The following is a 55,725-nucleotide window of genomic DNA, read 5'->3' on the forward strand; positions in this document are numbered from 1 at the left end:
ACGAGGATGGTAGCGATGATCTGCGGGTGCTCCCCCTTGATGAGTTCCGCGACTGACTGCGAGTCAATCCACTTGAGTCCTTCGATTCCGCTCGTGTCGTGTCCCTCTAGAATGCGACTGATGTTGTCCGTCGACTTATCTTCATCCAAAGCTCTTTCGAGCACCGTGCGCGCGTAGTTTTCCGGATCGATATCCAGAAGAAGCGGCTCGTGCATGACCCGGCCGCAAAAATCGCTCAGAACACTATCGACCTGCTCCCGGCTCAGGTTCCTGAGCTTGGCCATTGCAGCGCCGAGTTTTTGTACCTCCAGCTGATTGAGATGTTTCAATACCTGCACCGCCTCGTCTTCGCCCAATGACAGGAGCAGGACTGCACTCTTGTAGATGCCCTCCTCATTCATGGCCAGCCACCCATTGCTTGACGACGTTTGCCACCAGCTTGGGCTCCTTTTTTGCAAGCTGACGCGCGAGCGTCAGTCTTTGCTCGTATTCGGAAGGTTGTGCCGCAGGTTTCAGTGCGGGAACAGGTTGCACATCCTGGTCATCGTTTCTGGATTCCGTCAACAACGGAGGTTCCGGCTGGTTGATGCGCTTGAGCGAGGGACGTAGCACACCCAGCACCAGATACAGAATCAGGCCGCCAATCAGAAGCGTTTTTCCGATCTGTTGAGCCAGTTCAACGGCCTCGGGCTGTTTCCACAATGGGAGCTCTGGCGCTGCTTCCCGTTCCACACCTGTGAAATGGCTGTTGACCACGTTCAATGTATCCCCACGTTCCCTGCTGAATCCCACCGCCTCTTTCACCAGATCGGTAATCTGGGATTTTTCCACCTCGCTCAGTGGCTTGGCACTGATGACACCATTCTCGTCCACGACTCTGCGGTGGTTGACCACGACTGCAACAGAAAGTCTTTTTATACCGCCGACCGGTTTGCGCACATGCTGGATTGTTTTATCGACTTCGTAATTGATGGTTGCATCCTTGCGCGTGCTGCTTGGGGCGCGGGATTGGGGTGCAGTTGCTCCGGATGACTGCCCGGAATTTGCTCGGAGAGGTACTGGCGGCGGCGTGGTAACCGGAGCGGTTGCGGGAACCGGAGGCTGATTGGAAAGCGCACCCGGAACGCCGCCTTCATTCTGAGTGCCCACACTCGTGGATTCCGAAGTCTGCTGACTGCGGATCGTGGAGCCTGCAGGGTCCTGGTTGGGTCTGTACGTTTCGCTGGTTTGTTCGGAGTGTGCAAAATCGACCTCAGCCGCGACCTGGGCACGAACATTTTCCTGTCCCACGATCGGAATCAGAATCGCCTCGATCCGCTTGATATAGCTTTGCTCCAGCGCATGCAAGTACTTGAGCTGAGCTGGATCCAGTCCCGTATTGGCGTTCGATTCATCGATCCTGGTCAATAAATCGCCTTGTTGATCCACTACCGTCACATTCTTCACATGCAGATTGGGGACGCTGCTGGAAACGAGATGGACGATCGCATTGACCTGCTGGGGATCGAGGGTGCGGCCGGGGTAGAGATTCACCAGCACGGATGCGCTGGGTCTCTGTTGCTCCCGCATAAATACCGATTGCTTCGGGATCGCTAGATGGACCCTGGCGCTGTCGACAGCCGCCAACGCCTGGACGGAACGGGCCAGTTCACCTTCCAGTGCACGCTGGAAATTGACCTGCTCAAGAAACTGGCTGGTACCGAACTTCTGGTTTTCCATCAGCTCGAAACCTACCAGACCCCCTCTTGGCAACCCTTGGGACGCAAGTTTGAGGCGAGTGTCGTGCACCTGACTTGATGGGACGAGTATCGCTCCGCCGCCTTCGGCAAATTTGTAGGGCACATTCATTTGCTGGAGGGATGCGATGATTGCGCCGCCATCACCGTCGGAGACATTGCTGAACAGCACCTTGTAGTCCGGTCCCTGAGTCCACATCCATCCGGCCGCCAGCAATGCAACCAAGGAAGAAACGGTCAGCATGAGACCGATTTTCTGCTGGCTGGATAATCGCGTCAGAAAGCTTTGCAGCCGACCCTGAACGCTGCTTACCACGCCATTGGCCGCGTTGTTTGCGGCGCTGTTCATTGCGCTGTTCATTGTTGTGGCATTCGCACCCGCTGTCACCTGTTTCTCCCCAGTCCTGTGCTCCAGATCGAAGACAGCCGCCATTATCACTATGGCTGCAGTTTTCAATGCGGGAAAAAGAAACTGGTTTTACGGCCTTTTCAAAAAACGGAACACAGGAGAGAGTGCTATCTTGTATACCTTTCAAAAGTACTTGCCGGAAACCATGGACATTTCAAACATAGATTCGATGCTCACCCAGCTCCGCGCAGGCGCTGCGCTTGCTGGCGGCAAAGCGGGTTCAGTCGGGACAATAGCGAGTGGAGACGAAACTGGAAGTGAAGCGGGACGTGTCGATTTCGCAACCGTATTCAGGAGATCGCTGGATCAGGTCAATAACGTTCAGCAACATGCATCGAAGCTTGCCAGAGATTTTGAATTCGGCGCGCCCGAGGCCAATCTGACTGAAGCAATGATCTCGCTGCAGAAAGCATCCATCTCGTTTCAGTACACGGTGCAAGTACGCAACAAGCTGGTTGCAGCCTATCAGGATATTATGAATATGCCGGTTTAGGAGCTGACCGGGATTGATGGGGGCTCCTCACTGCTCTACTCCCCGGCTTCCATCTTGTAAAGCCATGCGAGCAATTCCGCCACCGCCCGGTAGAGCTGCGGGGGAATATGCTGATCCAGATCCACCTGCATGAGCAAAGACACCAGTTCCGGAGATTCATGAACGAAAACTCCGTGTCTTTGTGCCTCCCGGATAATATTTTCCGCAACCAGACCGCGTCCCTTGGCAATGACCTGCGGAGCATGGTCGCCGGCGCGATACGCCAGGGCAACGGCAGCCTCAGACCGGTTCAGCCTTTTCATTCGCCTCAATACCCATACTCAATAATCTGATTCCCGCCGAATCCAATCCTGCGACGAGGTATCCTACCCCCGCCCGGAGGATCGCGGCTGAGGATTCAGTTGCAGCAAGACGAACCTCGACTCCGGACTCACCCAACCTCAGAACCGCGCTGATAGATCCCAGATTCGGTAGCGTAAGACGTACACTGGTTTTCCATACGGGATATCGAGTGGTGCCCTCACCTTCCGATTCATCCATCTTCTCCCCGGCTGTATCCCACTCGATAGTCTGGCCAGGCCAGATTTCGCCTTGCCACTGAAGATGCCCGTTTTCCAGAACATCCAGTTGCTGCCGCAAGAGTGCTTGAGTATCGCGATGCATGGGATTCAAATAATCCTGATGCGAGGGAGCTGGCAAACGAAGCTCATCCCCCGGTGAAGCCGGGGATGAAGCAGTACCAGGCGACTGCGAGAGGTTTTCCGATAAACGCCCCTGCGGTTCCAGCAGCAGGCTTGCCAGCGATCTTTTACCGACCACCCACTGCATCAGATGGAACTCATAAAACAGCCCGCTTGAACTGATTGCTTGCATCAATCCTTGAGCGAGTTGCGTATGCTGGGCCGACGTACCCTCGCCTGGAGGCGCGGAAAGTAATGGCGCCGCATTTGGCTGCGCAGATCGACTGCCAGAAGGAAGTGGAAGCGGCTGCTGGAGCAGTGTGCTGATGAAACGTCCGGTCTCACTCAACTGAGGAGCCACTGCTGGAGAGTCGAGCACGAGCCCGAACGTCGGCTTTGGCGCGCGGGACAGGAAAATCAGATTGAAGGTTTCGCCTAAGTGCGCACTCCGGGGCAATTTCATCTGTAACACCTGCCCATCCTGCTCCTCCCGGTCGTACAACATTACGACGAATTCGTTGTTGGGAAGCAGGGCTTGTACCTGTGCTCTCAGAGAACGCCCGGGCTCCAGTCCGGCGAGGAACGAAGTAAAATCCTCACGTCTTTGAAGTGAAGACTGAACCGGATGGATTGAAGTTATTGCCGCGATTGTGTCGGGTGCACGCAGATCGAATTCTCCTGTTCCGATGGTTAGGGGCTGGGAAAACCTGGAATGAAGCTTACTCTCCCCACGAGGAACGCTTCCTGAACTTTCATTCCCCGTTACCCTAAACCGTTCGCCCCGATCCCGAGCCTACGAAGAGATAAACCAATTCCTGGCCTTCCCATTTTGAAGGTGCTACGAAAGCTCGTTCCCGGATTCCTGCTCAGAAATTCCACGCTCCCGACTCATATGCCTGACGCACGCACCGCGAGCGGCTGGCAGTACCAAGCAGAGCTTGAACCTGTCTTATCCATGGCTCCGTGTACTCGCGTATCACTGCGTCATCGGCCAGAATCTTGTGAATCAATTCAACTTTCCGCCGCTGCATATCCGGCGTAAGCCGTACTGGTTCTGCAACCTCGAGCTGTGCCACCAGGGCTGCGCAGCGTCGCTCCAATCCCGCAAGCCGATCCCACTCACTTGCCTGGGCAGCTTCTCTCATCTCTCCGGTAAGATCGGAAAGAGACTGAAACACAGCAAGGTTTTCTGCACTTGTCATCATCATTACTTTTTTTTCAGATTGGCAATGCCGTCATGAGTGACGGATGAAATCATCTTTCCCTCTTCACTTGGCTGCGTGAACGATCCGATCGCTTCCCATGCTTCGTGCAGCTCGCCAAGAAGACCACTTACCTCTTCGATATATTCCGGTTTGTCATGAACATTAGCCTGCAACAGCCGGCGCCCCATGTACTCATAAAGGGCATTCAATTGCTGTGCGAGCTCTCCTCCCGCTTTGATGTCCAGGCTGGCCTGCAAGCCGGAGTTGATGATTGCAATGGCTTTGGAAATCGCTTCACCCCTGGCCGCGATCTGGCCGCTTCGCGTATGAGCAAGCGCCGAAGCCAATGCTATCCGCGCTCCCTCGAACAGCATCAGGACGAGCTTATGAGGACTGGCAGCTATCACACCCGTTTCAAGGCCAACCCGGGCGTAGGCGTTTACCCCGCAGCGAGATGCTGGATACATATATTTACCCCTTCTGTCATTTTTCGTTGAGAGTCGGCAGCGCGGCCAGCTGTTGTTGAAGAAACTGGCTCGTCTGCGTCAAGCTGCCCAGCATGGCGTCGAGCGCAGAGAACTGCGCCCGGTAACGCGCCTCAACCATTTCGAGTCGACGGCTAAAATCCTCCTGGCGCCGATCGATATCCTTGATACTGGCATTCAGCCCATCGACCCGGCTGGCGATCGCTCCTTCGGTAGCGAGAAACTCTTCCGCAATCTTGCTCAACTGCTCGGCGTAACCTCGTGAGAATTCGACTGTACCCCGAGTGCCGAGCACACCGCCGTGAATGGCAACGCGCAGACCTTCGGCCGTTCCTCTGCCAGTGGCAGTCAGCATCTGTCCCGATCCTGTAGCGGAAACGCCATTGATGGAGCCTGCAACATCCATTCCCGGCACTCCCGCAGGACTAGCCCCGAGCAGATTGCCCGCACCATTACCTCCCGTGAGGACGACACTGGAGGCCGATCCGTAGCGCGCCGACACGATGCTCAATACACCGCTGGACTGGGAAACCGATACTGAAATTCCTTCGGTAGCCAAGCCAGAGAAACCATTCAGCTTGCTTTGCACTTCGGCCGCCAGTGCATCCGCGGAAGCATAAGTTCCCCCGGCTAGCGTAATACTGGCTGCCACCCCATCCACATTGAAATTGAGCTGATCGTTGACTCCTGCCGTTATCGTTAGCTCTGCTGCCTGGCTTCCACTGAGGCTGCCTCGAGTTGCAAGTTGTGTAACCGTAACGGCATAATTTCCAGCCATTGTCTTGTCCGTTGCGCCGCCGTATGTGATCAGGCTGTCGGTGGAGGTGCCACCTATCGTAAACAGCTTGCTGATCTGTTCAAATTTTGCGTCCATTGACGCTTGCAGCTTTGCGGCATCCACTGCCAAGCTGCCGTCTTTCTGCAAGGTAACGCCAATCTGTGAGAGAGAGGTGAGGCTGTTCCCTCCGCCGATCATGGCCGTTAACGCCGCTCGAATTCCGCGCTGAATCGAGAATGCAGCCGAATCACCCTGCAATATCGCGCCCTTCTTTGCTCCCGGGTTATAGGCAGTGAGGTTGGAAAGCGTTTGATTGATGCTGTTGTACGATTTTACGAATGTTTCGACCGCTGTCTTGACAGCAGCGGTATCCTGCGAGACATTCAGGGTTGTCGGACTGCCTGCATTCGTTTTGAGCAGGTTGAGTGTCGTGCCTTCAATTGCGTCTGTAATCGTATTCGAGGATTTGACGATATCGATCCCATCGATCTTAAGCTTCGCATCCTGCGCGGCCTGTACCTGGGTGAGATTCTTGCCGGAGCCCGCTCCCGCGGTTGGGTCGAAGGCAAGACTGGAGAGTCCGGCGGCATCGAGATTGCCACCATCATCATCGCTGACTGTAATCTTCAGGCTGTTCGCCGCCCCCGTATCCTTTGCGGTCAGCACAAGTTTGTTGCTGGCCCCGTCATTCACAATCGTTGCACTCACGCCGACATTGGCTGCATTAATGGCGTCTCGCACCCCGGAGAGGGTGTTGCGGGAGGGATCGATGGTTATCGTTTGCGCCGGTTTCGCGTCGTTGAGAGTAAAAGTATTTAGGACGTTATCATAAGTGCCATACTGTATCGTCAAAGTCCCGCTGCCAATGACACTTGATGTGCTGGCAAACCCCTCGGAACGGATTTTCTGCTGCTGGGCAAGCTGCTGTACTTCCACGGAATAATTACCCGGCACTGCCTTGCCGTCGCCATTCCCGGTTGCAGTCAACAGGGAGCTATCCGCCGCACTCGCGCTAATAGCCTGATATTTTGCAGGATCAGCAAGACCCTGCATTGCCGTCTGAAAAGCAGACAAGGCGCCTTTCAGGGTTCCATAAGCGGATAGTTTTGCCTGGTAGTCGGATTCGCGCTTCTGAAGCAAAGCAAGCGGCGCACGTTCTGCTGCCATCAATTGGCTGACCAAGCCATTTACATCCAGGTTCGAACCTGCCCCAGCAGCGTTAATCGCCATATTCCTGTCCTCTTCTGTTTTTTCCTGTTTTCCGGGGGCGTGTCCTGCCCTGCCATCAGGCTTTGGTGCGCAGCAACAAACCCTGCAGCTGATTCATGGCCTTTGCCAGGGCCAGCATTTCTTCCATGGGAATCTGCCTCACCAGTTCCCGGGTTTCGTTGCCTACGACTTTTACCACTATCCTGTTGGTGTCGTTATCAACGCTGAATTCCAGGCTCGAGCCAGCGAGTAGCGTTGCTTCCTTTTCCTTTTCAATTTCCTGTTTCACCTGCACGGTCTGCGGCGTTGGTGGAGTTCCTTCCCCGGCCGGCAGGCTAACATCGGCGTGCAGGAATTTACCTTCGGTTGCTCTAGAACCGATCCCTGGTTGAATGGCGGTTCCGGATTGTTCGATTTTCATTATTTACTCCAGAAGGTTCGAATGGGGATCGGAAGCAAGCTTCGATCCCCATTCATCACGCATTACGCTCTCGGCCACTCGGGCGAGGCCATGTACCAGCGATTAGCCTCTCAGAAGGGACAATACGCTTTGCGGCATTGCATTTGCCTGAGCGAGCATGGCCGTTCCCGCCTGTTGCAGCACCTGGTTGCGCGAAAGTGTTGCGGTTTCCGCTGCGAAGTCGGCATCCATGATGCGGCTGCGCGAAGCAGACAGGTTCTCGGAGGCAGTTTGAAGATTCGAAACCGCTGAGGAGAACCGGTTCTGGTAGGCACCGAGGTCGGCGCGCGCCGCATTGAGCGCGCTCAATGCGGAATCCATCGAGGCGATGGCGGTATCGGCATCAGCGGTGGTGTCTATCTTCAGCGAAGCGAAACCAACGACAGTGGTTCCCGTTGCCGCGGTTGTGCCGGCGGTCAAGCCAATATTCGTACCGGCAGGTGCTGCTCCCCCTACAGTAATGCCAGCACTGGATGTGCTATTAAGCGTAACTTTTTTGCTCACCGCGTCGAAGGTAGCATCAACACCGGTTGTGCCTTTTATTGCGTTAATGGCGGCGATGACATTGGCACCTTGGGTATCGACGTCGGTCCCGGCTGCGATAGCCCCTACACTGATACCATTGATGGTCAGGTCACCTGCTGCGGCAGCTCCGAAAGTTGAGATAGCCGCTCCTGCCACGGTGGTTGAGTAAGTGGTCGTAGTACCCAGGGACGAGCTTTGTGCGTTGACGATGCTGTCGATATTGATAGTCTCGCCCACATTGGCGCCTACCTGGAAGGCTTGATTGTTGAAAGTGCCGTCGAGCAGTTTGATGCCGTTGAACGTCGTGGTCGAAGCAACCCGGTCGATTTCCGCCTTGAGTTGCTGGACTTCATTATTGAGCGCGGTACGGTCGCTTGCGCTGTTGCTGGCATTGCGCGATTGCACCGCCAGTTCGCGTATGCGCTGCAGGTTGTTGCCGATTTCGCCCAAGGCACCTTCCGCCGTCTGGGACATCGAGATGGCATCGTTGGCGTTGCGGGTTGCCTGGTTGAAGCCCCTGATCTGGGAAGTCATACGCTCCGAAATCGCCAGCCCGGCAGTATCGTCCTTGGCGCCGTTGATGCGGAGGCCGGAGGACAGGCGCTGCAGTGTGGTAGCGAGTGCGTTCTGCGAACCGTTGAGGTTACGCTGCGCATTCATGGAAATGACGTTGGTATTGATGATTGCAGCCATGTAAATCTCCTTGACTAATTTTTTATGAAATTACACCTACAGCCGTCAACTTTTGGTTCGCCTCAATTACCGAAGCTAATCAACTGCTGTTATGCTTATTAACGGTGGTCCAGGAGAAACATTTAATGGCGTCGTCACGTTTTTTTGGGCGCAGCTACGCTCACACTCTTTTCGAGTTCATCCGGCACAGTTATCCGTCTGGAGGAAAGATTATCCGAGCAGTCGGCAGGCAGGTACGTTAATGATAAGAGGAGGCGGGGCTGTGCAATGCGCAGATTAACGGGGGGAACAGCGTCGTATATTTGGCACTGTTATCTACTGCCGTAAAAACGGAATTTGGAGCAGAGACGATATTTTGAAATAGCTGCGGAGAAAAAGTCGGATCGGTACTTTGAGCGCACTTAAAAAGGTAGCAGGTATGGTCCGGCAAGCGAACAGCGAACAGCGAACAGGCAGAAATCTCATTTCCTGTTGCAACGCAAGAAACGCCATGCTGCGCCCGATGAAGAAGCAGCGCGATGAAAAAGCAGCGAATAGGTGTAAAGGATAATCCGGCGGCTGAGGGGCTGAGGGGCTGAGGGGCTGAGGGGCTGAAGGGCTCAGGCGAGGCCATTCTTGATTGCGTAGTGAGTCACTTCCGCATTGTTCTTGAGCTTCATCTTTTGCAGGAGCCGGCCGCGATAGACACTCACAGTCTTGACCGACAGATGCATTTCCTCGGCCACGTCCGTGAGACTCTTGCCTGAAGCGATCAGGCGCAGGGTCTGGTATTCACGATCGGACAATGTTTCATGCAGCGGACGATCGTGATCAGTACCAAGGCTTTCAGCCATGGCTTCTGCCACTGCGGGCGTCAGGTACTTGCGCCCCCTGGCGACTTGGTTGATGGCAGCCATCAACTCATTGGGAGCGCTCTGCTTGGTTATATAACCGGAGGCTCCCGCCTTCAGTGCCCGGATCGCATAAAGTCCTTCCTCGTGCATGCTCAGCATGAGTACAGGTAACTTGGAACGTTCTTTCCTGATCTGCTTCAACACTTCAATACCATTCCTGTCGGGCAGGGAGATATCCAGCACCACTACGCTCCATTCACCTTCCCGCAGTTGCCGCATTGCCTCTCCACTCGATTCCGCTTCAGCAATGAGGTCGATTTTTCCGCTTTCAGTCAGAATCTGCCTCAAGCCCTGACGCACGATGGCGTGATCGTCGACAATCAGCACATTCATGATGGGGTTGATTTCCCTGAAATAGCCGTCGCAGGGATCGTTATCCGCGCTTCCGCAGCAAGCGGAATCGAGAGATGCACCAGAGTGCCTTGACTTGCCTGCTCCTCTCCTGTCCGTTCCCCCTGGGGCCCTTGCTGACCTTGTCGAGGCTGAATCCGCGCCTGGCCTGCGCTGACGGTCAGTTTTCCCTCGAGCAGGCTCGCGCGCTCTACCATGCCCCGAATCCCGAACGAATCAAGTTTTCTGAAATCGTTTGAGGCGATACCGCAGCCATTATCCTGCACTTTGAGCTCCAGATATTCCTGCATCACGTCCAGCCCGACCCAGACATGCGAGGCATGCGCGTGCTTTGCAATATTGGTGAGCGCTTCCTGAAAAATTCGAAATACGGCCACAGCCATGTCAGGTTCGAGTTCAATATCCGGCTCGTTGCACGATACCTTACAAGGTATGCCATAGCGTTTTGCAAATTCACCCGCTTCCCATTCTATTGCCGCAAAAATGCCAAAATCCATGATGCCTGGCCGCAAGTCCCGGGAAATACGTTGTATCGAATGTATGGTGCGATCCACCAGATCGGAAACAGTACGCACTTTCGCAAGCAATGCAGCATTCTCGGCGCTGCTGGCACCTGCATTGATCCGCCTCACCAGCCAGTCGAGATCGATCTTGATGGCAGTGAGGTTTCCCCCCAGATCATCGTGTATTTCTCTGGCAATGCGTATACGCTCGTGCTCCCTTGCCGCCATGACGTGCGCTGATACTTCCTTGAGTCGTTCATGGGATTCCTTGAGCTCCGTCTCCCGGCGTCTGCTCTCGGTAATATTGATGATAATGCCTTCCCAAACCACACAGGCGTCCTTCTCCCGCCTCGGACTCGCTCGCAAGCTGACCCACTTTATATCCCCGTAGGATTCGATCCACAGGCGCCCCTCCCAATTCCACGTTGTCAGATTAGCTGCGGATTGCGCCTTCGAATACTCCAGGCTCTCCCGGTCTTCCGGAAGCACGAGATCCTGGAGCAGTGAAGGATTAGCCTTCAGTTCTCCAGCCGAGATTCCGAGCACATTGGCGCACTGGTCGCTGATAAAGGGCATGGAGGAAGTACCGTCTTCCTTTTGTATGTATTGAAAAACCATCCCCGGAGAATTGGCGGCAACATCCGGAGGGTACGCTTCCCCCATATGGATGGGTACTGAATTTTCCTTTTTTTGCTTCATGCCGTGCAGATATGTTATTGACTGCGCAAGTTATGATGCGACAGATTCTGGTTGGACGTAGAGGATACGGCGCGATCACGCACTCTTGAAGATTCACGCATCCTTGCAGATATTTTCTAGGGCGCGCCGAATAAGATCGGAATTCTCAGGCCGGACCAGGCGAGCCATTTCTTTTCCGTCCTTCAAAAAAATCAGGGTCGGCCAGAGCTTCACCCCAAACGAGCGTCCCAACCGCCGGCCTTTTCCATCCTCTATCCGGATATGACGCACTGGTGAAGCACCGGACAAGGCTGAAGCAATCAACGGCCGCGCAGCCCGGCAGTATCCGCACCATGCTGCACCGAACTCGATAAGAGCTGGACCTTGGAGCGAATCGATTTCGGCGCGGGTTGGCTCACTGTTATGAGCAGTATCCATTCCTATATTATAACCGCTTCAGAATTCCCGGTTTCCCCGGCCTTCTGCGAAGATGGAGACGAGCGAAATCAATTTTTGCGCCTGCCCCCCTGGCTGGATAACTCTTGAACCCCGATATCCGGTGTATCAGGGATACGGGGATGACATCTCGAACCAGGAACTTATGCCTCTATAAGGTAGGTAACAAACTGTTGCTCCATTCAAATGCTTCCAATTGGAATGGATAGAGCTCTTCGATCGGCAGTCCCAATCTGGCAAGCAGGGGCATAAGCAGTCGACCGGCTTCGCCAGGTTTTTCGAGATATTCGGCAAGCTTCAGCAAGTCCCCGTAAAACCCTGTCCGGTACAGCAAGGCTTCGGTGATCTCCTCGCTCAGAACGATCTGGCGGAGAATTCTTTCCATGTGTTGCCCGAACAAAGCATCCAGCAAGGATAAAATGCCTACGGTAAAGGCAATATCAGCCATGCTTCTGTTTGCGGGCTGAAGTTTTTGGGCGACGAGTTCAAGAAATTTGCCGCGTGTGGCTGCCAGCAGGAGAAGCGGTGACCCGAATGGGATCTGAGGGTCCGGCCCGACATAGATCTGAATTTGCAACCATCGCTGCAACTGGCGGCGGCCGAGGACCATCAAGGCGTCACTTAACGAATGTATGCTTTTCGTAACACCCATGCCCGGCGTATTGACCAGTCGTAATAAGGACAGGCAGAGCGATACTTCTTTCTTGATGCGCTGCTCGATTTCTATCGTGTCGGCGTCCCTGGCTACCAGCGTCATCAGTTCCATGATCGCTAGTTGCGAAGTTGCAAGCTTCTTGCCTGACAGAAGAGCTGGTTTTGCAAAGTAGTAACCTTGGTAGTAGTCAAATCCCAGCTCAAGGCAATTCTGGAATTGTTCGAGCGTCTCTACTTTGTCAGCGAGAAGCACCTTGTGCGCCTGTTTAAACTGGCGAACGAGCATGGCCAGATCGGCGTACGTCATGACGGACGTGTCGATCTTGATGATTTCAACAAACGGCAGTAACGGTTTTATGTATTCGGACAGGGTGATGACGTCATCCAGCGCAAATCGATATCCTGCATTCGCCAGTTCGGCAACACGCCGGACGAGTTCGGGAGTGATCTTGTCCGTTTGAGGAAACTCGAACACAACTTTTTCGGGCGGTAGAAAATTAACCAGGTCTCCCATCAACAAGGTGGAATTCACGTTGAAGAAGCCCAGTGCGCTCCCGGTTACGTTCTCAATGCCCAGTTCGGATGTATGTGCGATGATGGAAGCGGCACCGCGTGTATCCTCCGCGCTAACCGGCGCCCTGACTCCAGTGCGGCGGAACAATAACTCGTAAGCGATCAGATTCTGGTTCTGATCCAGAATAGGTTGACGGGCCAGGAAAAATTCCTTTACCTGCCCGACCGAAGAAATATGTGGAGCCGTATCTAGAATCATCTGTCAGTCTCTATTCGACTGAATACTCAGGTAACGGTTATAGCCACCCGTAGTCAGAACCACGGTCGGATAGCTCGCTTCCCTGTGGAATGACTTGGAGCATGTTAACCATCAGCAGGAAACTTCTCTCCAGGTAAAGAATCCGTGCGTGAAATATTTTGCTGCCATCAGCGTATATAATCGAACAAGGAAAGGCTTTGCACCTTCAGAAATGCCTCTTGCGTAGCTTCCAGATAGGTCCGCTGCTGAGTCAGGTCACTGATGGCTTCAACGTAGTCCACATCCCGTAATTCCGACAACTGCTGTTTGTACTGAATATTCAAATCTTCACCGCGTCCATTCAAGGCATCGATTTCCTTCATGCGCGTTCCTACCGATGCTTGCACCTTGAGCACATTATCGAGCGCATTGGACAGGTTCACTTGCGCAGTATCCAGACCGGTGGCGAGGGCTGCCTTGCCCGCCGGGTCGGTTACCGGTGTTTCGAGTAAATCAGCCAGATCCGATAGCGTCTTGAACATGCTGTGGTAGCCGCCTCCCGCTGCAGGAATGCGTTCGAACACCTCTCGTCCTGACTCATTTACTGCAAGCTGCCGGGATGAGCTGGCTTGTATCATGCGCAAGCCTTCATCGCCAACATATTGCACCCCGCTCCCGGTATCCTCAAACGGCTTGGTTGAACTCTGATAACCGGAAAAGAGATATTGCCCGTTTACGTCCTTCCGGTTGGACAAACCTAGAAGTTCACCTAGACTCGTGCGCAATTCAGTGGCAATAGTTTCGCGTCCGCTGTCATTCAGCGTACCGTTTCCGGCAGCCACGGTAAGCTCCTGCGCCCTTTGCAGCAGGGCTGTAATGCCGCCAAGAGTGCCTTCCAGCATGCTGAGGCTGGTCATGCCATTTTGCCGGTTCAACGCGTATTGGCTGTTGACGGAGTCTGCCTCGGCAACATCGAGTGCCCGAACATACGCCGCCGGATTTGTGGACGGCGTGAGCACGCTGCGACCGGTGCTTATCTGTTCGAAAGTTCTCATCTGTGCCGATTGCTGGCGGTGGATGGCAGCAAGTCCCGCCTCGTAACTGGTATTACTGCTGACGCGCATTTTGATTCCTTTTTTCTATCTCATACTGATATGTTCTTGCATGTTCTTGCCATAGCCGGTGCTTGCACTGATCACACCGCTTCAAGCGTTCTCAGGATCCGTTTTCGCGAGCCGCACGCTTTTTTGCAGCGCGCTTTTACCTCGTTATCTCGAGTAGCGTATCGAACATCTGATTAGCTGTTTGTATCACCTTGCTCGCTGCCTGATACGCCTGCTGGTAACGCAGCAGGTTAGCCGCTTCCTCGTCGAGATTGACACCTGCTTCCGACTGCTGCAAAGCCCGGGTTTGGGTAAGCAGGGCAGCCTGCGCGTCGGCCGTGACCTCCAGTTCGCGCGTCTTGTTACCCATCAGGCTGACCAGTTGCCCGTATGCGCCCTGGTAGCTGGCTCCGCCGGCAGCCAATGTGTTACTTGACTGCAATGCTCCCAGCAGCAAGGCATTGCGGTTATCAGCCACTCCATTCGTGTTCGGGCCGATACTGAACGTATCGCCCGGCTTGGGCGTTCCGGTAATCTGAACAGTCCAGCCATTAAACGTAATCAAGCCACCCGCAGTAAAGGGAACGCTGGTCGGATTTCCTGTGCCGGTACCGCTTACATCGAAAGTGGTGGCACTGGTAAAAGTAAGCGTGACCGCCTGTTGCAGATTGGGATCAGTGGGAGGCGGTGCGTTCACCGTGCCTGCGCTGATGCGGCCGGTTCCGGTATTTGTAGCAGGTGCGCTTGTCCGGATGGGTGCCGCCGCGGCGATCTTGCCAGTATCCTGAACCGCAACCGCGATCTGGCCGGCACCCTTTGCCGTCGGTCGAATAAGAAACTCATCTCCCGCCGCAACTGTTCCGGAAGCAAGGTTCAAGCGCACGCCATCCACTGTATGAGGGAAGGTAGCAAAAGTCTGAGTATTCCCTTCCACTCCATTGCGGATGGGTTTCAGGGTATAGTTGGCGCCATCAAAACTCAGACGATAATCGCTGACGTCCAGATCGCGATAATTGACGATTTCGGCGTCAATGACTGCGCTGCCGGTATTGTCTGTCGACGCTGCTACCACCGGACTCGGTGTAGTAAAAAAATTACCCCCCAGGTTACCTTGCGCATCTTGTCCCAACCGGTGCTGTTCGTTAAAGGTTCCTGCCAAACCGATCGCCACCCGCCCCAGCCCGTTCCGTACCGCATCAATGATCTCGTTGCGAAATTGCAGCAACCCGCCAAGCTTACCTCCATCCAGGTTGGCCTCCTTGAGCGGAATACTGCTGCCGCCCATAACATGGGCAATCTCGAGGCGGTCGGCATCCATTGTGGATGGTCTGGCAGTAAGCTGAAACGCTTGCGAACCCATTACCAGGGGCTGGCCTCCCCCCAGGAAAACACTATACCCCCCATCACTCTGCACCACCACTGGGGCGCGAACCTCGTCGTTGAGCTGCGCCACCAACTCATCGCGCTGATCCCGCAAGTCGTTCGCCGGCTGGCCGTTGGCAGAACTCTCGGCCATGTTGATGGTTTCATTCAATTTTGCGATTCGCGCTCCCAAGGTATTGATAAGCGAAGTGCTGTTCTCGATTTGCCTGTTTACCCCTTCCTGGATTTCATCCAGCTGGCTGTTCATTGAGTGAAACTGCCGTACCAGCACCTCTGCATTCGACAGCATGGATTGGCGCGATGCCGCTTCAGTGGGATTTGTCGCGATTTCCTGAAGGCTGCTGAAGAAATCCTGCAAGGCAGGCGACAGACCCGAACCGCCGATGGAACCGGCCAGCAGGCTGTCGATCTGCTTCATCTGGGAAAAGTATGTTTCCAGCTGACTGGATTCAGTTCCAGCCTGTGCAACCTGTTTGGAGAGAAACTGGTTATAAGCCCGCTTTACTGTATCGACCTGCACACCCTGACCAATAAATCCACTGCCCGTAGCCCTGGCGTCACTGGTCGACTGGATAACCTGCTGACGGGTGTAACCTGGAGTTGCGGTATTGCTGATGTTATGTCCCGTAACGAGCAATCCTCGCTGGGCAGCCTGGAGCGCACTGAGTCCAATGCCGAAAATACCATTACTCATGGTTATACCCTATCTCTGTCAGTAGACTGCTCTGAATGTCGTGCATATATTGACGGCATCGGGTTGAAAATATTTAGGGGGACGGAGAAATCCTCCGAAAGATTTGCTGCCGGTTCTTACCCCTTATGGAGGCTCAGGACCAGGGAGTGGTCCTGATAATCCGGCCTAACTTGTCTCCATAGGCCGGATCCGTAGCATAGCCGGCTCGCTGCAGGGCATGGGCGAATCCTTCGGCATCGAACTTCTGTACCGCTTGCCTGAGTACTTCCGTGTAGCGTGGATTGGTGCTCAAAAGGTTGGCGTAGTCGCGGAAAGCTTCGGCGTAGGATGGATAAGCGCGAAATTTCTCCACCTTTTTATGTGCAATGCCATTGATATATTCTGTCGTAACCGCTTCCACCACAGGCCCCTTCCAGCCGGCCCCCGCTTTTATGCCAAACAGATTGTGGCTGTGGGTTCCATCCGTAGCACGCAGCTCGCGTTTTCCCCATCCGCTTTCCAGTGCTGCCTGCCCGAGCATGAACTGGACCGGAATACCTGTTGCCTGGCTCACTTCCTGGGCATATGCCCCTACCCTTGCCTTGAACTCGGACACATGCGCAGGTATTCCGCTCGCCTGCGACCCCTCCTGTTCCAATCTGGATGGAGCTGACTGTCCCGCTCCAGACCACCCTGGTTGACCTCGCTGCTCGATCTGTCCGCGTTTTGCGAATTCCTTCTGTCCCTCTATTTCCTGCAGTCGTTCCTGCATCTCTACTGTCGGTGCGTACCCCCGCAAACCCGGATGCTTCCCTGTCTCCGCTGGAGAGCGTAGCGTTGATTGATCCAAGGCATGGCTATAGGGGTTTTGCGGAGTCTCCGCTTTTTCCGTCGGATCAGGCGGCGCAGCATGGCGCAACTGACGCACCATGATCTCGGCAAGACCAATGCCGCGCGCAGCCATGGTCTGGGAAAACTGTTGATCCAGCATCGAGAGATACAATCGGCTCTGCTCGCTCTCCATCAGATCGTCTTTAGGGGTGGCATCGCGCATGCTTTTCAACAGCATGTTCAGAAAGAGAGCTTCGAACTGCCTGGCTGCGGCTTCAAGACCCGCCTCGCCGGTTTTTTTTGATTCCACGCGTAGCCCGTTTACCGCCTGGACATCAAGGGCGAAGCGCGTGGATAGATCGACCGGAGCAACCATCAGATGATTTCCAGCTCAGCCCGCAGTGCACCGGCTGACTTCATCGCCTGCAAAATCGCCAGCAGATCCTGCGGCGTCGCACCGATCGCGTTCAATGCCTTTACCACTTCGGCCAGCGAAGCGCCTTCAACCATCGTCAACATACCCGACTCCTGCTTGATTTCTATGGTCGAGCGCTGCGCCTGCACAGTCCGCCCCGATGAAAATGGTCCAGGCTGGCTGATCACGGGTTCCGTACTGATAACAACCGTCAGGTTCCCGTGAGCAATCGCGCATTGATCCACCGTTGCCGCCTGATTCATGACCACTGAACCCGTGCGGCTATTCACGATCACTCGAGCCGGCATTTGTGCGGGATTGATGGTAAGGCTTTCCATCTCCGCCAGAAATCCCACCCTTTGATCGCTTCCCGCGGGTGTCCGTACCTGGATCGCCCGGCCATCCAGCGCAGCAGCGGTGCCCATGCCGAAGCGGGTGTTGACCGCATCCACGATCCGTTTCGCTGTGGAGAAATCGATTGTATTCAGTTCAAGGCGGATCATGTCATTCTGCCCCAGTGCTACCGGTACTGCGCGTTCGACTGTCGCTCCCCCGGGAATACGACCGGCGTTCAGATGATTGACCTGGACTTTACTTCCGCTGGCAGCGGCGCCTATTCCACCGACCAGCAGGTTACCCTGAGCCACCCCGTAGACCTGACCGTCGATTCCCTTGAGCGGAGTCATCAGCAGGGTACCTCCGCGCAAGCTCCTGGCGTTACCCATGCTGGATACCGTGACGTCGATCGCCTGGCCCGGCTGGGTAAGCGGTGGAAGCGCAGCTGTCACCATTACAGCCGCCACATTCCGCAACCGCATGTTCGTTCCGGGCGGCACATTGACACCCAGCTGCATCAACATGTTATTAAGACTTTGAATGGTAAATGGTGTCTGAACGGTCTGATCACCTGTCCCATCCAGTCCCACTACCAGTCCATAGCCGATGAGCTGGTTGGTGCGTATACCCTGAATCGAGGCGAGATCCTTGATGCGCTCTGCCTGAACAGGCATGGAAAAGGTCCATAAACCCACCCATACGCAGAAGAAAGCGAACCAGACCGGGGCAGCGATTCCTGTTGAAATCGGGTATCTCATGGATTTACCTCGTGCGCGCACTTCAGAATGGCGCAACGGTCAGAAAGAAGCGTGAAAGCCAGCCCATGGTTTGCGCCTCGTCGATATAGCCATTCGCCTTATACTCGATTCGCGCATCCGCCACTTGGATCGATGATACCGTGTTGTTGATCACCGTTTCCGGGCGCACAACGCCAGAGAAACGGATGTATTCCGAGCCCTGGGTCATTGCCAGCTGCTTTTCGCCACTTACTACCAGATAACTGTTGGGCAGCACATCGATCACGGTAACGGTAATCGTGCCGCTAAAATTATTGGTGGAAGCCGCCTCGCCCTTACCTGCGAAATCATTGGACGAGGATGCCCCGAGATCGATTTTTTTTGTGATAGGCACCCCAAACACGATTGGCGGAATTCCGAAGCTTACGTCGCCATTCTTGTTGGCGCTGCTGTTGGAGCGTTTGCTGGCATTGGTTCGCTCGGTGAGGAGAATCACCAGCGTATCACCGATCTGGCGCGCCCGTCGGTCGATGAACAAGGTATGGTATTGATTAGCATCCTGATAAACCGATCCATTGCCAGGCGGCGGTGCGGGCAGCGCCGCACGCGCAGACATAGGTTGTTGAACGATTGGCGCAGGCGGCGGCAGGCTGACGCAACCGGAGAGCGCGAGCAGCACCCATGTCATGAAACCGAGAACTCGTGCGCGTCGCTTCGCTGAGAAACTCAAAACCATTTTGTGCCGCCATGATTCTTGATTGTCATCGCCGCTTCAGCCGCAGACATTTGAATGTTCGAGCCGGTTACTGCCAATCTATAGCTGGGTCAGGCGTTGCAACATCTGGTCCGACGTTTGCACCGACTTGCTATTGATCTCGTATGCCCGTTGGGTCTGAATCATATTGACCAGTTCCTCCACCACGTTGACATTGGAGGTTTCCACATATCCCTGGTTGAGTAACCCGGCCCCATCCATACCGGGATTGGTAACGTTAGGAGTGCCGCTGGATGCTGTTTCCACATAAAGATTTTCGCCCACGCTCTGCAAGCCGGCAGGATTGACAAATGTGGCAAGCTGCAGATTGCCCACTTGAACGGGTGTAGTGGAATCCTGGGTGGTTACGGAAACGATGCCATCACGACCCACTGTGATGCTCTGGGCATTCGGCGGAATGGTGATCGCAGGTTGAACGTAATAGCCACTGGACGTTACCAGTTGCCCCTCGAAATCGGTCTGAAACGAACCGTCCCGGGTGTAGGCTGTCGATCCGTCGGGTCGCAGCACCTGGAAAAATCCCTGTCCCTGGATAGCGACGTCCTTGGAATTTCCGGTCTGCTGCAGGTTGCCCTGAGTAAATACATGCTCGGTGGCAACAGGTCTGACGCCGGTTCCGAGCTGCAGGCCGGAAGGCAGCTGGGTTTGCTGTGAGGATTGTGCGCCCGGCTGGCGAAGTGTCTGGTACAGCAGGTCTTCAAAAACGGCGCGCGACCGCTTGAAGCCGTTCGTGCTGACATTCGCCAGGTTATTGGCAATGACATCCATCTGCGTCTGCTGCGCATCAAGCCCGGTCTTGGAAATCCAAAGTGATCGAATCACATCAACTCCATGAAAAATTATTTTCTATCATCTGGTTACAATCACTCATCAAAGTGACGTATCAATACGGATGTGCAGAATCCTTCCCTACCTCACCCGCTGATCGACAGGAGCTGGCTCGCCCGTTGGGCGTTGCCTTCCGCATTCTGCAACAGCTTCATATGCGTCTCGAACTGGCGGGAAAGGGAAATCATGTCCACCATCGCCTCCACGACATTGACGTTGCTCCCCTCCAGCGCACCGCTGCTCAAGGTAACGTTTCCATCCGCCTCCGCCTCACCACCGCCACTGAGCCGGAAGAGCCCGTCGGCACCGCGAACGAGCTGCGCCTCAGGCGGATCAACGAGCTTGATCCGACCCACTGCGACAGCCAGATTGGGTTCGCTCGTCCCTGCCCCGGTCGGCACCGTGGAAATCGTACCGTCGGTGCCTATGGTAACTTTCGCATTGGGCTGGATGGAAATCAGCCCGGTATCGCCCAGTACGTTCAACCCGTCGCGGGTCTGCAATACACCATTGGCACTGACATGAAGATCGCCGTTGCGAGTATAAGCCTCGGTACCGTCCGCCAGTTGTACTGCGATCCACCCGGCTCCCTGTATTGCTACGTCAAGTTCACGTGCGGTGTTCTGCACTGTGCCCGGACGGAAATCCGCCCCGACACTTGAATCCACCACAAATGCCCTCGTAGCGAGGGTATCGCTGAACACCGGCACAGCGCGCAGCGCATTTATTTCAGCGCGGTATCCGGGAGTGTTCGCGTTCGCCAGATTGTGAGATACCGCAGCGTGCTGTCCCAGCGCATGCTTCGCCCCCGTCATGGCAACATAAATCATGCGATCCATATTTACTCCAGTGATTGCCTGCTAGTCGGATTACTTCAGATTCACCACTGTCTGAAGTATCTGATCCTGAGTCTTGATCGTCTGGGCATTGGCCTGGTATACACGCTGGGCCGTAATCATATTGACAAGCTCGGAGGTAAGCTCCACGTTCGAATCCTCAATCGCGCCGGCCTGTAGCACACCCAGACCCCCGGTATTCGGCGCCGCTACCAGCGCAGCGCCTGAAGCGGCGCTTTCTTTCCAGGTATTATTGCCCACTGCTTGCAAACCCTGAGGATTGGCGAAATTGGCCAGCGCGATCTGCCCCATGGAGAGAAATTTACCGTTGGAATAACTGCCGCTTACGACTCCATCCTCGCTGATAGAGAAACCAGTGAGCTGGCCGGATGCATACCCGTCCTGCGATAACGCATTGATACCGAAATTGGAACCAAACTGGGTCGTGTTTGCGAAATCGATATCGAAAGCGAGGGGACTGGCTCCGGTAGTGACGGGAGCCGTCACACTGAAGCTGCTGGAGCTCAAGGGGTCGAGGCTGCCGTTGGACAAGAAATTCAATGTGCCAATCGACAGCCCGCCATTGAGGAGAGTGCCATCGTTGGCAGCGAACACATCCCAGCTATTGGCTGCCGTCTTGACGAAATATGTCGATAATGGAGTCGAATTACCCAGGCTGTCATAGACCGAAAGCGACGTTGAGCTGTGATAAGTCGCCGGATCCGTCAGATCGAAGGCGGCCGCACTCAACGGCGTCCCGCGCGAATCGAGATTGACCAATGCGTTCACCCGCGTCGTGGTGACAGGTGGCAGGTCCGCAGTGGAAAGCCTTAAATCGGTAGCCGTGCCGGTATTGATCTGTCCGGTCGAGTTGGCCATATAGCCGGTAAGACGGAGGCCACTGCTGTTGACGATATAACCATCCTTGTCCGGATGAAACTGGCCGTTGCGCGAATAACTGATCGTGCCCTGATCGCTTAAACGGTAGAAACCTGCACCGCTGATGGCGATATCGAATGGATTGTTGGATACGGTAATACTTCCCTGGCTGAATTGCTGAGCAATTCCGGCTAGCTTGACACCTATGCCGGCCTGCGTGCCACCGCCGCCCGACAGCGAATTGGCGAACATATCCGCAAACTGTGCCTGTGACTGCTTGAAGCCCACAGTATTTGTATTGGCCACATTATTACCGATGACCTCGAGGTTTTTCGATGCCGCATTCAAACCACTTAAACCCTGCTGAAAACTCATATCTTTCGCTCCCCTGCCTGTTCGTTCGTACTGAATACCGTGATAAATGCCAATGTCCTGTAGCTGAGCCGCTTTCGGCCGCCCGCCCTTCCCTACCTCAGCCTAAAAAATCTGCCTGATATCGGCCAATCCGACCATTCCCAGGCTGCCGACGTCCAATTGCACGCCTTGATTTCCCTGGGATACGCCTTGAACGATTGCCGCCGCCAATGCCTGTACTTCCACCTTCTGATCGCCACGCAGCGCGGCAACGCTTATGCTGTAATTCCCGTCCGCTGCCTGACTGCCATCACTCGTCTTGCCATCCCAGGCCAATTCGAGTGAGCCCGCCGCCTGAGGACCGAGATTCATGACTTGAATCTCGCGGCCGGCTGCGTCATGTATTCTTACCTTCACCTGATCCGCGGGTTGCGTCAGTTCAATACCGAATCGCGCCGCTCCGCCGGCCAACTGCAGGGCAGAGCCAGGCACAAGCACCTCTCTTCCGATCATGCCGGCGGCTTGCAGCGATTGCCCGGCAGTAAAACTGTCGGCAATGGTTCGAATGGTCGCATTAAGTCTCTCGACACCGTTCACGGTACTGATTTGAGCAAGCTGTGTGGTAACTTGTGCGTTGTCGAGAGGATTGAGCGGATCCTGATTTTTCATTTGGGTAACCAGCAGCTTGAGAAACCGGTCCTGCAAGTCTTCTTCTGCCGGTTTGGCAGCGCTTCTGGTTCCATAAGCGGCAAATGGGTTACTTGTCGACTGTGTATTCTGGATAGTACTCATGGAGATTTCCTATTGTCCGATCGTGAGGGTTTTCAGCAGTAATGTCTTCGCGGTATTCATCATGTCCACATTGTTCTGGTACGAGCGCGAAGCAGAAATCATATCGACCATCTCTTCCACTACATTTACATTCGGCATGGTGACAAATCCCTCCGGATTCGCCATCGGATGCGAAGGTTCGTATACCATCTTCATGGGGGATTGATCCTCGATTACCCCGGAGACCCTCACACCGTGGGTACCATTTGAGATACCGTTATCCCCTAGAGGCGAAGTGCTCATGAACACGACCTGCTTTGCCTTGTACGGCTGTCCATTGGAACTCGCCGCGCTGTCCGCGTTTGCCAGATTGCTTGCAACCACATTGAGGCGCTGATTCTGGGCTGTCATGGCCGAACCGGCCACGGTAAAGATATTGAAAAGAGACATATTCCGCTTTCCCCCTAGCCCTGAATGGCAGTCCGCATCTGCCTGATCTGATCGCTGATGAATGTGAGATTGGCCTCATAATGAACGGCGTTATCGGCAAACTGGTTGCGTTCCACATCCATATCGACCGTGTTCCCGTCCACACTGCCTTGTACGGCGGTCCTGTACAGCAATTGCTGCCCTGCTGCCACCCCTGCTCCTGCTGGAGAAGCAATATGATTCGACGCGCTTGTCACAAGAATGACGCCGCGCTTCCCGGTCAACGCGCCTTCCATCGCTTCCTTGAAATCGATGTCGCGCGCCTTGTATTGGGGCGTATCCGCATTGGCAATGTTTGAAGCAATCAATTGCTGCCTGTGCGCCCGAAGGTTGGCCGCATCCTGATAAAATCGAAATGCATGATCAAGCTTATCGATCACGGAAATCTCCCCTTCTATCAATTTCAATTCGTGTTGAATGGATAAACGAAAGCATCTTATTAGGGATGGAAATTGTCCAAAAGCCGGATTAAAAGGGGATAAATCCCCTAGATCCCCTTATCTCGACTTTGAAATCAGATTCCGCAGCCGTTGCAGCTTCTGGATCTCCCATCCCTCCAATTGCCTACGGGTCCTTTACGGGTCATTGCAGCAACAATCACGTAAGGAAGCAGGCAATCGCAGGGTGATATCGTATATGGATACCTGTTCCGGATAATGCCCCGAATAGCGGAAAAAACACCTCTCATTTCCACCGCTACCCGATACCCATGCGTACTAGAATCCTGGAGTCGCACATTGGAAGCATTTTTTGAGAGTCCATATGCCTGCCATCCATCTTCGATTACTATCCCGGTTATTGGCCTGTAGCCCGAGCCTGCTCATTCTCCTACCCTTGATTCTCCCCTCACTTGTCTCCGCAGCAGCCTCTGCCCCGGCAACTGCAAGGCAGGATCCGCATGCTGTCAAGCAGGCGGTTTTGAGCTTTCTGCAGATGCAGTCGATAGGTCTTCCCGGCGAGGTGGAAATCACGCCGGGGCCGATCGATGCGCGGGTGGGATTGCCGGCTTGCACGGCGCTTGAACCCTCCTTGCCGCCGGGCACACGCCCCTGGGGAAATACAACTGTCATGGTGCAGTGTACGGCGCCTCACTCCTGGACCATTTACGTCCGCGCTACCGTAAAAGTCGTGGCTGACTATCTGGTAAGCACCCGGCCACTGAGACAGGGACAGGTAATTGCGGCTTCAGACCTGACCAGCCGGAAAGGCGATCTCAGCCAGCTTCCGCCGGGTATCGTGACCGACTGGAATCAAGCAATTGGCAGAACCTTGGGAGGGAGCCTTCCTTTCGGAAGTCCGTTACGCCAGGATATGCTTCGCGCTCAAACAGCCGTAATACAGAATCAGACTGTGAAGCTTGTCTCCAGCGGACGGGGGTTCAGTGTGAGTGCGGAAGGCAAAGCGCTGACCCATGCAACAGAGGGCCAGCCGGTAAAAGTTCGAAGCGCTTCGGGCACGGTTGTAAGCGGCATTGCCCGGGCAGGCGCCATCGTTGAAGTAACCTATTGATTGCAGGAAAGCAGAAAACAAAAAGATGACCTTTGCTCAGCCGTTCTTGGGTTGCCGTCTTGCGTGTAAGAATCGGTAACTGGACCTGATAAATCTCAAGTTTCTCCCAAGTTCTCCGTTAAACTGTCTACAGTCAAACTGAGGAGACAAGCAATTGAAAATAGAGAACTCAATCAAAACAGAGTCTGCCAAGCCGGTTAACGAAGGGCAGCCGTCTCCTGGTAAATCGGGACAGCGCGCGGTAGCAAACGCTGCCACCTCGGGTGCGAGGGGCGCGAATAGCATAAGCACCGATATCCAACTGAGCGTGCAACTGAAAAATATCGAGAAAAATTTGTCGAAGGGCGAGGTTTTTGATACTGAGCGGGTAGCAGAAATCAAGCAGGCCATCAGTGAAGGCCGTTTCACGGTCAATGCGGACAAAGTGGCTGATGGGTTACTCGACACTGTCCGCGACCTGATTCGCAGCAGGCAGGGATAACTTGAATAATACTGTTTTCGATCCCATTGCCGGTATTGCTAACGAGCGCGATGCCGTACGGGTGTTCATCGATGTGCTGCGCAGGGAGCAGCATGCCTTGCAACAGGCGGATGTGTCTGTGCTGTTGCCGCTCGCCGTGGAAAAAGCAAGTCATGCCCAGCAGCTGGCCGAGCTTACCCAGGCTCGTGAGCAGTGGCTTGCAATGTCTGGCTCCCGCGAGGATCAGGGTGGTATGGAACGCAGGCTGGCAGATCATCCCACCGCGGCTATGGCTTGGCAGGAGTTGCTCCAGTTGACTGAAACCGCCCATCAGATAAACGAAATCAACGGTATTCTCGTGAGCCAGCGCCTCCGTTATAACCAGCAAAGACTTTCTGCATTACATGCTGCTGCCCGTGGCCTCCATGATAATGGCCTTTATGGCTCTAATGGTCAGCCGCAGATCTTTTCCGGCGGACGCCGGCTTGGCGAGATCTAAGGAAGTAAAACAGGACACGGGATCGCGGTTTTCCTCATGCCCCCTATACTTACCTCTATTGAGAACGCTATACAATCCGTATCAGGACCAGACGGATTGGAACAGGGAATTCCGACGTTTCCTGTGTTGGAATAAATGCTGGTATTCCTTTCACCCCTGCCGGTCTAACCTGTCGGACTCATCATCCCGTTGCCCCTGGGCCCTTCCCCCCGTTCGCCTGAGCTTGTCGAAGGTGCGAACGAGACTCAGAACAGGCTGTGCGATCACTGCGGAAATAACGAGCGCAGCGCCATGCCGCCCAGCCCGCATCCCAGAATGACCGGAATGACGCCGCTCTTGAAGCGAAATAAAGCAATCAGTGCGATAGCAGCCAGGGCAACGGAAATCCAGTCTATGGGACCATCGATTCCCGATACCCAGAAAACGTGATAGGCAAAAAATAAGGCCAGATTGAGAATAATACCTACTACCGCGGCGGTAATACCGGTAAGCGGAGCTGTAAGTTTCAGATTCCCGTGTGTGGTTTCGATAAATGGACCGCCTAGCAGAATGAAAATGAAGCTGGGCAGAAAGGTAAAGAAAGTGGCTATGGCGGAGGCGATAAAAGCCGATGCAAAAATTGCTTCTGAACCCAGTACTGCTTTGGCCCATCCACTGACAAAACCGACGAAAGTAACCACCATGATCAGAGGACCTGGGGTCGTTTCCCCTAGCGCAAGCCCATCGATCATCTGAATAGGCGTCAGCCACTGGTAATGTTCTACCGCACCTTGATAAATATAGGGCAAAACGGCATATGCGCCGCCGAAAGTAAGCAAGGCAGCTTTGGTGAAAAACCAGCCGATTTGCGTGAATGTATCCTCCCAGCCAAAGGCGAGAGAAAAAGCACCCATGACACTCGACCAGATGACAAAGCCTGCGGTCGCCGCTCCCACGAACCTTCTCATGGTGAACAAGGCATGCGGTGGTATGGGCGTATGATCGTCAATCCAGGCGCTTCCGGACCCCTTTCTGTCGGTGCCATGAACACTCGTGGTCCTGAAATAATCCGGTGCAAAGTGTCCGCTTGAATATCCAATCAGACCTGCAGCCAGAACAATAAAGGGAAACGGTAGTTCAAAAACAAAGACTGCCAGGAATGCGAGCGCGGCGATACTCCATGTGATGGGATTTTTCAGGACCCTGGCGCCGATTCGCCAAGCGGCCGATAGAACAATGGCCACTACAGCAGGCTTGAAACCGTAGAGCAGGCCCGCAACTGCTGGAGCCGAGCCATACGCCATATATATCCAGGCAAGTCCCACAAGAATGAAGAAAGACGGCAATACGAAAAGCATGCCCGCAACGATGCCGCCCGGAGTGCGATGCATGAGCCAGCCAATATAAGTCGCTAACTGCTGCGCCTCCGGACCCGGCAGGACAATACAATAGTTCAATGCATGCAAAAAACGGCTTTCCGAAATCCACCGTTTTTTCTCGACGAGATCGTGGTGCATGATCGCGATCTGCCCGGCAGGTCCGCCAAAACTGATGAATCCGAGCTTCAGCCAATATAAAGCGGCTTCGGCGAAAGTAACAGGAGGGGATATATCTGGGAACGTATCTGGATTCGGTGCCTCAGTATCTTTGCTTGAAGCGTCCACGCACTCTCCTCTACAGGGAATTCGACCCTTAAGATTGGAGCAGGCCTTGGACGCCGAGGTCTTGAAATGCGGACGTCTTGAATGGGGAGGCTGCTGAATCCCCGCAGGAAAAACTTATGCTAGTTTCTCTCGCCGAAAAAGGCAAGCAGTTCTTTCAGAATCCGCCGACGCGGACTCGGTTTCCTGTGACGCGTCCTCTAGGTTATCGGACGGATTGTGGCCTGGGTTGGAGAGGATCATGATGGTAACGCGTCGATTACGTGTGCGACCCTCTTCAGTATCGTTCGAATCCACAGGCCGGTTCTCGCCATAGCCCACGGCAGTCAGCCGTGCCGCCTCTACCCCGCTGCCGATGAGCAATCGAACTACACTGCTGGCCCGCACTGCTGATAATTCCCAGTTGGAGGGAAATTTATCGGTTACGATCGGAATACTGTCCGTATGGCCTTCCACCTGGATGGGATAGTCGTTATCTTTCAACACTTGCGCCACTGCTTCAAGAACGCGGGCGGAGTTTTGTTCCAGAACTGCCTGCCCAGGCGCAAATAATACCCTGGCATTGATTTCCACAGCCAATCCCCGACTGCTTGGAATCACCCTGACCTGCCCGTTCTCAATGAGCGAGCTGAATGGCTGAAAGGCTGCTACGACATCTCTTGCGATAACTTCCATTGCTTCCTGCTGCCGGCGCTGCGCCTCGGCCAGACGACGCGCCTTTTTTATTGGCCAGTCCTCTTCGGGGGATTCCTGAACAGGCGGCGAGGGCGCGGACTCCGGCGTAATGAGTATGCTTCGATCCGATTGCGCGCCGAATGCGCTCACAAGCGAGCCCGCCACTCGCTGGTATTTGCCTTCGTTTAACTGCGAAACCGCATACATCACGACAAACAGCGCGAGCAGTAGCGTGATAAAGTCGGCATAGGATACGAGCCAGCGCTCGTGATTCTCACGCTCTTCCAGTTTGCGTTTGCGGGCCATATCAATTGAAAGCCTGTCTGCCTGATAAACCGGGTTTCCGTTTCATTTTCTATCCATAACCAGTCTTTTTCTTCATACCTCTTTGTCGCTCGCCCTGCGCCCACCTTTGCGCCGGTCCGGATTTCTTCTCTCGCTTGCTCCCCGGCTATTGGGATCGCGCCGTTCTACGCCGGCGCGTCTTTCCCCCTGGCGTCTCTCCACGTACACGCCATCCTTCATCGGCCTTTGCTTGTCATCTCCAGTCGTAACCGCTTCATTGGCTTCGTCTTCGTTTGTCATAGCTGTTTTGTCACTGTTTTTCATCATTTCTCCTGAATGGAACGATTGCTCTACTGAGCAAGCTGTACTGATTCGGGCGGAAGGTTTCGTCATACAACATATCCCTTCAGCCGTTCTGCAATAAGCCGTGGATTCTCGCCTTTTGCAATTCCGACCAGGCCATCGACCAGCATGTCCCGCAGCAATACCTGGCGGGCAATAAGGGTCTTCAGCTTGTTTGCAATAGGCAAAAATGCAAGATTTGCCAGGCCGACGCCATAAATGGTCGCGACGAATGCGACCGAAATACCTGCGCCAAGGTCGGCAGGATTGGACAGGTTTTCCATTACCTGGATTAATCCCATCACCGCTCCAAGAATGCCGATAGTCGGTGCATAACCTCCAGCTGCTTCCCACACCTTGGCGCCCTGATGGTGGAGATCCTCGAAAGTCTCGATCTCCACTTCCAGCACGCGCTGCAACACCTTGGGTTCGGTTCCGTCCACCACCATCTGCAGTCCTTTTCTCACGAAAGGATCGTCGATGCCTTCAACATGATTATCGAGTGCCAGCAAACCCTCCTTACGTGCAGCAGCGCTCCAGGTTGCGATATGCTGCACTACCGCTTCCGGGTTGAGCACTGGCGGAACAAATATCCAGCGGCTCATTTTCATGGCAAGTACAAACTGGCGGACCGGGCTTTGCAGCAGAACAGCTCCCAATGTTCCGCCCAGCACGACTACGAGCGACGTAACCTGAATGAGCGATGCGTGGTGCCCCCCCTCGAGCACTTGCCCGCCAAAAACAGCAACCAGTGCAATACCGATACCGATTATGCTATTGAAGTCCATGCGCACTCCTTGAGTCGCACGCGTAGCCGGGCAATCGCCTGACTATGCATTTGACATATCCTCGATTCGGATACGCCTAAAACGGCGCCGATTTCCTTGAAATTCAGTTCCTGCTCGTAGTACAGCCCCATCAGCGTTTTTTCACGCTCGGGCAGGATCTCTATGGCATTGATCAAAATCCGGCGCAAATCGCCGTCGAGCAGCGCTGACAGCGGATCAGCAGTATTGTCGGCACAGTTGCGCTCCAGAAAATCATCGTCCTCATCGTCCGAAAAATCCTCATAATGGATAAGCTGGGTTCCTCTTGCTTCAAACAGCATCTGCTGATAACTTTCGATCGACACGCCGAGTTCTTCGGCGATCTGCCGCTCCGAAGGAGAGCGGCCGAGGCGCTGCTGCAGCACGTTGATAGCGCTTTCGATCTGACGCATGGATCTTCGGGCCCCTCGCGGAAGCCAATCCAGCTGGCGCAGCTCGTCGAGCATGGCGCCGCGAATGCGTTGCTGCGCATAAGTCTCGAATTGTGCCCCGGGCATCTCTTCATACCGGTTCAACGCTTCCATCAAGCCGATCATTCCGACCTGTACCAGGTCGTCTGCTTCAACACTGACGGGCAGTCTCGCCATCATGTGATTGGCAATCCGTTTTACAAGCGGAGTAAACTCCACGATCTGCTGTTGTTTATCAATGGTGCCGACCGAAGTGTACATGCTGTTCCTCATTATGACTCTGCTGTAACGGCATTCATTCCGGCACCCTGACTGCCGGAACTGCCTTGCAGCAAACATTGCATGAAGCGTTCGAGGCCTCGTCCTTCATCCTCCTCGAACGGCCAGTCAATCAGCGATTCTGCCGCATGCTGGAACGCTGCTCCGAAGGATGCAGCCGAAAGAGATTCGGGCAACGGGTTATCGGGACAGAGCTTGTGCTCGTACGGGATATATCCCAGGAACTGGAGCGAAATCCCCAGATAACGCCTGGCGGCGCTCTCCATATTGCTGAAAATGGTATTTGCTTCGATTCCTGTAACCGCTTTATTGATCAGAATGTGATAGCGCCGCTTATTCTGGTAGTTTCCACCGATATGCTTGATCAGCGCATAGGCAGCAGTAATGGAAGCGGCTTCGGGCGAAGCAACCACAACGATTTCATGACTTGAAAGAGCAAGCGAAAGCGAGCGGCTGGCCTTGCCGGGAGCAGCATCGATCAGGACCACGTCGAATGACGGCGTTATATGCGCGAAAGATCCGATCAGGTGAGCGCGGTCGCCGGCATTGAGTTTTTCAAGAGCTCGCATGCCTCGCCCCGCGGGGAGGATCGAAAATCCGTGGATACTGCTGGCAATCACTTCCTGAACGGTTTTGTCGCGTCGAATAACATCCAGCAGGTCACGGTGCGCATTCAATCCCAGCAGCCCGCATACATTGCCTGCACCCGTGTTCTCGTCGATTACCAGCACACTTTTTCCATTGCGCGTCAGAGCCGCCGCGAGATTGATCACAGCTGTGGTGTTTCCCGTACCCGTACCACCGGAGGTGAGTGTGACAATGCGCAGGAAATTCTGAACCAGCAATCGGCGAAGGCCCTCTGCCTGGTCATGAATGGGTTCAGTCAAGGAACACCTCGCTCGTATCCGGTCCGATTCCGCCACCCTCGCGACTTGCTCCGGCTATCGAGCATGAATGATCGATAGCGGTAAAAGACGCGCCACCCTGGAACTGAGGAAAATGAGCGAACTGCGAGAGATCGTCGAACATGCGGTTTACCAGGGACTCGGCATCCGCGAGCTCGATATCCTCGGGGACCCGCTGGCCGTGAGCGACGTAGTAGAGAGGCAGACTGTGGCGCATGGCTATATCGAGCGCACAGCCCGTTACCACCGCTTCATCCAGCTTGCTGATGATGGCGCCCGCCAGACCATCACCCCAGTAGGCTTGAACAACTTCGTCCAACGTATGCCAGCTCGAAGCAGCGTTGAGCAGCAACAGGCGCTTGATTTCACTGCCGCAGCCGCTCAGCATGGCAACCTGTTCGGCCACCATCTGGTCGCGCTGCCCCACGCCAACCGTGTCGATCAGCACAATATGCTTGCCGCGTAATTCATTCAGCACGAGGGTCAAGTCCTGCGTATCCCTCACCGCATGTACGCTGACCCCCAGAATCTTTCCATAAATCCGTAACTGCTCATGTCCGCCTATGCGGTAGCTGTCGGTCGTCAGCAAAGCGACCTTGCTTGCTCCATGGCGGACAACACAACGCGCCGCGAGCTTCGCGGTAGTGGTCGTCTTACCCACACCGGTCGGCCCTACCAGGGCGTAAACACCCCCCTTCTCCAGAATTTCGTTCTCGTTCCCGATAGTCTGAAGATTGCCTGTCAGTGCCGTTCTTACCCAGTTCATGGCTGCGCTTGCGTCCAGATTTCCTGGCAATTGATCCAGCAGCGCCTGCACGGAATCATCATGGAGTCCTGCTGCCAGCAGCTGGCGAAATAATTGCCCGCGTACCGGATCGCGTCTCTCCTGTTCGTTCCGGCTTAGTGAGGCAAGTTGCTGCTCCAATGTCGAATGCATGAAACGGACTTCCTTGAGAACGCTGGCCGCAACCTTGTCCACGACTTGAAGGGAATCCAGCGCAAGCCGTCGCGGCTTGCGGGAAATTGCAATTTCCGGATTCACTGCCGTTGCTGAGTTGCATGTATTCTGTAACCGTTTCCGCCAGCTCCGGAAGTCTGACACCTTCGTTTCCCCCGCCATGCCGCTCGCTTCACGGGAGGTTGTTTCTCTGTTGCTTTTCTTCACTGACCCTTCTCCACTCTTCGTGGACTGCACGCATCCCGTGATTGCGCGAGGACGTTTGCTGGAAACTTGTGGAATGGCTTTTTTGTTGGTCCTGGCAGCGTGGCCTGTTTCTTGCGCCTTCTTGCGCGGCGAAGGAGGCAAATCAGGCTGGGGTGCCTCTTCAACATTTCTTTCAATTCTTGCCGTCCTTGCTGTCTGCTCCGCACCTGCAGCAGGAGGTACAGCAGGATTTTCGGGCATACTTTTGGGAACCGCAGGTTTGGGAACGGCAGATATCGCTACCGACACGTCGGGCGAAAACCCGTTCTTGCTCTCTTCCCGCGGCCTTTGCTGCCGCCCATCTTCTTTCTGGCATTCCGGCAGCGGGAGCAGCGCAGACATATCGCTATTGCTCAAGGCCAATATCTCGACACCATTGTCTACCGCCCGGTTCGACAGAATCACCCCGTCGGATCCGAGCTCATCGCGTACCATGCGCAATGCTTCACTGGTTGTTTTGGCAAAAAATCGTTTGATAGTCATGCTCTGGCTCCAAGAATCGAAGTGACTTTAATATTGCTTGAATCGGGTACTTCCGCGTGCGACAGTATTTTCAGTTGAGGGACGGCACGGCGCAGAAAACGCGCCAGCAAGGTTCGAAGCGGCGCCGGCACCAGCAACACGGGAACCAGCCCCACCTGCTCCTGCCGCTGACTGGCTCCAGCTGCCTCCCGAATGAGGGTATCGGCGAGTCCCGGCTCGATTCCGGCCCCCGTCGGGCTGGCTTGCAAAGCTTGCGTCAGCAACCTTTCCAGTCCGGAATCAAGCGCCATCACTTGCAGCTCACTGGCTTGGGGCCATATCTGCTGAACGATTGAGCGCCCCAACGCAATGCGCACCAGCGCCGTCAGTTCATGCGCATCCTGAACTTTCGAAGCGTGCTCGGCCAGGGCTTCGACGATGCTTCGCATGTCGCGTATATGCACATTCTCTTCGAGCAGATTCTGCAGCACCTTCTGCAAGGTGGAGAGCGGGAGCAGCTTCGGAATCATATCTTCCACCAGCTTGGGGGAATCCTTTGAGAGGCGATCCACCAATTGCTGCACTTCGGTGCGGCCCAGCAATTCGGCAGCGTGGCTGTGCACCAGATGATTGAGATGGGTGGCAACGACAGTGCCTGCATCGACCACCGTATACCCGAGCGACTGGGCGCGCTCTCGCTGACCTGTTTCTATCCAGACAGCGGGCAGCCCGAAAGCGGGATCGGTGGTGGCAAGACCCGGCACGTTGCCGGATACGATGCCCGGATTGATGGCGAGATACTGCCCCACATTGACTTCACCGGTTCCAATAGTGACGCCCTTGAGCGTTATCCGGTACCCGTTAGGGCGCAGTTCCAGATTGTCACGGATATGAACAGTCGGCGGAAGATACCCGACCTCTTGGGCAAATTTCTTGCGCACGCCTTTGATCCGCCCGAGCAGCTCCCCGTCCTGAGCTTTGTCCACGAGCGAAATCAGCCGATAACCCACCTCCAGTCCCAGTATGTCTACGGGCATGACATCATCCCAGCTCGCGTCCTGCGCCTCCGCTTGGATAACGGGAGCTGTCGGCGCCTGCGCTGCAAGCCCCTTGCGGCGCTGTTCCATCAGATACGCCCCCCCCCCGCACAATGCAGCCAGCAGCAGAAAGGCAATGTGAGGCATACCGGGTATCAGACCCATGAGACCGATGATAGCGGCAGTCAAAGCCAATACCTGGGGCTTCGAGAAAAGCTGGCCTGCCAGTTGAGTGCTGATATCCTCATCTGTGCCGACGCGGCTTACTACCAGGCCGGCAGCGGTAGAGATAATAAGCGCGGGAATCTGTGCCACCAGTCCGTCACCGATGGCAAGCAGGGTGTAATTTCTGGCGGCGGTAGCAAGATCGAGGTCATGCTGCAGAACGCCGACTATCAATCCGCCAATTACATTAATAAAGAGGATGAGAATTCCCGCTATCGCATCTCCCCTTACAAACTTGCTCGCACCATCCATGGAGCCGTAAAATTCAGCCTCCTGCGCAATGGAGACGCGCCGCCTCCCCGCCTCCTCCTCACCGATGAGGCCCGCATTGAGGTCCGCATCGATCGCCATCTGCTTACCCGGCATGGCATCCAGCGTAAAGCGCGCGGAAACTTCCGCAATGCGGCCTGCACCCTTGGTAATGACGATAAAGTTGATCACCACCAGAATAACGAACACAACTATGCCGACTGTATAATTTCCGCCGACGAGGTAATGACCAAATGCCTCGATGACTTTTCCTGCCGCATCCGGCCCGGTATGGCCTTGCATCAGCACCACGCGGGTAGACGCCACGTTGAGCGACAATCGCAGCAGCGTTGAAAGGAGCAGCACCGTGGGAAATACGGCAAAATCCAGCGGCTTGTGCGTATGGATGCTGACCAGCAGCACCATGATGGAGAGCGCGATGTTGAAGGTGAACATCATGTCCAGTAAAAATGCGGGCAGTGGCAGTACCATCATGCCGAGGATCATGAATATCAGCAGCGGGCCTGCAAGGCTGCGCGCCCTCGCACCGCTAAACAGGTAAGTCAGTTTTGTCATCGCAGTCATCGTTATTCAGGTTTTCCAGGTTTTCCAGGTTTTCCAGTTCTTCCCGCTTCCTTGAACGCTTTGTTTTCCGGATCCAGCTCAACCGGCACGTCAAGTTCCGGCAAAACTGGGGCCTTGCCGCCCGGCGGGCCATATTGCTGATGACGGCGCAATTGATAGACGTAAGCGAGCACCTCGGCAACGGTGTTATAGAGGGTCTGGGGAATTTCATCCCCCAGCTCAGTATGTTGATAGAGAGCACGGGCCAGCGGTGGCGCTTCCAGCACCGGCACTTTGTGCTGATGCCCTATCTCGCGGATTTTCAGGGCCAATAGATGCATACCCTTGGCGACGACTCGCGGCGCACCCATCTTGCCATCTTCGTATTTGAGCGCGACGGAGTAATGGGTAGGGTTTGTGATAATCACATCCGCCCTGGGAATTTCGGTCATCATGCGCTTTCTTGCCATTTCGCGCTGTTGCGCACGGATACGCCCCTTGATTTGCGGATTACCCTCCGTTTCCTTGTTTTCCTGACGAACTTCTTCCTTGGTCATCCTGAGCTTGCGGTAGTGATCCCACAACTTGAACGGCACATCCACTGTGGCAATCAGTATCATGGTACCCGCGATGGAAAGAAAACTCAGGGCAACCAGTTCGCCCATATGAGTCAAGCCCGGGACGAGTGGCCGGGCAATGAGCGACAACACGGATTCCTTGTAATGCCAGATCGTCCATACCCCTGCTCCACCGATCAGTGCGGCTTTGAGGAGAGCTTTTGCCAATTCGATCAGGCTGTGCAGTGAAAACATGCGGCTTAGGCCGCTCAGTGGATTTATCCGCTTGAAATCGGGATTGAGCGACTTCCAGCTGAAAAGCCATCCGGAAAGCAGCATGGGCGCAACCAGGGCGACCAGGATCATCAGTATCAGGAAGGGAGCGAAGGTAATCAGCACATGGAAGGATTGGTCGAACAGGCGCTCGACCAAGCGTGCCGACTCAAATCCGATCTCACGCGGGATATGCATTCCCTCCTTCATCAATCGGGCAAGCCGGCTGCTCAAGTGTCCACCCATGAGCCAAAGACCAGTCCCAGCTGTAATAAGGAGGGCAAATGTCGACAGTTCCGTGGAGCGCGGTGCTTGCCCCTCTTCACGAGACTTTTCCAGACGCCTGGGGGACGCCGGTTCCGTTCGTTCCTGATCGCTCTCTTCGCTCACTGCAGATTCCTGTCACAACCCGAATGACTGATAACTCCACGTGGAATTACTGCACGTGGATGACATGCGACATTATTGGGCAGCTCGGGAGTGTGCTATCGGGGAAAAAGAACGCAATTTTCCCCATAATTCTCACGGCATCGCGGAGGGGATCAACACAGGGGGTTTTCTTTACACGGTGCGGAATGGGATTTCCGCATTCGGGCAGGATCAGTGGAGTGTTTCCCGCCAGAGGAGATTGTTGCCGGGTTTCCGGAAGGGTGACAACAGTTTCTCAGCCGGCCCTACTGCGCAAGGTTTCGGGATTGATCGCGCCATTCGTTTTGACTTCCGTTGTTTCCACGCCTTCCTTGCTTATTGCTTCGGCAGCCTTGTTACTCATCACAATGATGCTGATACGCCGGTTGACAGGATTCGTCGGATCATTCCTGTCGAACAGGACTGCGGAACTCAGGCCCACCACGCGCATGATCTTTTGCTCATTCATCCCACCGAGAATGAGTTCCCGGCGGGAAGCATTCGCGCGATCGGCAGATAGCTCCCAATTACTGTAATTTTTCTCGCCACTCGCGTAGGGAGTTGAATCCGTGTGACCGGAAAGGCTTAGCTTGTTGGGCATTTCGTTCAGGACACTGCCAAGTTTTTTCAGAATTTCGCGGGTGTGCGGCTCCAGTTCAGCCTTGGCAAGCGCAAACATCGGCCGATTCTTATCATCGATGATCTGAATGCGCAGGCCTTCCGTCGTAATATCCAGCAGTAACTGCTTCGTGAATTCACGCATGGTCGGATTGGATTCGATCAAACGCTCCAGGCGGCGCTTCAAGTCCTCCAGCCGACGTGCATCGCGCCGCTCCAGCTCAAGTTGTGCTGCCTTGAGACTAAGCGGTTTCTCGGAGCTGTCCACATCCATTTTTTGTACCTGCCCGTCCCGACGCATCAAATCTTTTCCGCCTCCCTGAATCAAACTTGTCCGGTCACCGCTCCCGGAATCTCTTTTCGGTACCGATTCCAGCGGTTTCATAAAGTAGTCGGAAATACCTTGCAATTGAGCCCGGGTCGCGGAACCGAGCAGCCACATAACCGAGCAGCCACATAAGCAGAAAGAACGCCATCATCGCAGTTACAAAATCTGCATAGGCAATCTTCCACTGGCCTCCGTGCCCCTGGCTTTGCCTCCTTACTTTCTTTATGACAATACGATGCTGCGTCTGGGCCATGGCTGACCTCTTTCCCCTTTCTTATTTGTCTTTTGCCCGTCTGACGTGGCTTTCCAGTTCAGCGAAACTGGGCCGCTCCGTCGAGTAGAGCACCTTTCGTCCAAATTCGACTGCTAGTGCAGGAGTATAGCCATTGATGCTTGCCAGCAAGGTGACCCGGATGCATTGCAGTATCTTTGTCGATTCATTGAGCCTCTGTTCCAGTATCGAGGCAAAGGGCCCGACAAACCCATACCCGAGAAGAACACCAAGGAAAGTTCCCACGAGCGCTTGAGCGACAAGCACACCCAGTTCCGAGGGCGGCAGTCCTACGGATGCCATGGTATGAATCACACCCATTACCGCTGCAACAATGCCGAATGCCGGCATGCTGTCTGCCAACCGGCTTATGCAATGCACGGGGATTTCGCCTTCCTGGTGATGAGTCTCTATTTCGTTGTCCATCAGATTTTCCAGTTCGAACGCGTTGAGATTGCCTGCCACCATAAGACGAAGGTAGTCGGTCAAGAACTCGAGCGCAACCGGCTCGGCAAGAATATCGGGATAATTGGCAAAAATCGCGCTTTCATTGGGATCGTCGACATCAGGCTCGATCGACATCAATCCTTCCTTGCGAACCTTGACCAGAAGATCATAGAGCAGCGCCATCAAGTCCATATACAAGGCTTTGGTGTACCGGGGACGCTGCACAACCTTGGGAAGTGACTTGAAGGTGGCTTTGAGAGCTTTTTTCGTATTGCCCAGGGTAAATGCGCCCATTGCCGCACCCCCGATCATGAGAAGTTCGACCGGTTGAAACAGTGCAGCCAGGTGTCCGCCAGTCAAAGCAAAACCGCCGAACACTGACCCCAGCACGATGAGAGATCCAATAATGGCCAACATCTTTTTCTGATATTTCCTGTATCGACTATTGCATTGCTGGAATAGGTAATTTTAGAAGCACGCCGGTAGTCCAGAGCGCTAGGTTCAAGCAATGTTGCCGCTCGCCTCATCACGGCTCTTCTACGGCAAACTGCGGTAACACAGCAAAATCCTGGATGTGTTCTCTATAACGGGTCAAACCCGCCGGACTTTAGCCCATCGAGCGTGTGTTGATTGCTTCCTGGAAAGTAAGCGGAAAAAAGCAAAAAGCAGCCGGAAAGAATTCCGGCTCAGGAGAGAAAGAAATTGGATGCTGGCGGAGAACAATGTCCTCCGCGCGGAAAAAGGATCTGCGCGAGTATGGGGGCGCTGGGTGCTACGACTTATATAGCTGCCTCTGCCACCATTGCTGTCCGCGCCTTGTTGGTTTTGCCGGCTCGGGAAGGCATATGGCACAGCCCGCAAACGTAGCGGTGATGAAGATCGTTCGCGTGCACCACGAAATGCCCGCCGCATTGATTGCATGCAGTGGTCTGCATCAGTTTGCTTTCAAAGAAGCGCACCAGCGTCCATGCCCGGGTCAGGCTGAGTATCGGCTCCATTTCGCAAACCTGGCAGTGCTCCAGATAAAGCTTATAGCTCTTGGTGATTGCGCTGATGCCCCGGCAGTCGCCATGAGCAATCAGATAGCGGTAAATGTCAGCGAATACGGAGGAATGTATATTGGGCTGCCACGTAAGAAACCAATCGGTGGAAAACGGCAGCATTCCCTTGGGTGGGGAAACGCCTTTCAGTTCCTTATAAAGTTTGATCAGCCGCTCGCGGCTCAGGGTGGTTTCAGACTCCAGTAACTGAAGACGCGCACCCAGGCGAATCAACTCGATCGCTGTCTTTATCTCGTTGGCTTCCGACACAATGCTTTTCTTGCGCATAACTGATTCCCCCTCTCCTTGTCCTCAAACCGGGAAGCTCACTTCCCCAGGAAATTCTCGGCAAATATTTCAGGAAATACTCTATGAAATTTCTTCAACCGGCTGTCCTGCAAGCAGGATTGCCGTATGGGATTGCGCCATCAATTTGTCTTTGGTGTAGTTGGCAAGCATGCCGAAGACCAAATTGTCGTCGAAACGTATCCGGCACAACATCATGTTGGAGTTTGCCAGCTTGAGTATCTGCCCTGGAGTCAGCACTTCCAGGATATCGGCGATATCCTTGCTTATCCCCAGCCTGAAAATCGCCATATCCTTGTCGGCGATTACCATCTGCTGGGCCAGCATGAGATAAGTCAGATTGAAGTCCTTGATTTCCGCTGTCAGTTCGTTGGTTTGCATTTTTACCTCCATCACAGTGAATGGGTGCATTGTGGAGGTTTAGAAGGGGAGAAAAAACCGGAGGTTGTCCGATTTGGGTGTAGAAAATGACAGCATTTCCGTGTAAGAAATTTTCCTACAACAGAACCCACCAGCTCGGAAGATATCCAGCGGGGCTGTATAACCTGCTCAAACGATGCTGGGGATGCGATACCGATAGCAGGTTATGCTGGTTCTGGTTGATCAACGTCAACTTTTTATGAAACTTTAGCGGTCAAGATCAAATTTTTAATAATCCTACAAAAAAATTCTGATCGAAAAACCGCCTATTTCATCATGATCGCTTGGCAATCTCCTGCGCTCTCAGACTGAAACTCCATAACTCCATTACCGTTCACGGAAACCAGGTTATGTCAAGCACTTGAAATTGATTCAACAATCATACCTCCGACCCTATCCATAGCTATAATATGGCTGAATGAAGGAGTGTTTAATTCAAAAAACCGAAGCAACACAAGGATAAATAATGAGATCGTTGACCTCCCTAGTCCTCTTATTATTACTTACTCAAGTTGCTTCTTGTAATCGCCAGACGGAATCCAATAACCATCGTGTACCAGAAGCCACTAACTATAATGACTGCATTCTCCAGCATATGAAGGGTATTGGCAGTGATCTTGCTGCACGAGCGATTGATGAAGCCTGTGCCGACAAATTTGGCGATTCTGAATCTCCAAAACAGACAGGTCTTTAATTTATGCTCAACAGATTTATCTCCAAATTTTTGTCCCACATCTATACTTTTCTTTTATAAGCATTTCTTAAAACTACAATCGATTGCGGGAAAAAGTCTTGGAACTATACGAGATTGGGGCTGTTACTTACTGCACAAATGTCACCCCCGGCGACTCTCTTTTCCCTGAGGAAGCAGAATACGTGGCGTCTCAAGTCTCTGAGCTATTTCTATCACGCCTCGCAGAAAGCCCCTATGCAGAAGACGTTGGGGTTATCCGAGCTGAATACGAGCTCGGTTGCGTTATCACTACCATTACCATCGGCGCATCGCTCGCGGGCCTTTACAAAATTATTGTCGATTACGAAAAATTCAAATCCGGACTGTCCCAATTAGCCAAAGACCTCAATGGCGTCTATGTGCGTGTTAAACAATCCTTGCACAGGAATGGTTCAACATACATCATGAGAATAAATCTCCCAGATGAGAGAGTTCTAGAAGTCACCCTCAAAAAAGCTGAAAATCAAGAAATTAAACCCCTCTCTCCCACCAAAAGCATAACCAGCCGTTCCAGGAAATAACTTTTCCTGTTGACCCTTCAGCAATAAAAAACCGCCAGTTTAAATTGCGGCAACAAAAAAGCCCGGCAAACGCGGGCGTGGATACTGCATTCGTCTCCCTCTTTGAGAACTTTGAGAAGAGAGAACGAGTGGGCAGGTTAACAATATAAGGAAAGCTCTACCGTTAAATACTTAACGCATGGAAATAAAAAAACGCTTCCTCAAGCCCTCTTCTTCGTTGTACATTCCTATAAGTAGGTTGCTCAGGAGGATGAACGCTATGACGCGAATTTCCTCCACTCTGGCTTTAAAGCTGTCTGTTCTCACTTCGTGCAGGCCTAGAATCTGCAGGCCTAGAATCTGCCAGGATGTGGCATTCCACGGTTGTAATTACCTTGTTGCCGCATGTTGTCGAGTCGCTGTTGCTGATACAGGAGATCCACCTGTAACATGAGATCCCTCTGTAACTCTCTATTTTGCCCCTGCATCGTGTGATCCTGGTGCATCAATTGCTGCTGCTGAATTTCGAGTTGTTGCTGCATCATATCCTGGGAGCGCTGCTGAATACTTGGGTCAAATCTGTAGTACTGCGCGCTGGCAGTAAGGGAAAGAGCCAGGGTGAAGAGGACAGCGAGAATAAATTTCATTTGTGGAAGCTCGGTTATTGACTCAGGCGAATACCCGCGGGATTTTCTGCAAAGGAGAGAGTGTATTTGAGTGTTTGTTTTGGCTACGGTTCGCCTAATGCGTCATTCGATTAATTTTACCGTCGCTCCGACCTCTATGGCCCAAGGAGTCCCGCTACCACCAATAACAAAATAACTCCAATTATTATTGCCATCAGCGAGTCAATGGCGCCAATTTTGTTTGTGGCGGTGGTGAATATGGAATAGCTAGCTTGTAGCCTCTACTGTTTCGATCGCGTTTAGCAGCATGCGGCCTCTGCGACCTTGGCGCTTTCGTACGGCTTGAGGATTGCCCAAGCATGCCGCAGGGCGTTTTCTTTTGAGGTGTCTATCACTCCACCTCCGCTTTCAATTAAGCCCTTCCTTAATGTCCGCCACCGTTGCAAAAAATGTCAATCCAATTCTTGTTCACTGGGAAAATAATGGCCCCGTAGCTTGGGATGAGGCCTTGCGGCAAGATGAGATTTTAAGGAACCGTCCTTGTCCAAAAAACCATTTTCAGAAAGATTCGCAGAAGTTGTGCGCCGCATGAAGGCCAGAATGCCTGAAGCCTCTGCGCCCCAAAATCTTCATACTGGCTATGTGGGGTTCCATGGGGAGCTCGACAAACCTACTCCAAAATGAAAACAGGTATGACAATATAAAGTGATGCCTGCGACGAACTCTTAATTCTAGGCAATACTGCAGGAGAAAGAATCGTACATGAAAATATTCTCGCTTATATTTGTCCTCATATTTTCCCTTGCAGCACTACCGACATACGCAAAACTTGCGGATGATCTTAATGATTTGGTCGGTTATACAATTACTGCAAGCAAAACTATAAACCGGTGGTATGACGACGAAAAAGGTAATGACACGTTCGAAGGGTGTGACCGCGGTCGCGTGATCGTGTTTGACGACAACACATCCCTTACTTGTGCGGGACGTGGGTATCAATATGTCTATAGACCGACAGCCATAATTCTTACCAGGGAAATCACTTCCAAGGGGAAATCATTTTACGATGTTAAGATGGTTGTGGGGGACAAAGTCTATGATATGGGCAGGTAAACGAACCACATCCAAAACAAACACTCAAATAACCACTATGAATTCTGATGGATGGATCGCACGTGCCGCCAAGACGAATATCGCCCCGCACCACCATCACCGCCTCCCAACAAATAGGAGGATAAATGGAAAAGAGCCGAGACGAGTTGATAGGAGAAATCAGGTACGCGATACGACTGGCGGAACGCACTGGACGCCTGTATCGTCGGTGCAAAGCGTGAGCGGGTGAGCGTGTTTTTTCGGTTCTAGGGGGAAGCGCGGCTGTATCTGCAATAACAGAGAGTTTCCCCTAAAGAATTGTCTCTAATCGGGGCTGGCGTGGTTGCAGTATTTGGAGCGGCTTTGATCGCCATCCGCCCAGGAGACAAAGCTGCCCAAAATGAAGCTGATTTACGCCGATTCCAGTCTTTAATGGTTCGCGCTAACAGTCTTGACGAAAAAGCTCTTGAAGCGGCGCTTGAAGAAGCGAGACAGGGATTGGCACAGGAAATCGAGTCGTTGTGGAACGTGGTCTATAACGACGTGGTTTTGGAGTTCAACCGTCCTGACGCCCTAACCCACTCTCTCCCTTACAGAAAATCCTACGGGCTTTCGCTTAAATAACCGCACCGCTCCTTTGGTGTACCTCCGTACAATAGTCAGCTAGCGCGTAACGAATAACAATAACAATGCGCGGCAACAGATCTTTTCAGGAAAAATAGTCAATACCCGTTGGTCAGGAAATGCTTGCGTACTTTGATCAAGGAAGTTTCAATTTCTGTATTTTACCCAAGGTCTGGATGCTTGAATAATGCAGCCCTGGTTATATCCAGCCGTACGGTGCTTGCAAATCCATCGTGCTGAAGCAGCAGGATCTCATCCGGATAAAGCTTCCTCACTGCTTCGAGCATACTGGCTTCGATACCCTGCAGTAGCAGTCACTTGTCCATTGTTATTGATGCCAGTAGCTCGGATAAGAATTACCCCGTCAGGTAGATCAATCAGTGAATTGAGATCCACCATACCTTCTCCATCAAGGCTGACGAAGGCATGGTAATCACCTTCAGTCGTTTGAGACTCTCCCACCACCTGCCCGGCATTGTTGACGTCGTGGGCCAAGCTCCACCAGTTCCCGCCCCAAAGTGCCCAGGTCTCTCATCCCCATGGTTGAATCGACTATGGCCCTGGACTCATCCATGAAGGTTTTCCCATGCTGAATGCTACAGGCCTCGAGAAGGGGCCTGTAGCTGAAGGGGAATTATTTTCTCACGTGCGAAAATTCCTGATTACCCGTTCCTGTTTGACACCGGCCCCCTCAGCATCCAAATCTGGCTGGTACGCCTGTCATGACTTGTGCTCCTCTAATCCTGCACTGGGAGCCAACTGCTGGCACCGCTAATGCTCCAGCCCAAGCTCATCAGTATGCTGATAAAATTATGCTTCGCCTCATTTTTCCGGGAGAAAGTTGCATGAATTTGGTCTTTAATCGATACGCGATTGTGTACCTCGCTGTGCTGGCTCTTTCAGGATGTGGGTCGTTCGAACCTCTGAAGATGTATGACGGATTGACAGGATTTGGTCGATAGGGTTGCCGAATGTGATTCAGGTTGATCCTGGAACCCATGATCTGGAGATATCTGCGATTTACGGAAATCTTCACCATCCAACCTTCCCCATAATCAGAGCCCCCGTTGAAGCAGGCAAGGTTTATCAAATAGATTTTCAGCTCGGGAGGACCCCCAATGGGGGGACAGGGGCAAGCTATTCCTTGCGCTACTTTGGGAAATGGGAGGAGTACGAGAATTTTCTTTCCAAACACCTGGAGTATGAACTAGGTACGCCTCTTCCTTAGCTCGGGGTGTTCGGCAGCCCGATCGTCGGAATTATCGAGCGATTCCATCGCTGCCTTTAGATACTCGACTATCAATTTACGGTCAACGCTCAGTTCCGCGATTTCTCGTTCGTGGTGGGAGATCATCTTTGCGGAACCAAGCACAGGATCGGGGTGGCCGGATATTTCTCCATACACTCAAGGCTGCTTGTGCAACGAAGGCCTTCCCTCGTACAAGCATCGCAATCTTGGGCGCAATTAAGAATTTTAGGAGGAGGAGGTTGCTTGGGTGTGCCTGTTGGGGGTGGTGTTGGGGGTCCTATCACACCGGGAATATTCTGGGTTTTAGATTGATGTGCTACAGGTGGATCAGCTGCAGCTATTGACAACATAGCGGAAAGCCCGAAAAAGCTTACCAATTGTGTAGTTTGAATTAACCTTCTTGTTTTCATTTTTCTCCTCTATCCGTTCAGGTGAATAAAAAATCGATTTGGTACCAAAAAGATTAACCCGTCTACGATGATGTTCCGTACCAAGTTTTACTATAGTCGACGCCTTTAAAGAATCAACGCGGAATAGAGAACATCAATGCTCGCCTCGCGGCGCACCAGGCATGGGTCTTCGCCGTACTCGGGAAGACCGACATGGCGCGGGCCATCGCCTTCGACGCTCTTGACCTCGCAAAGAAGATCAAGCCAGATCAAGCTAAGGCTTGGATGAAGGGTCTCGGCGACAACGGCGAGGACGAAGGGAAGGTTCTGCGCCGCCAAATCGAGGAGTTTCTCGAATCCTTGGGAAAGGGAGGCACCTCTGCTGGACGCTTGAAGGATGCCTGGAGCCTCTTCCGTCGGCCCTTCTATTTGCAAGGGCTGATCTTGCTCGGCATGGTCAGTTCGATCGCGTATGCGATCCAGACCGCTCCCCCTGGCGCCCCTCCTTCCAAGCCCTATGTCCTGGATCCGCGTCTCTTCACGCCGTCCCAGTCCTACACTTCCAGCAATCCTTACGTTCCCTCTCGTTCGGCGTATGCTCCCCCTCGTTCGGTGTATGTTCGTCTGGCGACAGCTCCGACCGGAAACCCGTGGTCAGCGACCGCCGACTACGTCGCAGGCTATTCCCACACCCATACGGATGGCTATTCGAAGGTGATGATCGACAACAGCCAGAACGACTCGGATGTCTTCGTAAAACTCGTCTCACTCGACAGTCCCGAGGCTTTCCCCGTTCGCGTCTTCTTCATTCCGGCCCGGGCCAGCTTCACGCTGGACAATGTCACTCGAGGCAGCTACGACATTCGCTACCGCGATTTGGACTCAGGAGGACTATCCCGCTCTGAGCAGTTCTCCTTGAAGGAAAACAAGACTTACAACGAAGTGCAGTTCAGCAACATAAAGATGACGCTCTATAAAGTTCGCAACGGGAACACGCAGACCTATCCGCTCTCCGAGGCCGAGTTTTGAGGGAAGCCAATGGCTGTGAAGTAGCTTAGCCGGGGATTGCGAATACGACGAGGCTCACCTAGCGCGGTGCGATGGGAAAGTTCGTGCTCGCGAAGAAACCGATGGGGCTTACTGGAAGATTGAGGACACTGAGAGTTCTTCATCACATTTTTAAAAACGGGTTATCCCGCGATATATGGGGGTACTATTAGCATTCACTTGTTTTACGCATAGTGAATGCCAGTTAGAGAAACTGAAATTTGTCATTTTGGAGTACACCCCATCCTGACAAATCTGCCTGACACTTTTCCTGTCATTTTGTCAATCTGGAGTTATAAATTATATTGATTGACACTCACTCATGAAGGTCATAGACTCTACTCTGACATTTATAGCAGGGAAGAACCATGACCAGTCAGAGAATCGGATACATCCGGGTAAGTTCTTTAGATCAAAATCCAGAACGGCAGCTCGACAGTATTTCGCTAGACAAGGTATTTACTGACAAGGCATCCGCCAAAGATACAAACAGGCCTCAACTCCAAGCCGCACTCGATCACGTCCGTGCGGGGGATATGCTCATAGTTCATTCGATGGACAGGCTGGCGCGTAACGTCGAGGACATGCTAAGGCTTGTAAGGGAAATGAACGATCGGGGAGTATCGGTTCAATTCGTTAAGGAGAACATGAGCTTTACCGCTGGCAGTAATGACCCACGCTCGATCCTGATGTTCACGATGCTGAGCGCGTTTGCTCAGTTTGAGCGATCCCTGATAAAGGAGCGGCAGCGGGAAGGGATAGCCTTGGCGAAAGCCAAGGGAGTCTACAAGGGCAGGAAGCCGGCTCTCAACGCAGACAGGATTGCGCAGCTGCGGGAGCAGGCCGCAGCGGGAGCAAACCGGAGCAAACTAGCCAAGGAATTTGGGATAAGCCGCGAAACCCTTTATCAATACATCCGATAGGAAGAAAGATCAGGCTAGTGACCCTACCTCGGAATCAGTACCATCAGTACCGGTCTAAAGTGGAAAATTCCGGCTTCGTAGGCCTGTCGGGCAAGGTGTTTTCCCTTGCCCGGCGGGCAAATTCAGCGGGTGTTGCCCACTGCAATGCAGAATGGGGATGCATCTCGTTATAGTACTGTCATAATCAGCAGATTGGGTACAGCCATGGTAAAACCGTTTTCAGAAGTTCACTTCCTAGACAATCGCGAGCTGAGCGAGAAGGAAGGAAATGCTCAGTGGGTTTTCTTAGGCCATTTCTCGAACTCATCTATATTATGAATACAGCTGACAAGCGCCTATGCTTTACCGATGCGAAAAACTACAGGCTTGTCTCCAGGAAGATCCTTGAGAACAAATGACAGCCCTCTTTTGATTATGGATATGTCACGAGCAGCTAACAAGCAACCAACGCGATGCCGCCCCGAAGACCAACCATGCGGGGCTCAGTCGCCATCTTCATTCTCCTGCGCAAGTTGCGACTTGAGATGATAGGCATCGATGTCAAAGTCTCTGCTGTCCGAGACCGCGGCCAGTACCAGGGGCGTAACGCGCTCCCGCTCTTCCTCGGTCTCGAAGTTTGTGAAGTTGGCCGCAGCTGCCTCGGCGAACAGTTTCTCCGACAGCCGCTTTGCCTTTACTTCATAACTCTCTATGTCGGAATTGGCGCCGGGAGGGATGTTTTCCTCGATCCATGTTTTGGCCCACATCAGGAAGCGATTGCTCATGACTGCCCACCCATCTTCTGCGTTGAGTTCGGGGCCGGTCACCCCTCATGGGAGCATTTTACCCATGATAAAATAGATTATCAATAATAAGGTTACGACATGAACGCTTCCAATTTTCCGCTAATAGGCGAAACTGTACGGCAATAGGAAGAACGGGTACAAAGTGAGCGAGGCCGCTTATGCGGCCTTTTTTATTGCAGTTTTGCACCATTTCGCATTTACTGAATTACGATTCTCCGTGTTACCGTAAATGCGATTTTTATTAAATACGATTTAACAGAAATAAAGAATCAAGTATTTCATTAATATCGCATTTATAATTATCTTTATAGTCGTATTATCGTAAATACAGTAATACGAAAAATCGTGTTTCATCAAAACAATAATTACGCTCAAGGACAATCATGATTATTGGGCTTTTGAATCAAAAAGGCGGGGTGGGAAAAACCACTCTCAGCGTCAACATCGCCGCCGCGCTGGCGCAATCAGGGGCAAGGATATTACTGATTGACGCCGACCCCCAAGGCAGTACCCTTGATTGGGCCACAGCAAGGAAAAGGGAACCCGTTCTATCCGTAGTCGGCTTCCCTCGTAAAACACTCCACCGGGAAATCGAGCAGATTGGCCAGGGTTACGATCACATCATCATTGACGGGCCGCCGCGCGTCGAGGAACTGGCGCGCGCCGCGATCATGGCCTCCGATATCGTCGTTATCCCTGTGCAACCTTCCCCTTACGATATCTGGGCGTCAGATGAAGTCATCAAACTCATCGACGAGGCCCGCGTCTACAAGCCACACCTGCAAGCCACCTTTGTAATCAATCGCGCCATAGCAAATACCGCGATAGGGCGGGACGTGAGGGACGCGCTGGCGGTGTATCCTATCCCCACGCTGAAGAACACCATCGCGCAGCGCGTAATCTTTGCGGAAGCTGCCACCCAGGGACTCTCCGTCCACGAGATGGACGCTGCGGGACCGGCTGCAATGGAAACGAAGGCCGTACTCGACGAAGTGATGGAGATCATGCGGTGATGACCAAGAAAATTTCGTTTGAACCAAAGCCCAGTAAACCATTGCCACCTGCCGCCGATAACTGGGTTGAAAGCCGCACTCCCACCGATGCTCCGCCAGCCGTTACTCAGCCAACACCCACCCTTGAGCAGGCGATCCAGGAGAAACCCGTACCAAGGAAGACTAAACAGGCGACGGCCAACGAGTCGGAGAGAATGAAGCGGCTAACCATCGATATACCGCTCAGCCTCCACCGGGCAATCAAGATGCAATGCGCGGGGCGCGACACGAAAATAGCCGAGGAAATACGGGAACTGCTTTTGAAGAAATACGGAAAATCATAAAACTGTATTTACGACTTTCTTTAAACCTTGAATCAAGGACTGCAACCATGACATACGCTGAAATCTATCTAACCATCCACAAACACGTTATTTGGTGCACCTGAAGCAAGTCATTAGATGTATTGCCTTCTATACTTCCCCCGGATTTTCTTTGCTTGAAAAGCTGCAACTTTATTTTAAGTGCCCCTTAAGTGCCCCGTAGATACTAAATTAGATAATAGTCGCAGGGAGATCATGTTAATAAGTCTTTTATTTTATGGTCGGAGCCTCAACCGAATATAATAAGTAAATACTTGTTTCTTTTACTTTTTAATTAAGGATTAATAACGTAATACCGTCAAAAATACCGCCCAATAACTCTATCTCAACCTTAAAAAAACCCACCAAAGCGGGTTTAGTGAAGTAGGCAGGGATTATTTCTCACGCAATTCTTTCAGTTCCTCCTCAAGCTCCTGTATCCGTTTCCTTAAATCCTCATCTTTAAATCCTCCAATAAGGAACTTGCTCAAGGTAAACGCGATAACCCATATCTCCTCTGCTCTGGCCTTTAAAGCCCTACGGTTCTCTATCTCGTGCAGGTCTTCTGTATATCGCTGAATTTGATTTAGCTGGCCGACAATGTGGGTGAGAGAGGATAAGTCCAAGTGTCAGTACTCAAATTCTACAACTCTGGAAGAGATTCAGCTCTGCCCTGCCCTACGCTTCACTGGGAAGGCTCAGGTTGAGTTTAATCTAGGAGAGCCACCACTTAATTTAAATCGATTGTAGGGCTTCTGGTAGAGCCTTCCTCTCTCTGCAAAAATAAAACCCGCCGAAGCGGGTTTAAAAAGGGAGCTTAAAGATGCAGGGATATGCCGCCCTGCAATTTCAATATAGCAGAAATAAAAAAAGAAAAAGCCCGGCATAAGCCGGGCGGGGGTACTGCGATCGCTTTTCTATTTTGGGAGAGAAGCGAGTGGGTAGATTAACAATATAAGGAAAGGTTTACTTTTACTATGAAATACCTAACATATGTAAATCGATTATAGAGCCTCAGGTAAAGAGAACCCCCGAGGGCTGGCCCACCGGGGTTTGATCTCTTACCTGCCGCGCAGCTCTGGAGCCAAGCTGCCGCAGGTTGTCGGGGTTATCGCACTGGCCGACTGATCGGGCGAAAGACGCCTAGAGCAACAAAAAGAAAAAAATTGTATAGATTTATAAAAGCGACCCCCGAGCGCGCTCTAGAGCCTCAGGAGGCAGAGATTTGCACTCCCCCTCCCCTGGCTGGATGCACTGAGGCGGCATCTACCTTTTGAGGCCCATAACTGAATGACCACTCAGTATTAGAGTTAACATTTTTTATTGATAACTCGCCGGTTGAAATTATGTCCATGCCAATCAGCACGTCCCTCCATACATTGCCTGGATTCGTTGAAACGACAGTCAGTTCATAGAAGGTAATCTTGTCGGGAAGAGAGAGATTTATCACGTAAGCATGACTCTTTCCTATCCCGTTAACACCTTGTGTAAAGCCTTTTCTTATAGGTTTTAACCCGCATACCTGGACGACACGCTGAGTTATTACTGATTTGGTCGAGCCTGTATCCCATAGGGCGTTAAATTCAACTCTTGGGTATTCCGGAGTTCCATTAGCTGGATTGAATGCTTGAGAGACATGGCAAGGTGTTGCCAAGGCTGTCAGTAAACCGTCTTTGCATTTAACAGTAAAGCTTCTATTCATTAACATAGTCCTGGAACTTGCTCATCACAGACATTGGCTGCCGTGATGATATTGGATAGCGGAATATCCGCAGGGTTAACGCCACACATCTCTGAAGTGAGGTAATCATAAATGACCAGAGCGTTGTTCTGGCTCCATTTTGTCTCGCCGGTGCGGCGGTCATACAGTTTCTTCCCGCGCATCAGGACTTTTATATCAGGGACGCCACCCTGGAATTCGGGTTGCCTCAAATCTAGCCTGATCACTGTGTAGGTAAAGCCGGTAAGTGTTGCGCTCGAGCTCCACTTATCCGGGCACTCGGCCAGCAGGGAAGCATCGGCCGAATCGCCCGGCACGCCAAGGTGCTTGCGCACTCGTACTTGCGACGTATTAACCTGATACTGGTACGTCACGCTGTAGTGCGTTGCACCGGGATTACCGGTAACAGTGATAGTATTGACGGATCGGGTGTATGGAACCTCCGTTATAAAAGTCGGAAGCAACTTGAACAACGCGGGAGGTCCGTACGCCAATACCTTTACCGCGCTGCTCGGCGTGTGTGTCAGGGTAAAAGGCGAAGCGGGGAACGTCTCGGTTATGCTCTCTGTTTTGGCAGAGTAATATTCCCCGCTCGTTACAAAGCCGTCAGCATCGAGCGGGCCCAGTTCCTTACCATTGATATAAATTTTCTCGATCTCGTCGCTCTCATGTGCGGCATGGACGCAGACGAGATGTTTGTATTCTTCATTCAAGCCGCTGGACAGAATCGCCACAATATCCGCTCCCACCATTGTCCGACCGTAAACGTACCGGTGCGGCGCGTCTGTAGCAATGCGCGTGACGGTGCGCTCTTGCAGCGAGTTAAGAAAATCTTCTCTTGCCTGCGCTGCGCTTCGCCTTCTTCGCGGCTGCACGTTGAGCTACGGCGCCAAATACCGTAGTGCCGATGGTCAAAGAAATAGATGCAACCGTTACAGCCGTCGTAAGAGACATCTCGATTATTTCGGCCCCGATGATCGCAATCAGACTTACAGGATCGGCATGTGCAACGCCTGGCAACAGCAGAAAAGCTAGAAGCGATGCGAGGAAAAAACCGTTTTTCTGAACTGGCTTGCGCGGTCCTCCTGCCATTTGCTGAATTCTTTTGAAATATGGGAAATTTTGTCTGCGTGGGAGGGCGCCCGGTGTCCAATAGCTGCTTCCCCAAAGTTTTGCCCACCCCCCTGCCCAATAAAAAACCCCCGGTTTCAGGCCGAGGGTTTCTTGTTGCATCAGCCGCGCACCTCTGGAGTAGCTGCCGCTGATTGTTGGGGTTATCGCACTATCCAACTGATCGGGGGCATTCAAGGCTGCTCCTGCCTGCTCTTTGTTAAGGCTTGACACCGGTTACCAGAGCCAGTGTTTTCGGATAGGTTGCCGCTACATCCAGACGGGTATGGCAGGCAAATCCGATCTCACCAGTCCCGGCATGCAGTTCGCGTAATACCTGGATCGATACACCTTCCCGCATGAAATAAATCAGGTTGAAGAAGTCCCCGATATAAATCTCTGAACAATCGTTCGAGGTACCCACGGTCAAATTGTTGGGGATCTGGCTCGTTGCGATGAACTTGGTATTGTCCAGAATAGGGGGCTGCCGGCGGGGTTGATTGGTGGTATCGAGCAGACCGGCCAGGACAGTCAGCGAACGGGGGCTCATGATCGCGGCTGTCGGCATGGGGGCCATCCACTGCCAGAATCGACTGAATCGCAGAGATGAAGTTGGCATATGCTGTAGTGGCAAGGGAAGCGCCATTGGCCCCATTGGTTACAGCCTGGATGCCGGTAGTATTCAAGATGCCCTTGATCTCTGGCGCCGTGCCACTACCCCTTAAGCCAGCCCGATCTATCTCCTTGGCGAATGTCTGGGCAATCGCTATGGTAAGCGCCTGGTCGAGGTTATCTGAATCCGCCAGCAGTTCCCGGCTTACCTTGAACTGGAAGCTCAAGGATTGAGGCGTGATGTCCACTGCGCGGAAGGTAGGCTCGCTGGTGGCGAGAGTACCGGCTTCTAGGCGCCAGGCTGCCGAAGGTACGGTATCGATCGCAGCTATGCGGTAGTTCTTCGCTCCTTCTTCCAGCTTGGCTACACCCGCCCCAGCGGTAAGCAGCGCGCTTGCAGGGACCATAGCCTGGAGAAGCTGGAGCTGCAGATAGGAGGGAAGAGTAAAACCGCCTGCACTGTCCGTGCCGATCTGGAGCGAATTGCGCACCGTATCAGTAATTTTCATACCACCCACGCCGCGCAGAAACTCTCCCATCCCGGCCTTGGGGAGGTTGGAGTTGAATTCCCTATTGGGGAATGCGTTATTCAGCTCGGGGCCAAATTTTCCATTCTTGGCATAGGCCACCGGGATTTTTCGCCCGGTATCGATGTTATGCCATTCCGGGGCGCCGCCGACGTCTATGCCACCGTTGGCGATCTGCTTCATCTTTAACTGATGGGCTTTAATCTTCCCATCTACGACATCCACTTCAGCCATAGCCCTGTCATACTTTGACTGATGCTCCGAAGTCCATTCCGGGGTCTTTTCCTTGTTCACAAGGTTTTGCAGAACTGCTGTCAGTTCATCACGACGAAGGCGTAACGCCTGTATACTTTCCACTTCCTACTCCTTTGTTTATTTGGAGCTTTTATTGTCCAATAAAGCAATTGTGCGCCGCAATTGCAATATTGGTATCAAGTGGGAGCAACAGGCGCGGATCAAATATTTTTTAGCGATTCCACCTCTTTTTTACGCAGCCAGGCTTTGATATTTCGCACACGCACCATTCGTATGCCAGGTGTGAGCTCTATGAAATGAGGAAATGTCGGATCCTTCTTCATCAGCCGGCGCAATGTGTGACGACTGATCCCCAGCAATCCGCCGAACCTTTCATCCTCAGGAGCTTGTCTTCAGTCTCGTTCATTGTGTCGGCCCCTCCGAAGACAGACCGGCGACTAGCACGGCCCGCTTTGTCTGCAATGCAGCGACGTTCGCCTTCAGCATCGCCAGGCAGACCTTTCGGCCCAGCTCTTCGAATGACTCGGCTTTAGTGACGCATTCCAGTGCTTGACTCACTTCCTTGATTGTTTTTTCCTGACCGAGAATGAAGTGATCCGTCAAAACTTCTATTGCACTATTCAATTCACTACTCATCTGAATTTTTACCTTTTTTGTTACGGTTTATAGAAGGAAAGCGGGGCGAGCGCTCTAGAGGGATGGGTGCTAGAGATTGCCTGACCCCCACCCCCATCAATTTCGCGGATATGCACGCGGAGGGGACGGCGCGCTCTAGAGCCTTGTGGCTTAAAGAATGCACCTCCCCCATACGTTCACGGCTCATGCTGCTCTCCTTTCCAACTGCATGTCCGCACTGAATTGCTCGATTACCTCAAGTAACGCGACACCATCGTAATGAGTATGAGGTATCTCTAATTCGAAAGATGCTGCACCCTTGATAGCGACAGTCAGCAATACAGGATCGCTACTTGGATCCTCGCAAATTACCGCGTACCGCTTCATCGGGTCACTATCCAGCATTTCCAGCACCTGTTTCTGTCTCATTTCTAGTTGGAGCAAAACCATAATTTGATCTTTATGCTCTCGAATGAGCGGTGCCCATTCGTTAATAATATTCCTGTCGCCAATGATGCTGATTCTCTCGTCAGCAGAAATGGATAGCGTCAATCCATCGATTGAGGCCTGTTCGATGATTTCCAGAGGGTTCAAATCGTTACCTCCGTTTGTTCGCTGGTTGAAGAATTATCTCGAAGATGCTCAAATTTCCCGAAGGTGCTCACACTATTTTGATGAGCATCTTCGGAATTCGGGTCTGGCAAGCTCCAGTACCACCCTCCTTTTAATCCATCTTTTTTGGAGCGAATACCTAAACGTTTTTTTGCTCTTCTGAGGGTCGCTACCGAGTAACCCGCACCCTTGCATTCGCTTTCAATTTCCTTTTGCGATTTTCGGCCGGCCGCTAGCTCATCCTTTAGGAATTGTTCGACTCCAGATATTTCGTCCTCATCGTTGTTTGATTCGGTCTCTGCCAGGAGCTCTCGAGCTGATCCTTCCACCCGCTCACCCCAGACTGAATAGCTGCCAAACACACCTTTATAGCCATCGATTTCCTTTTGGCTCAGGTCATATTCAAAACCACCATGATCGAGCCCGATGTTGCTTTTTGCCCGGCAAAATATCCGCTTGAACGTTCCGCTGTCATTTATCTTGGCCGTAGCCAAAACGATTCGTGCCAGCGCGCCGAAGGCAAGAGAGCCGCTTACTCTTTCCAATGGCTCTTTCCCGTTCGTACCTTTGGAGAAATGAGATATGCCCAATACTGCGCAGCCCAACGTTTCTCCGAAGTCGACAAGCGGCTGCAGAGCTCGACGTACTTCGCCGTTCTTATGGCTGTCACCAGCGACCGCATTTACGATCGGGTCAACAATCAGCAGGGATATATCTCCTATGCGTGCGGCGACAAGCATCATCGCGCTTATATCGGTTGCGGGATCGAAGCTTCTTATCTCGTCACCATGTTGCACGTCACCGATGAAGTGAATCCTGTTGAGATCGGCGCCCGCCGCAATGAGCCTTGGTATCAAGGTATCCTTGGCGTTATCCTCACCGCTCCAGATCAGCACATTGCCGATCGGCGCCCGTGTTCCATCGGGAAACCTTCCGCCTATGGTCACGGTGGCAGCAAAGGCGAGCGCTATAGTTGTCTTGCCGGTTCCTGCTTGCCCAGCAAAGATATGTAACTTTCCGCGGGCAAGCCAGCCATTCCACAACCAGCGGATAGGCTCAGGCTTAATATCCGCCGCGCATGTAATCCGCACGATGGGCAGAGGGGCAAATGGATCGGGTGATACCTGACCAGTGGCGGTGCTGGGAAAATCGCTTGTAGGGCTTCCGGCGCGGCCTATTTTTCGTTGGATTTCAGCAAAAGCAGCTTTAGCTTCGGGTGTCGCTTCCACAGCTTCCATTGCGTTTATGCTCATGCCGCCTCCGCTATTTCAAGGCTCTGGTACGGCTTAATGATTGCCCACGCATCACCAGTACCGGCAAGGTCAAATGCGAATGTTGCAAGG

At 53.1% G+C, this 55,725-nt stretch carries 62 protein-coding genes and 1 pseudogene (2 of these 63 only partly in view); 11 read left to right on the forward strand and 52 right to left on the reverse strand.

Annotation, left to right across the window (positions count from 1 at the left end; genetic code table 11):
* Positions 1-401, reverse strand: partial view of a flagellar motor switch protein FliG gene (gene fliG, locus BMY01_RS00795; RefSeq protein WP_074743700.1) — the beginning only. Its footprint begins 598 nt before the window's first position; 401 of the gene's 999 nt are visible here — the first part of the coding sequence; it begins with the start codon at positions 399-401; its stop codon lies off the left edge, out of view.
* Positions 394-2,085 (reverse strand): flagellar basal-body MS-ring/collar protein FliF, encoded by a 1,692-nt coding sequence (gene fliF, locus BMY01_RS00800; protein ID WP_074743949.1) that lies wholly within the window; start codon positions 2,083-2,085, stop codon positions 394-396. Before fliF ends, fliG begins: the two co-directional genes overlap by 8 nt.
* A gap of 205 nt (positions 2,086-2,290) precedes the next feature.
* Here fliF and fliE point away from each other — a divergent pair, with 205 nt between their 5' ends.
* On the forward strand, positions 2,291-2,638 hold the full coding sequence (fliE, locus tag BMY01_RS00805; RefSeq protein WP_074743951.1) for a flagellar hook-basal body complex protein FliE: 348 nt from the start codon (positions 2,291-2,293) through the stop codon (positions 2,636-2,638).
* A gap of 35 nt (positions 2,639-2,673) precedes the next feature.
* Here the strand turns inward: fliE and BMY01_RS00810 are convergent, their stop codons facing one another.
* The 22 genes from BMY01_RS00810 to flgB form a co-directional block, all read right to left on the reverse strand.
* Positions 2,674-2,940, reverse strand: a complete 267-nt coding sequence (locus BMY01_RS00810) for an EscU/YscU/HrcU family type III secretion system export apparatus switch protein (RefSeq protein WP_074743701.1) — start codon at positions 2,938-2,940, stop codon at positions 2,674-2,676.
* The gene (fliK, locus tag BMY01_RS00815) at positions 2,918-3,781 is read right to left on the reverse strand and encodes a flagellar hook-length control protein FliK (protein ID WP_074743702.1); all 864 of its coding nucleotides are present in this window, start codon (positions 3,779-3,781) and stop codon (positions 2,918-2,920) included. The genes BMY01_RS00810 and fliK overlap by 23 nt, the downstream gene beginning before the upstream one ends.
* Before the next feature lie 403 nt (positions 3,782-4,184).
* Positions 4,185-4,526, reverse strand: a complete 342-nt coding sequence (locus tag BMY01_RS00820) for a flagellar protein FliT (RefSeq protein WP_074743703.1) — start codon at positions 4,524-4,526, stop codon at positions 4,185-4,187.
* Positions 4,526-4,990 carry a flagellar export chaperone FliS gene (gene fliS, locus BMY01_RS00825; protein ID WP_074743704.1) on the reverse strand — a complete coding sequence of 155 codons (465 nt, stop codon included), beginning with the start codon at positions 4,988-4,990 and terminating at the stop codon, positions 4,526-4,528. The genes BMY01_RS00820 and fliS overlap by 1 nt, the downstream gene beginning before the upstream one ends.
* A 16-nt stretch (positions 4,991-5,006) precedes the next feature.
* Positions 5,007-7,016, reverse strand: coding sequence for a flagellar filament capping protein FliD (fliD, locus tag BMY01_RS00830; RefSeq protein ID WP_074743705.1), 2,010 nt, complete (start codon positions 7,014-7,016; stop codon positions 5,007-5,009).
* 55 nt (positions 7,017-7,071) lie between these two features.
* Complete coding sequence (locus BMY01_RS00835; protein WP_074743706.1) at positions 7,072-7,416, reverse strand: flagellar protein FlaG; 345 nt, start codon at positions 7,414-7,416, stop codon at positions 7,072-7,074.
* A 102-nt stretch (positions 7,417-7,518) separates the two neighbouring features.
* Entirely contained in the window at positions 7,519-8,673 is a 1,155-nt protein-coding gene (locus tag BMY01_RS00840; RefSeq protein WP_074743707.1) for a flagellin, read from the reverse strand.
* A 599-nt stretch (positions 8,674-9,272) separates the two neighbouring features.
* Positions 9,273-9,899: a response regulator gene (locus tag BMY01_RS00845; protein WP_074743708.1), complete on the reverse strand. Its 627-nt coding sequence runs from the start codon at positions 9,897-9,899 to the stop codon at positions 9,273-9,275.
* Positions 9,896-11,119 carry a sensor histidine kinase gene (locus BMY01_RS00855; protein ID WP_081353613.1) on the reverse strand — a complete coding sequence of 408 codons (1,224 nt, stop codon included), beginning with the start codon at positions 11,117-11,119 and terminating at the stop codon, positions 9,896-9,898. The genes BMY01_RS00845 and BMY01_RS00855 overlap by 4 nt, the downstream gene beginning before the upstream one ends.
* Before the next feature lie 93 nt (positions 11,120-11,212).
* The gene (locus BMY01_RS00860; protein WP_074743709.1) at positions 11,213-11,536 is read right to left on the reverse strand and encodes a thioredoxin family protein; all 324 of its coding nucleotides are present in this window, start codon (positions 11,534-11,536) and stop codon (positions 11,213-11,215) included.
* A 169-nt stretch (positions 11,537-11,705) separates the two neighbouring features.
* A complete protein-coding gene (locus BMY01_RS00865) occupies positions 11,706-12,980 on the reverse strand; it encodes an EAL and HDOD domain-containing protein (protein WP_081353614.1) in 1,275 nt (424 codons plus the stop codon).
* A 167-nt stretch (positions 12,981-13,147) separates the two neighbouring features.
* Positions 13,148-14,083 carry a flagellar hook-associated protein FlgL gene (gene flgL, locus BMY01_RS00870; protein ID WP_074743710.1) on the reverse strand — a complete coding sequence of 312 codons (936 nt, stop codon included), beginning with the start codon at positions 14,081-14,083 and terminating at the stop codon, positions 13,148-13,150.
* A 136-nt stretch (positions 14,084-14,219) separates the two neighbouring features.
* Positions 14,220-16,139, reverse strand: a complete 1,920-nt coding sequence (gene flgK / locus BMY01_RS00875) for a flagellar hook-associated protein FlgK (RefSeq protein ID WP_074743711.1) — start codon at positions 16,137-16,139, stop codon at positions 14,220-14,222.
* A gap of 133 nt (positions 16,140-16,272) precedes the next feature.
* Complete coding sequence (gene flgJ / locus BMY01_RS00880; protein WP_081353615.1) at positions 16,273-17,325, reverse strand: flagellar assembly peptidoglycan hydrolase FlgJ; 1,053 nt, start codon at positions 17,323-17,325, stop codon at positions 16,273-16,275.
* Positions 17,325-18,458, reverse strand: a complete 1,134-nt coding sequence (locus BMY01_RS00885) for a flagellar basal body P-ring protein FlgI (protein WP_074743713.1) — start codon at positions 18,456-18,458, stop codon at positions 17,325-17,327. Before BMY01_RS00885 ends, flgJ begins: the two co-directional genes overlap by 1 nt.
* Before the next feature lie 22 nt (positions 18,459-18,480).
* Positions 18,481-19,173 carry a flagellar basal body L-ring protein FlgH gene (locus tag BMY01_RS00890; RefSeq protein ID WP_074743714.1) on the reverse strand — a complete coding sequence of 231 codons (693 nt, stop codon included), beginning with the start codon at positions 19,171-19,173 and terminating at the stop codon, positions 18,481-18,483.
* 78 nt (positions 19,174-19,251) lie between these two features.
* Entirely contained in the window at positions 19,252-20,034 is a 783-nt protein-coding gene (gene flgG, locus BMY01_RS00895; protein WP_074743715.1) for a flagellar basal-body rod protein FlgG, read from the reverse strand.
* Positions 20,035-20,126: 92 nt separating this feature from the next.
* Complete coding sequence (locus tag BMY01_RS00900) at positions 20,127-20,879, reverse strand: flagellar basal body rod protein FlgF (RefSeq protein ID WP_074743716.1); 753 nt, start codon at positions 20,877-20,879, stop codon at positions 20,127-20,129.
* 30 nt (positions 20,880-20,909) lie between these two features.
* A complete protein-coding gene (gene flgE / locus BMY01_RS00905) occupies positions 20,910-22,130 on the reverse strand; it encodes a flagellar hook protein FlgE (protein WP_074743717.1) in 1,221 nt (406 codons plus the stop codon).
* Between the two features lie 102 nt (positions 22,131-22,232).
* A complete protein-coding gene (gene flgD / locus BMY01_RS00910) occupies positions 22,233-22,901 on the reverse strand; it encodes a flagellar hook assembly protein FlgD (protein ID WP_074743718.1) in 669 nt (222 codons plus the stop codon).
* A 9-nt stretch (positions 22,902-22,910) separates the two neighbouring features.
* Positions 22,911-23,330 carry a flagellar basal body rod protein FlgC gene (gene flgC / locus BMY01_RS00915; RefSeq protein ID WP_011380661.1) on the reverse strand — a complete coding sequence of 140 codons (420 nt, stop codon included), beginning with the start codon at positions 23,328-23,330 and terminating at the stop codon, positions 22,911-22,913.
* A 14-nt stretch (positions 23,331-23,344) separates the two neighbouring features.
* On the reverse strand, positions 23,345-23,749 hold the full coding sequence (gene flgB, locus BMY01_RS00920) for a flagellar basal body rod protein FlgB (RefSeq protein WP_074743719.1): 405 nt from the start codon (positions 23,747-23,749) through the stop codon (positions 23,345-23,347).
* 382 nt (positions 23,750-24,131) lie between these two features.
* Here flgB and flgA point away from each other — a divergent pair, with 382 nt between their 5' ends.
* The 3 genes from flgA (at position 24,132) to BMY01_RS00935 (ending at position 25,837) form a co-directional block, all read left to right on the forward strand.
* Positions 24,132-24,878, forward strand: coding sequence for a flagellar basal body P-ring formation chaperone FlgA (gene flgA / locus BMY01_RS00925; protein ID WP_074743720.1), 747 nt, complete (start codon positions 24,132-24,134; stop codon positions 24,876-24,878).
* Between the two features lie 154 nt (positions 24,879-25,032).
* Positions 25,033-25,359: a flagellar biosynthesis anti-sigma factor FlgM gene (gene flgM / locus BMY01_RS00930; protein WP_074743721.1), complete on the forward strand. Its 327-nt coding sequence runs from the start codon at positions 25,033-25,035 to the stop codon at positions 25,357-25,359.
* A 1-nt stretch (position 25,360) separates the two neighbouring features.
* A complete protein-coding gene (locus BMY01_RS00935; protein ID WP_074743722.1) occupies positions 25,361-25,837 on the forward strand; it encodes a flagella synthesis protein FlgN in 477 nt (158 codons plus the stop codon).
* A 263-nt stretch (positions 25,838-26,100) separates the two neighbouring features.
* On the opposite strand, the gene chrA is transcribed toward BMY01_RS00935, so the two are convergent.
* From chrA to flhD, 14 genes are all read right to left on the reverse strand, one after another.
* Positions 26,101-27,426 carry a chromate efflux transporter gene (chrA, locus tag BMY01_RS00940; RefSeq protein WP_074743953.1) on the reverse strand — a complete coding sequence of 442 codons (1,326 nt, stop codon included), beginning with the start codon at positions 27,424-27,426 and terminating at the stop codon, positions 26,101-26,103.
* A gap of 168 nt (positions 27,427-27,594) precedes the next feature.
* Positions 27,595-28,458, reverse strand: a complete 864-nt coding sequence (gene motD, locus BMY01_RS00945) for a flagellar motor protein MotD (protein ID WP_074743723.1) — start codon at positions 28,456-28,458, stop codon at positions 27,595-27,597.
* Between the two features lie 72 nt (positions 28,459-28,530).
* Positions 28,531-28,764 (reverse strand): hypothetical protein, encoded by a 234-nt coding sequence (locus BMY01_RS00950; protein WP_139176625.1) that lies wholly within the window; start codon positions 28,762-28,764, stop codon positions 28,531-28,533.
* Positions 28,765-28,826: 62 nt separating this feature from the next.
* On the reverse strand, positions 28,827-29,567 hold the full coding sequence (locus BMY01_RS00955; protein ID WP_074743725.1) for a flagellar motor protein: 741 nt from the start codon (positions 29,565-29,567) through the stop codon (positions 28,827-28,829).
* Positions 29,549-30,277 (reverse strand): RNA polymerase sigma factor FliA, encoded by a 729-nt coding sequence (locus tag BMY01_RS00960; RefSeq protein WP_074743726.1) that lies wholly within the window; start codon positions 30,275-30,277, stop codon positions 29,549-29,551. The genes BMY01_RS00955 and BMY01_RS00960 overlap by 19 nt, the downstream gene beginning before the upstream one ends.
* An 11-nt stretch (positions 30,278-30,288) precedes the next feature.
* The gene (locus BMY01_RS00965) at positions 30,289-31,182 is read right to left on the reverse strand and encodes a MinD/ParA family ATP-binding protein (protein WP_074743727.1); all 894 of its coding nucleotides are present in this window, start codon (positions 31,180-31,182) and stop codon (positions 30,289-30,291) included.
* Positions 31,175-32,887 (reverse strand): flagellar biosynthesis GTPase FlhF, encoded by a 1,713-nt coding sequence (flhF, locus tag BMY01_RS00970; RefSeq protein ID WP_074743728.1) that lies wholly within the window; start codon positions 32,885-32,887, stop codon positions 31,175-31,177. The genes BMY01_RS00965 and flhF overlap by 8 nt, the downstream gene beginning before the upstream one ends.
* On the reverse strand, positions 32,884-34,962 hold the full coding sequence (flhA, locus tag BMY01_RS00975) for a flagellar biosynthesis protein FlhA (protein ID WP_074743729.1): 2,079 nt from the start codon (positions 34,960-34,962) through the stop codon (positions 32,884-32,886). Before flhA ends, flhF begins: the two co-directional genes overlap by 4 nt.
* Before the next feature lie 2 nt (positions 34,963-34,964).
* Complete coding sequence (gene flhB, locus BMY01_RS00980) at positions 34,965-36,161, reverse strand: flagellar biosynthesis protein FlhB (protein ID WP_074743730.1); 1,197 nt, start codon at positions 36,159-36,161, stop codon at positions 34,965-34,967.
* Between the two features lie 274 nt (positions 36,162-36,435).
* Positions 36,436-37,239: a flagellar motor protein MotB gene (motB, locus tag BMY01_RS00985; RefSeq protein WP_368086219.1), complete on the reverse strand. Its 804-nt coding sequence runs from the start codon at positions 37,237-37,239 to the stop codon at positions 36,436-36,438.
* Positions 37,136-37,378 (reverse strand): flagellar motor protein MotB, encoded by a 243-nt coding sequence (locus BMY01_RS18680; RefSeq protein WP_368086220.1) that lies wholly within the window; start codon positions 37,376-37,378, stop codon positions 37,136-37,138. Before BMY01_RS18680 ends, motB begins: the two co-directional genes overlap by 104 nt.
* Positions 37,379-37,399: 21 nt before the next feature.
* Positions 37,400-38,260, reverse strand: coding sequence for a flagellar motor stator protein MotA (gene motA, locus BMY01_RS00990; RefSeq protein ID WP_074743731.1), 861 nt, complete (start codon positions 38,258-38,260; stop codon positions 37,400-37,402).
* A 362-nt stretch (positions 38,261-38,622) separates the two neighbouring features.
* Positions 38,623-39,171 (reverse strand): flagellar transcriptional regulator FlhC, encoded by a 549-nt coding sequence (flhC, locus tag BMY01_RS00995; protein WP_074743732.1) that lies wholly within the window; start codon positions 39,169-39,171, stop codon positions 38,623-38,625.
* 81 nt (positions 39,172-39,252) lie between these two features.
* Positions 39,253-39,570, reverse strand: a complete 318-nt coding sequence (gene flhD / locus BMY01_RS01000; protein ID WP_074709356.1) for a flagellar transcriptional regulator FlhD — start codon at positions 39,568-39,570, stop codon at positions 39,253-39,255.
* An 831-nt stretch (positions 39,571-40,401) separates the two neighbouring features.
* Between flhD and BMY01_RS01005 the strand changes: the two genes are divergently transcribed.
* Positions 40,402-40,863, forward strand: a complete 462-nt coding sequence (locus BMY01_RS01005) for a hypothetical protein (protein WP_074743733.1) — start codon at positions 40,402-40,404, stop codon at positions 40,861-40,863.
* A 332-nt stretch (positions 40,864-41,195) separates the two neighbouring features.
* On the opposite strand, the gene BMY01_RS17215 is transcribed toward BMY01_RS01005, so the two are convergent.
* Positions 41,196-41,489 carry a hypothetical protein gene (locus tag BMY01_RS17215; protein WP_139176627.1) on the reverse strand — a complete coding sequence of 98 codons (294 nt, stop codon included), beginning with the start codon at positions 41,487-41,489 and terminating at the stop codon, positions 41,196-41,198.
* A 741-nt stretch (positions 41,490-42,230) separates the two neighbouring features.
* Here BMY01_RS17215 and BMY01_RS01010 point away from each other — a divergent pair.
* Together BMY01_RS01010 and BMY01_RS01015 are read left to right on the forward strand one after the other, a co-directional pair.
* Positions 42,231-42,581: a hypothetical protein gene (locus tag BMY01_RS01010; RefSeq protein ID WP_074743734.1), complete on the forward strand. Its 351-nt coding sequence runs from the start codon at positions 42,231-42,233 to the stop codon at positions 42,579-42,581.
* Between the two features lie 342 nt (positions 42,582-42,923).
* Positions 42,924-43,184 (forward strand): hypothetical protein, encoded by a 261-nt coding sequence (locus tag BMY01_RS01015; protein WP_217638595.1) that lies wholly within the window; start codon positions 42,924-42,926, stop codon positions 43,182-43,184.
* Positions 43,185-43,436: 252 nt separating this feature from the next.
* Here BMY01_RS01015 and BMY01_RS01020 read toward each other — a convergent pair whose 3' ends face one another.
* The 3 genes from BMY01_RS01020 to BMY01_RS18205 form a co-directional block, all read right to left on the reverse strand.
* The gene (locus tag BMY01_RS01020) at positions 43,437-43,649 is read right to left on the reverse strand and encodes a hypothetical protein (protein ID WP_368086222.1); all 213 of its coding nucleotides are present in this window, start codon (positions 43,647-43,649) and stop codon (positions 43,437-43,439) included.
* Positions 43,624-43,758, reverse strand: coding sequence for a hypothetical protein (locus BMY01_RS18555; protein ID WP_302848413.1), 135 nt, complete (start codon positions 43,756-43,758; stop codon positions 43,624-43,626). The genes BMY01_RS01020 and BMY01_RS18555 overlap by 26 nt, the downstream gene beginning before the upstream one ends.
* A 633-nt stretch (positions 43,759-44,391) precedes the next feature.
* Positions 44,392-44,589 carry a hypothetical protein gene (locus BMY01_RS18205; RefSeq protein ID WP_254772547.1) on the reverse strand — a complete coding sequence of 66 codons (198 nt, stop codon included), beginning with the start codon at positions 44,587-44,589 and terminating at the stop codon, positions 44,392-44,394.
* 446 nt (positions 44,590-45,035) lie between these two features.
* Here BMY01_RS18205 and BMY01_RS01035 point away from each other — a divergent pair, with 446 nt between their 5' ends.
* Complete coding sequence (locus BMY01_RS01035) at positions 45,036-45,851, forward strand: P-loop NTPase family protein (protein ID WP_074743738.1); 816 nt, start codon at positions 45,036-45,038, stop codon at positions 45,849-45,851.
* 386 nt (positions 45,852-46,237) lie between these two features.
* Complete coding sequence (locus tag BMY01_RS01040; protein WP_074743739.1) at positions 46,238-46,792, forward strand: recombinase family protein; 555 nt, start codon at positions 46,238-46,240, stop codon at positions 46,790-46,792.
* Between the two features lie 482 nt (positions 46,793-47,274).
* On the opposite strand, the gene BMY01_RS01050 is transcribed toward BMY01_RS01040, so the two are convergent.
* Positions 47,275-47,556 (reverse strand): DUF768 domain-containing protein, encoded by a 282-nt coding sequence (locus tag BMY01_RS01050; RefSeq protein ID WP_074743740.1) that lies wholly within the window; start codon positions 47,554-47,556, stop codon positions 47,275-47,277.
* A 404-nt stretch (positions 47,557-47,960) separates the two neighbouring features.
* Between BMY01_RS01050 and parA the strand changes: the two genes are divergently transcribed.
* Positions 47,961-48,590, forward strand: coding sequence for a ParA family partition ATPase (parA, locus tag BMY01_RS01055; RefSeq protein ID WP_074743741.1), 630 nt, complete (start codon positions 47,961-47,963; stop codon positions 48,588-48,590).
* Positions 48,590-48,913, forward strand: a complete 324-nt coding sequence (locus BMY01_RS17220) for a hypothetical protein (RefSeq protein WP_139176631.1) — start codon at positions 48,590-48,592, stop codon at positions 48,911-48,913. The genes parA and BMY01_RS17220 overlap by 1 nt, the downstream gene beginning before the upstream one ends.
* A gap of 1,228 nt (positions 48,914-50,141) precedes the next feature.
* Here BMY01_RS17220 and BMY01_RS01070 read toward each other — a convergent pair.
* From BMY01_RS01070 to BMY01_RS01110, 9 genes and pseudogenes are all read right to left on the reverse strand, one after another.
* On the reverse strand, positions 50,142-50,633 hold the full coding sequence (locus BMY01_RS01070) for a retroviral-like aspartic protease family protein (RefSeq protein ID WP_074743743.1): 492 nt from the start codon (positions 50,631-50,633) through the stop codon (positions 50,142-50,144).
* The gene (locus BMY01_RS01075; protein ID WP_139176633.1) at positions 50,633-51,526 is read right to left on the reverse strand and encodes a hypothetical protein; all 894 of its coding nucleotides are present in this window, start codon (positions 51,524-51,526) and stop codon (positions 50,633-50,635) included. The genes BMY01_RS01070 and BMY01_RS01075 overlap by 1 nt, the downstream gene beginning before the upstream one ends.
* Positions 51,474-51,959 (reverse strand): hypothetical protein, encoded by a 486-nt coding sequence (locus tag BMY01_RS01080; RefSeq protein ID WP_074743745.1) that lies wholly within the window; start codon positions 51,957-51,959, stop codon positions 51,474-51,476. The genes BMY01_RS01075 and BMY01_RS01080 overlap by 53 nt, the downstream gene beginning before the upstream one ends.
* A gap of 22 nt (positions 51,960-51,981) precedes the next feature.
* Positions 51,982-52,416 carry a phage major capsid protein gene (locus BMY01_RS18685; protein ID WP_368086223.1) on the reverse strand — a complete coding sequence of 145 codons (435 nt, stop codon included), beginning with the start codon at positions 52,414-52,416 and terminating at the stop codon, positions 51,982-51,984.
* Positions 52,358-53,257, reverse strand: a pseudogene (locus tag BMY01_RS01090) (phage major capsid protein); the annotation flags it as partial. The pseudogene BMY01_RS01090 and the gene BMY01_RS18685, both read right to left, overlap by 59 nt.
* Positions 53,258-53,557: 300 nt before the next feature.
* Positions 53,558-53,791: a hypothetical protein gene (locus BMY01_RS01095; RefSeq protein WP_139176635.1), complete on the reverse strand. Its 234-nt coding sequence runs from the start codon at positions 53,789-53,791 to the stop codon at positions 53,558-53,560.
* Positions 53,792-53,974: 183 nt separating this feature from the next.
* Complete coding sequence (locus BMY01_RS01100; RefSeq protein ID WP_074743749.1) at positions 53,975-54,364, reverse strand: hypothetical protein; 390 nt, start codon at positions 54,362-54,364, stop codon at positions 53,975-53,977.
* Positions 54,361-55,635 carry an AAA family ATPase gene (locus BMY01_RS01105; protein ID WP_074743750.1) on the reverse strand — a complete coding sequence of 425 codons (1,275 nt, stop codon included), beginning with the start codon at positions 55,633-55,635 and terminating at the stop codon, positions 54,361-54,363. The genes BMY01_RS01100 and BMY01_RS01105 overlap by 4 nt, the downstream gene beginning before the upstream one ends.
* A protein-coding gene (locus BMY01_RS01110; protein ID WP_074743751.1) for a hypothetical protein crosses the window boundary here: on the reverse strand, positions 55,632-55,725 show its final stretch. It continues 227 nt past the right edge of the window; 94 of the gene's 321 nt are visible here — the last part of the coding sequence; its start codon lies off the right edge, out of view; it ends in the stop codon at positions 55,632-55,634. Before BMY01_RS01110 ends, BMY01_RS01105 begins: the two co-directional genes overlap by 4 nt.

Origin of the sequence: Nitrosospira multiformis (assembly GCF_900110185.1) — a bacterium.
Taxonomy (GTDB): domain Bacteria; phylum Pseudomonadota; class Gammaproteobacteria; order Burkholderiales; family Nitrosomonadaceae; genus Nitrosospira; species Nitrosospira multiformis_A.

What these genes read in the sequence shown, in the direction of transcription:
- BMY01_RS18685 (WP_368086223.1), bottom strand. Translation starts at nt 52,416, where the DNA reads ATGGGGCCAATGGCGCTTCCCTTGCCACTACAGCATATGCCAACTTCA.
- fliE (WP_074743951.1), top strand. Translation starts at nt 2,291, where the DNA reads ATGGACATTTCAAACATAGATTCGATGCTCACCCAGCTCCGCGCAGGC.
- BMY01_RS00955 (WP_074743725.1), bottom strand. Translation starts at nt 29,567, where the DNA reads ATGGACTTCAATAGCATAATCGGTATCGGTATTGCACTGGTTGCTGTT.
- motD (WP_074743723.1), bottom strand. Translation starts at nt 28,458, where the DNA reads ATGGCCCGCAAACGCAAACTGGAAGAGCGTGAGAATCACGAGCGCTGG.
- flhF (WP_074743728.1), bottom strand. Translation starts at nt 32,887, where the DNA reads ATGACTATCAAACGATTTTTTGCCAAAACAACCAGTGAAGCATTGCGC.
- BMY01_RS00845 (WP_074743708.1), bottom strand. Translation starts at nt 9,899, where the DNA reads ATGAATGTGCTGATTGTCGACGATCACGCCATCGTGCGTCAGGGCTTG.
- fliD (WP_074743705.1), bottom strand. Translation starts at nt 7,016, where the DNA reads ATGGCGATTAACGCTGCTGGGGCAGGTTCGAACCTGGATGTAAATGGC.
- BMY01_RS01035 (WP_074743738.1), top strand. Translation starts at nt 45,036, where the DNA reads ATGGCGCGGGCCATCGCCTTCGACGCTCTTGACCTCGCAAAGAAGATC.
- BMY01_RS00885 (WP_074743713.1), bottom strand. Translation starts at nt 18,458, where the DNA reads ATGAGATACCCGATTTCAACAGGAATCGCTGCCCCGGTCTGGTTCGCT.
- fliS (WP_074743704.1), bottom strand. Translation starts at nt 4,990, where the DNA reads ATGTATCCAGCATCTCGCTGCGGGGTAAACGCCTACGCCCGGGTTGGC.
- BMY01_RS00950 (WP_139176625.1), bottom strand. Translation starts at nt 28,764, where the DNA reads ATGATGAAAAACAGTGACAAAACAGCTATGACAAACGAAGACGAAGCC.
- BMY01_RS01095 (WP_139176635.1), bottom strand. Translation starts at nt 53,791, where the DNA reads ATGAGTAGTGAATTGAATAGTGCAATAGAAGTTTTGACGGATCACTTC.
- flhC (WP_074743732.1), bottom strand. Translation starts at nt 39,171, where the DNA reads ATGCGCAAGAAAAGCATTGTGTCGGAAGCCAACGAGATAAAGACAGCG.
- BMY01_RS00810 (WP_074743701.1), bottom strand. Translation starts at nt 2,940, where the DNA reads ATGAAAAGGCTGAACCGGTCTGAGGCTGCCGTTGCCCTGGCGTATCGC.
- BMY01_RS00860 (WP_074743709.1), bottom strand. Translation starts at nt 11,536, where the DNA reads ATGGATACTGCTCATAACAGTGAGCCAACCCGCGCCGAAATCGATTCG.
- fliF (WP_074743949.1), bottom strand. Translation starts at nt 2,085, where the DNA reads ATGAACAGCGCCGCAAACAACGCGGCCAATGGCGTGGTAAGCAGCGTT.
- BMY01_RS17220 (WP_139176631.1), top strand. Translation starts at nt 48,590, where the DNA reads ATGACCAAGAAAATTTCGTTTGAACCAAAGCCCAGTAAACCATTGCCA.
- BMY01_RS00890 (WP_074743714.1), bottom strand. Translation starts at nt 19,173, where the DNA reads ATGGTTTTGAGTTTCTCAGCGAAGCGACGCGCACGAGTTCTCGGTTTC.
- flgC (WP_011380661.1), bottom strand. Translation starts at nt 23,330, where the DNA reads ATGTCTCTTTTCAATATCTTTACCGTGGCCGGTTCGGCCATGACAGCC.
- BMY01_RS00820 (WP_074743703.1), bottom strand. Translation starts at nt 4,526, where the DNA reads ATGATGATGACAAGTGCAGAAAACCTTGCTGTGTTTCAGTCTCTTTCC.
- flgJ (WP_081353615.1), bottom strand. Translation starts at nt 17,325, where the DNA reads ATGGTTGCTCCGGTCGATCTATCCACGCGCTTCGCCCTTGATGTCCAG.
- flgA (WP_074743720.1), top strand. Translation starts at nt 24,132, where the DNA reads ATGCCTGCCATCCATCTTCGATTACTATCCCGGTTATTGGCCTGTAGC.
- BMY01_RS00900 (WP_074743716.1), bottom strand. Translation starts at nt 20,879, where the DNA reads ATGGATCGCATGATTTATGTTGCCATGACGGGGGCGAAGCATGCGCTG.
- motB (WP_368086219.1), bottom strand. Translation starts at nt 37,239, where the DNA reads ATGTGGCTGCTCGGTTCCGCGACCCGGGCTCAATTGCAAGGTATTTCC.
- BMY01_RS00840 (WP_074743707.1), bottom strand. Translation starts at nt 8,673, where the DNA reads ATGGCTGCAATCATCAATACCAACGTCATTTCCATGAATGCGCAGCGT.
- flgD (WP_074743718.1), bottom strand. Translation starts at nt 22,901, where the DNA reads ATGAGTACTATCCAGAATACACAGTCGACAAGTAACCCATTTGCCGCT.
- BMY01_RS01010 (WP_074743734.1), top strand. Translation starts at nt 42,231, where the DNA reads ATGAAAATATTCTCGCTTATATTTGTCCTCATATTTTCCCTTGCAGCA.
- flgE (WP_074743717.1), bottom strand. Translation starts at nt 22,130, where the DNA reads ATGAGTTTTCAGCAGGGTTTAAGTGGTTTGAATGCGGCATCGAAAAAC.
- fliK (WP_074743702.1), bottom strand. Translation starts at nt 3,781, where the DNA reads ATGAAATTGCCCCGGAGTGCGCACTTAGGCGAAACCTTCAATCTGATT.
- BMY01_RS01070 (WP_074743743.1), bottom strand. Translation starts at nt 50,633, where the DNA reads ATGAATAGAAGCTTTACTGTTAAATGCAAAGACGGTTTACTGACAGCC.
- BMY01_RS18680 (WP_368086220.1), bottom strand. Translation starts at nt 37,378, where the DNA reads ATGGCCCAGACGCAGCATCGTATTGTCATAAAGAAAGTAAGGAGGCAA.
- flgL (WP_074743710.1), bottom strand. Translation starts at nt 14,083, where the DNA reads ATGCGCGTCAGCAGTAATACCAGTTACGAGGCGGGACTTGCTGCCATC.
- BMY01_RS01105 (WP_074743750.1), bottom strand. Translation starts at nt 55,635, where the DNA reads ATGAGCATAAACGCAATGGAAGCTGTGGAAGCGACACCCGAAGCTAAA.
- BMY01_RS01040 (WP_074743739.1), top strand. Translation starts at nt 46,238, where the DNA reads ATGACCAGTCAGAGAATCGGATACATCCGGGTAAGTTCTTTAGATCAA.
- BMY01_RS00835 (WP_074743706.1), bottom strand. Translation starts at nt 7,416, where the DNA reads ATGAAAATCGAACAATCCGGAACCGCCATTCAACCAGGGATCGGTTCT.
- motA (WP_074743731.1), bottom strand. Translation starts at nt 38,260, where the DNA reads ATGTTGGCCATTATTGGATCTCTCATCGTGCTGGGGTCAGTGTTCGGC.
- flgK (WP_074743711.1), bottom strand. Translation starts at nt 16,139, where the DNA reads ATGAGTAATGGTATTTTCGGCATTGGACTCAGTGCGCTCCAGGCTGCC.
- BMY01_RS00855 (WP_081353613.1), bottom strand. Translation starts at nt 11,119, where the DNA reads ATGAAGCAAAAAAAGGAAAATTCAGTACCCATCCATATGGGGGAAGCG.
- BMY01_RS00865 (WP_081353614.1), bottom strand. Translation starts at nt 12,980, where the DNA reads ATGATTCTAGATACGGCTCCACATATTTCTTCGGTCGGGCAGGTAAAG.
- BMY01_RS01050 (WP_074743740.1), bottom strand. Translation starts at nt 47,556, where the DNA reads ATGAGCAATCGCTTCCTGATGTGGGCCAAAACATGGATCGAGGAAAAC.
- BMY01_RS00960 (WP_074743726.1), bottom strand. Translation starts at nt 30,277, where the DNA reads ATGTACACTTCGGTCGGCACCATTGATAAACAACAGCAGATCGTGGAG.
- parA (WP_074743741.1), top strand. Translation starts at nt 47,961, where the DNA reads ATGATTATTGGGCTTTTGAATCAAAAAGGCGGGGTGGGAAAAACCACT.
- BMY01_RS17215 (WP_139176627.1), bottom strand. Translation starts at nt 41,489, where the DNA reads ATGAAATTTATTCTCGCTGTCCTCTTCACCCTGGCTCTTTCCCTTACT.
- flhA (WP_074743729.1), bottom strand. Translation starts at nt 34,962, where the DNA reads ATGACTGCGATGACAAAACTGACTTACCTGTTTAGCGGTGCGAGGGCG.
- flhD (WP_074709356.1), bottom strand. Translation starts at nt 39,570, where the DNA reads ATGCAAACCAACGAACTGACAGCGGAAATCAAGGACTTCAATCTGACT.
- BMY01_RS18555 (WP_302848413.1), bottom strand. Translation starts at nt 43,758, where the DNA reads ATGGATGAGTCCAGGGCCATAGTCGATTCAACCATGGGGATGAGAGAC.